Origin of the sequence: Corynebacterium sp. HMSC11D10, assembly GCF_001806995.1 — a bacterium.
GTDB lineage: Bacteria > Actinomycetota > Actinomycetes > Mycobacteriales > Mycobacteriaceae > Corynebacterium > Corynebacterium coyleae.
On record NZ_KV787026.1, the window covers coordinates 1 to 56,118 of the forward strand.

General features: G+C 63.3%; 56 protein-coding genes and 1 tRNA gene (1 of these 57 only partly in view). 18 read left to right on the forward strand and 39 right to left on the reverse strand.

Annotated elements, in window-relative coordinates:
* Positions 1-287: 287 nt before the first annotated feature.
* The 3 genes from purM to HMPREF3120_RS01540 are packed head-to-tail and all read right to left on the reverse strand — an operon-like array spanning position 288 to position 3,262.
* A complete protein-coding gene (purM, locus tag HMPREF3120_RS01530; RefSeq protein ID WP_070450202.1) occupies positions 288-1,355 on the reverse strand; it encodes a phosphoribosylformylglycinamidine cyclo-ligase in 1,068 nt (355 codons plus the stop codon).
* The gene (purF, locus tag HMPREF3120_RS01535) at positions 1,355-2,869 is read right to left on the reverse strand and encodes an amidophosphoribosyltransferase (RefSeq protein ID WP_070450204.1); all 1,515 of its coding nucleotides are present in this window, start codon (positions 2,867-2,869) and stop codon (positions 1,355-1,357) included. The genes purM and purF overlap by 1 nt, the downstream gene beginning before the upstream one ends.
* 15 nt (positions 2,870-2,884) lie before the next feature.
* Positions 2,885-3,262 (reverse strand): sterol carrier family protein, encoded by a 378-nt coding sequence (locus HMPREF3120_RS01540; protein ID WP_070422523.1) that lies wholly within the window; start codon positions 3,260-3,262, stop codon positions 2,885-2,887.
* A gap of 24 nt (positions 3,263-3,286) precedes the next feature.
* Between HMPREF3120_RS01540 and HMPREF3120_RS01545 the strand changes: the two genes are divergently transcribed.
* On the forward strand, positions 3,287-4,297 hold the full coding sequence (locus HMPREF3120_RS01545; protein ID WP_070450206.1) for an acyl-CoA thioesterase: 1,011 nt from the start codon (positions 3,287-3,289) through the stop codon (positions 4,295-4,297).
* Here the strand turns inward: HMPREF3120_RS01545 and purL are convergent.
* The 3 genes from purL to purS are packed head-to-tail and all read right to left on the reverse strand — an operon-like array spanning position 4,294 to position 7,478.
* A complete protein-coding gene (purL, locus tag HMPREF3120_RS01550) occupies positions 4,294-6,570 on the reverse strand; it encodes a phosphoribosylformylglycinamidine synthase subunit PurL (protein ID WP_070450209.1) in 2,277 nt (758 codons plus the stop codon). The two genes, HMPREF3120_RS01545 and purL, sit on opposite strands and share 4 nt — an antisense overlap.
* 6 nt (positions 6,571-6,576) lie before the next feature.
* Positions 6,577-7,251, reverse strand: coding sequence for a phosphoribosylformylglycinamidine synthase subunit PurQ (gene purQ / locus HMPREF3120_RS01555; protein WP_070450214.1), 675 nt, complete (start codon positions 7,249-7,251; stop codon positions 6,577-6,579).
* Complete coding sequence (purS, locus tag HMPREF3120_RS01560) at positions 7,248-7,478, reverse strand: phosphoribosylformylglycinamidine synthase subunit PurS (RefSeq protein WP_070422519.1); 231 nt, start codon at positions 7,476-7,478, stop codon at positions 7,248-7,250. Before purS ends, purQ begins: the two co-directional genes overlap by 4 nt.
* A 109-nt stretch (positions 7,479-7,587) precedes the next feature.
* Between purS and HMPREF3120_RS01565 the strand changes: the two genes are divergently transcribed.
* From HMPREF3120_RS01565 to HMPREF3120_RS01580, 4 genes are read left to right on the forward strand one after another with little or no spacing between them, the layout of a single operon-like run.
* The gene (locus HMPREF3120_RS01565; protein WP_083284733.1) at positions 7,588-9,990 is read left to right on the forward strand and encodes an ExeM/NucH family extracellular endonuclease; all 2,403 of its coding nucleotides are present in this window, start codon (positions 7,588-7,590) and stop codon (positions 9,988-9,990) included.
* 16 nt (positions 9,991-10,006) lie between these two features.
* Complete coding sequence (locus HMPREF3120_RS01570) at positions 10,007-10,906, forward strand: metal ABC transporter solute-binding protein, Zn/Mn family (protein WP_083284730.1); 900 nt, start codon at positions 10,007-10,009, stop codon at positions 10,904-10,906.
* 15 nt (positions 10,907-10,921) lie between these two features.
* The gene (locus HMPREF3120_RS01575) at positions 10,922-11,593 is read left to right on the forward strand and encodes a metal ABC transporter ATP-binding protein (protein WP_070450222.1); all 672 of its coding nucleotides are present in this window, start codon (positions 10,922-10,924) and stop codon (positions 11,591-11,593) included.
* A complete protein-coding gene (locus tag HMPREF3120_RS01580) occupies positions 11,590-12,411 on the forward strand; it encodes a metal ABC transporter permease (protein WP_070450225.1) in 822 nt (273 codons plus the stop codon). The genes HMPREF3120_RS01575 and HMPREF3120_RS01580 overlap by 4 nt, the downstream gene beginning before the upstream one ends.
* Here the strand turns inward: HMPREF3120_RS01580 and HMPREF3120_RS01585 are convergent.
* The 3 genes from HMPREF3120_RS01585 to HMPREF3120_RS01595 are packed head-to-tail and all read right to left on the reverse strand — an operon-like array spanning position 12,393 to position 16,080.
* The gene (locus HMPREF3120_RS01585) at positions 12,393-13,067 is read right to left on the reverse strand and encodes a DUF2334 domain-containing protein (protein ID WP_070422515.1); all 675 of its coding nucleotides are present in this window, start codon (positions 13,065-13,067) and stop codon (positions 12,393-12,395) included. The genes HMPREF3120_RS01580 and HMPREF3120_RS01585 overlap by 19 nt on opposite strands.
* Before the next feature lie 8 nt (positions 13,068-13,075).
* Positions 13,076-15,172, reverse strand: a complete 2,097-nt coding sequence (locus HMPREF3120_RS01590; RefSeq protein WP_070450228.1) for a S9 family peptidase — start codon at positions 15,170-15,172, stop codon at positions 13,076-13,078.
* Positions 15,173-15,183: 11 nt separating this feature from the next.
* A complete protein-coding gene (locus HMPREF3120_RS01595) occupies positions 15,184-16,080 on the reverse strand; it encodes a phosphoribosylaminoimidazolesuccinocarboxamide synthase (RefSeq protein WP_070422513.1) in 897 nt (298 codons plus the stop codon).
* 19 nt (positions 16,081-16,099) lie between these two features.
* Here HMPREF3120_RS01595 and HMPREF3120_RS01600 point away from each other — a divergent pair, with 19 nt between their 5' ends.
* On the forward strand, positions 16,100-16,627 hold the full coding sequence (locus tag HMPREF3120_RS01600) for a hypothetical protein (RefSeq protein WP_070450230.1): 528 nt from the start codon (positions 16,100-16,102) through the stop codon (positions 16,625-16,627).
* On the opposite strand, the gene purB is transcribed toward HMPREF3120_RS01600, so the two are convergent.
* Together purB and purD are read right to left on the reverse strand one after the other, a co-directional pair.
* Positions 16,624-18,048, reverse strand: coding sequence for an adenylosuccinate lyase (gene purB, locus HMPREF3120_RS01605; protein WP_224213538.1), 1,425 nt, complete (start codon positions 18,046-18,048; stop codon positions 16,624-16,626). The two genes, HMPREF3120_RS01600 and purB, sit on opposite strands and share 4 nt — an antisense overlap.
* A 5-nt stretch (positions 18,049-18,053) precedes the next feature.
* Positions 18,054-19,304: a phosphoribosylamine--glycine ligase gene (purD, locus tag HMPREF3120_RS01610; RefSeq protein ID WP_070450235.1), complete on the reverse strand. Its 1,251-nt coding sequence runs from the start codon at positions 19,302-19,304 to the stop codon at positions 18,054-18,056.
* A gap of 31 nt (positions 19,305-19,335) precedes the next feature.
* Between purD and HMPREF3120_RS01615 the strand changes: the two genes are divergently transcribed.
* Complete coding sequence (locus tag HMPREF3120_RS01615; RefSeq protein ID WP_070450361.1) at positions 19,336-19,752, forward strand: HIT family protein; 417 nt, start codon at positions 19,336-19,338, stop codon at positions 19,750-19,752.
* On the opposite strand, the gene HMPREF3120_RS01620 is transcribed toward HMPREF3120_RS01615, so the two are convergent.
* From HMPREF3120_RS01620 to HMPREF3120_RS01630, 3 genes are all read right to left on the reverse strand, one after another.
* Positions 19,730-21,124, reverse strand: coding sequence for a sensor histidine kinase (locus HMPREF3120_RS01620; RefSeq protein ID WP_070422509.1), 1,395 nt, complete (start codon positions 21,122-21,124; stop codon positions 19,730-19,732). The genes HMPREF3120_RS01615 and HMPREF3120_RS01620 overlap by 23 nt on opposite strands.
* A gap of 15 nt (positions 21,125-21,139) precedes the next feature.
* Entirely contained in the window at positions 21,140-21,844 is a 705-nt protein-coding gene (locus HMPREF3120_RS01625) for a response regulator transcription factor (RefSeq protein WP_070422508.1), read from the reverse strand.
* Positions 21,845-22,009: 165 nt separating this feature from the next.
* Positions 22,010-22,082: transfer RNA gene (locus HMPREF3120_RS01630), tRNA-Thr, on the reverse strand.
* Positions 22,083-22,148: 66 nt separating this feature from the next.
* Between HMPREF3120_RS01630 and HMPREF3120_RS01635 the strand changes: the two genes are divergently transcribed.
* Genes HMPREF3120_RS01635 through HMPREF3120_RS01660 form a run of 6 tightly spaced genes read left to right on the forward strand, consistent with a single transcriptional unit; the run spans position 22,149 to position 27,155 of the window.
* Positions 22,149-23,597: a threonine/serine exporter ThrE gene (locus tag HMPREF3120_RS01635; RefSeq protein ID WP_246815393.1), complete on the forward strand. Its 1,449-nt coding sequence runs from the start codon at positions 22,149-22,151 to the stop codon at positions 23,595-23,597.
* Positions 23,598-23,655: 58 nt separating this feature from the next.
* Positions 23,656-24,015 (forward strand): hypothetical protein, encoded by a 360-nt coding sequence (locus tag HMPREF3120_RS01640; protein ID WP_070450240.1) that lies wholly within the window; start codon positions 23,656-23,658, stop codon positions 24,013-24,015.
* Positions 24,015-25,292, forward strand: a complete 1,278-nt coding sequence (locus tag HMPREF3120_RS01645) for an alpha,alpha-trehalose-phosphate synthase (UDP-forming) (protein ID WP_070450243.1) — start codon at positions 24,015-24,017, stop codon at positions 25,290-25,292. Before HMPREF3120_RS01640 ends, HMPREF3120_RS01645 begins: the two co-directional genes overlap by 1 nt.
* Positions 25,289-25,690 (forward strand): YajG family lipoprotein, encoded by a 402-nt coding sequence (locus HMPREF3120_RS01650; RefSeq protein ID WP_070450245.1) that lies wholly within the window; start codon positions 25,289-25,291, stop codon positions 25,688-25,690. The genes HMPREF3120_RS01645 and HMPREF3120_RS01650 overlap by 4 nt, the downstream gene beginning before the upstream one ends.
* A complete protein-coding gene (locus tag HMPREF3120_RS01655; protein WP_070450248.1) occupies positions 25,684-26,391 on the forward strand; it encodes a trehalose-phosphatase in 708 nt (235 codons plus the stop codon). The genes HMPREF3120_RS01650 and HMPREF3120_RS01655 overlap by 7 nt, the downstream gene beginning before the upstream one ends.
* Positions 26,373-27,155 carry a CE1 family esterase gene (locus HMPREF3120_RS01660; protein WP_070450250.1) on the forward strand — a complete coding sequence of 261 codons (783 nt, stop codon included), beginning with the start codon at positions 26,373-26,375 and terminating at the stop codon, positions 27,153-27,155. Before HMPREF3120_RS01655 ends, HMPREF3120_RS01660 begins: the two co-directional genes overlap by 19 nt.
* Here the strand turns inward: HMPREF3120_RS01660 and rlmB are convergent.
* From rlmB to HMPREF3120_RS01690, 6 genes are all read right to left on the reverse strand, one after another.
* Positions 27,118-28,050 carry a 23S rRNA (guanosine(2251)-2'-O)-methyltransferase RlmB gene (rlmB, locus tag HMPREF3120_RS01665; protein ID WP_070422501.1) on the reverse strand — a complete coding sequence of 311 codons (933 nt, stop codon included), beginning with the start codon at positions 28,048-28,050 and terminating at the stop codon, positions 27,118-27,120. The two genes, HMPREF3120_RS01660 and rlmB, sit on opposite strands and share 38 nt — an antisense overlap.
* 3 nt (positions 28,051-28,053) lie before the next feature.
* Complete coding sequence (gene cysS / locus HMPREF3120_RS01670) at positions 28,054-29,412, reverse strand: cysteine--tRNA ligase (RefSeq protein WP_083284732.1); 1,359 nt, start codon at positions 29,410-29,412, stop codon at positions 28,054-28,056.
* 5 nt (positions 29,413-29,417) lie between these two features.
* The gene (gene ispF, locus HMPREF3120_RS01675) at positions 29,418-29,903 is read right to left on the reverse strand and encodes a 2-C-methyl-D-erythritol 2,4-cyclodiphosphate synthase (RefSeq protein ID WP_070422499.1); all 486 of its coding nucleotides are present in this window, start codon (positions 29,901-29,903) and stop codon (positions 29,418-29,420) included.
* Positions 29,900-31,375, reverse strand: a complete 1,476-nt coding sequence (locus tag HMPREF3120_RS01680; protein ID WP_070450256.1) for an HNH endonuclease signature motif containing protein — start codon at positions 31,373-31,375, stop codon at positions 29,900-29,902. The genes ispF and HMPREF3120_RS01680 overlap by 4 nt, the downstream gene beginning before the upstream one ends.
* Before the next feature lie 99 nt (positions 31,376-31,474).
* On the reverse strand, positions 31,475-32,197 hold the full coding sequence (ispD, locus tag HMPREF3120_RS01685) for a 2-C-methyl-D-erythritol 4-phosphate cytidylyltransferase (RefSeq protein ID WP_070450259.1): 723 nt from the start codon (positions 32,195-32,197) through the stop codon (positions 31,475-31,477).
* A 9-nt stretch (positions 32,198-32,206) separates the two neighbouring features.
* Positions 32,207-32,785, reverse strand: a complete 579-nt coding sequence (locus HMPREF3120_RS01690; RefSeq protein ID WP_070450262.1) for a CarD family transcriptional regulator — start codon at positions 32,783-32,785, stop codon at positions 32,207-32,209.
* 157 nt (positions 32,786-32,942) lie between these two features.
* On the opposite strand from HMPREF3120_RS01690, the gene HMPREF3120_RS01695 reads away from it, so the two are divergent.
* Together HMPREF3120_RS01695 and radA are read left to right on the forward strand one after the other, a co-directional pair.
* Entirely contained in the window at positions 32,943-33,482 is a 540-nt protein-coding gene (locus HMPREF3120_RS01695) for a hypothetical protein (RefSeq protein ID WP_070422495.1), read from the forward strand.
* 118 nt (positions 33,483-33,600) lie between these two features.
* Positions 33,601-34,965, forward strand: coding sequence for a DNA repair protein RadA (gene radA / locus HMPREF3120_RS01700; RefSeq protein ID WP_070450265.1), 1,365 nt, complete (start codon positions 33,601-33,603; stop codon positions 34,963-34,965).
* A gap of 10 nt (positions 34,966-34,975) precedes the next feature.
* On the opposite strand, the gene HMPREF3120_RS01705 is transcribed toward radA, so the two are convergent.
* Entirely contained in the window at positions 34,976-35,653 is a 678-nt protein-coding gene (locus HMPREF3120_RS01705; RefSeq protein ID WP_070450268.1) for a hypothetical protein, read from the reverse strand.
* Between the two features lie 9 nt (positions 35,654-35,662).
* Positions 35,663-36,283 (reverse strand): carbonic anhydrase, encoded by a 621-nt coding sequence (locus HMPREF3120_RS01710; RefSeq protein ID WP_070450272.1) that lies wholly within the window; start codon positions 36,281-36,283, stop codon positions 35,663-35,665.
* A gap of 10 nt (positions 36,284-36,293) precedes the next feature.
* On the opposite strand from HMPREF3120_RS01710, the gene HMPREF3120_RS01715 reads away from it, so the two are divergent.
* Positions 36,294-37,169, forward strand: a complete 876-nt coding sequence (locus HMPREF3120_RS01715) for an HhH-GPD family protein (RefSeq protein ID WP_371441178.1) — start codon at positions 36,294-36,296, stop codon at positions 37,167-37,169.
* On the opposite strand, the gene HMPREF3120_RS11650 is transcribed toward HMPREF3120_RS01715, so the two are convergent.
* A complete protein-coding gene (locus tag HMPREF3120_RS11650) occupies positions 37,148-37,318 on the reverse strand; it encodes a DUF4236 domain-containing protein (protein ID WP_083279432.1) in 171 nt (56 codons plus the stop codon). The genes HMPREF3120_RS01715 and HMPREF3120_RS11650 overlap by 22 nt on opposite strands.
* 24 nt (positions 37,319-37,342) lie before the next feature.
* Here HMPREF3120_RS11650 and HMPREF3120_RS01720 point away from each other — a divergent pair, with 24 nt between their 5' ends.
* Complete coding sequence (locus tag HMPREF3120_RS01720; RefSeq protein ID WP_070450274.1) at positions 37,343-38,806, forward strand: lipase family protein; 1,464 nt, start codon at positions 37,343-37,345, stop codon at positions 38,804-38,806.
* Here HMPREF3120_RS01720 and HMPREF3120_RS01725 read toward each other — a convergent pair.
* Positions 38,758-41,499, reverse strand: coding sequence for an ATP-dependent Clp protease ATP-binding subunit (locus tag HMPREF3120_RS01725; protein ID WP_070422490.1), 2,742 nt, complete (start codon positions 41,497-41,499; stop codon positions 38,758-38,760). The two genes, HMPREF3120_RS01720 and HMPREF3120_RS01725, sit on opposite strands and share 49 nt — an antisense overlap.
* A gap of 223 nt (positions 41,500-41,722) precedes the next feature.
* Here HMPREF3120_RS01725 and HMPREF3120_RS12490 point away from each other — a divergent pair, with 223 nt between their 5' ends.
* Positions 41,723-41,935 carry a hypothetical protein gene (locus HMPREF3120_RS12490; protein WP_371441179.1) on the forward strand — a complete coding sequence of 71 codons (213 nt, stop codon included), beginning with the start codon at positions 41,723-41,725 and terminating at the stop codon, positions 41,933-41,935.
* Here the strand turns inward: HMPREF3120_RS12490 and HMPREF3120_RS01735 are convergent.
* From HMPREF3120_RS01735 to ftsH, 15 genes are all read right to left on the reverse strand, one after another.
* Positions 41,932-42,744 carry a MetQ/NlpA family ABC transporter substrate-binding protein gene (locus HMPREF3120_RS01735; protein WP_070450280.1) on the reverse strand — a complete coding sequence of 271 codons (813 nt, stop codon included), beginning with the start codon at positions 42,742-42,744 and terminating at the stop codon, positions 41,932-41,934. The two genes, HMPREF3120_RS12490 and HMPREF3120_RS01735, sit on opposite strands and share 4 nt — an antisense overlap.
* 57 nt (positions 42,745-42,801) lie before the next feature.
* Positions 42,802-44,493 (reverse strand): phosphoenolpyruvate--protein phosphotransferase, encoded by a 1,692-nt coding sequence (gene ptsP / locus HMPREF3120_RS01740; RefSeq protein ID WP_070450283.1) that lies wholly within the window; start codon positions 44,491-44,493, stop codon positions 42,802-42,804.
* 10 nt (positions 44,494-44,503) lie between these two features.
* Complete coding sequence (locus tag HMPREF3120_RS01745) at positions 44,504-46,501, reverse strand: glucose PTS transporter subunit IIA (RefSeq protein ID WP_070422487.1); 1,998 nt, start codon at positions 46,499-46,501, stop codon at positions 44,504-44,506.
* Between the two features lie 69 nt (positions 46,502-46,570).
* Positions 46,571-47,431, reverse strand: coding sequence for a hypothetical protein (locus tag HMPREF3120_RS11895; protein WP_141739337.1), 861 nt, complete (start codon positions 47,429-47,431; stop codon positions 46,571-46,573).
* A 5-nt stretch (positions 47,432-47,436) separates the two neighbouring features.
* On the reverse strand, positions 47,437-48,978 hold the full coding sequence (lysS, locus tag HMPREF3120_RS01755; protein WP_070450367.1) for a lysine--tRNA ligase: 1,542 nt from the start codon (positions 48,976-48,978) through the stop codon (positions 47,437-47,439).
* 16 nt (positions 48,979-48,994) lie between these two features.
* Complete coding sequence (locus HMPREF3120_RS01760; RefSeq protein ID WP_070450286.1) at positions 48,995-50,248, reverse strand: hypothetical protein; 1,254 nt, start codon at positions 50,246-50,248, stop codon at positions 48,995-48,997.
* A gap of 38 nt (positions 50,249-50,286) precedes the next feature.
* Positions 50,287-51,084: a pantoate--beta-alanine ligase gene (locus HMPREF3120_RS01765; protein WP_070450290.1), complete on the reverse strand. Its 798-nt coding sequence runs from the start codon at positions 51,082-51,084 to the stop codon at positions 50,287-50,289.
* Positions 51,085-51,096: 12 nt separating this feature from the next.
* The gene (locus HMPREF3120_RS01770; protein ID WP_070450294.1) at positions 51,097-51,798 is read right to left on the reverse strand and encodes a 6PGD fold domain-containing protein; all 702 of its coding nucleotides are present in this window, start codon (positions 51,796-51,798) and stop codon (positions 51,097-51,099) included.
* Positions 51,799-52,635 carry a DUF6779 domain-containing protein gene (locus HMPREF3120_RS01775; RefSeq protein WP_070450371.1) on the reverse strand — a complete coding sequence of 279 codons (837 nt, stop codon included), beginning with the start codon at positions 52,633-52,635 and terminating at the stop codon, positions 51,799-51,801.
* A 10-nt stretch (positions 52,636-52,645) separates the two neighbouring features.
* The gene (locus HMPREF3120_RS01780) at positions 52,646-53,113 is read right to left on the reverse strand and encodes a DUF3180 domain-containing protein (RefSeq protein WP_070450297.1); all 468 of its coding nucleotides are present in this window, start codon (positions 53,111-53,113) and stop codon (positions 52,646-52,648) included.
* Positions 53,110-53,568, reverse strand: coding sequence for a 2-amino-4-hydroxy-6-hydroxymethyldihydropteridine diphosphokinase (folK, locus tag HMPREF3120_RS01785; RefSeq protein ID WP_070450374.1), 459 nt, complete (start codon positions 53,566-53,568; stop codon positions 53,110-53,112). Before folK ends, HMPREF3120_RS01780 begins: the two co-directional genes overlap by 4 nt.
* Before the next feature lie 5 nt (positions 53,569-53,573).
* Entirely contained in the window at positions 53,574-53,945 is a 372-nt protein-coding gene (gene folB, locus HMPREF3120_RS01790; protein WP_070450300.1) for a dihydroneopterin aldolase, read from the reverse strand.
* Positions 53,938-54,843 carry a dihydropteroate synthase gene (gene folP / locus HMPREF3120_RS01795; protein ID WP_070450303.1) on the reverse strand — a complete coding sequence of 302 codons (906 nt, stop codon included), beginning with the start codon at positions 54,841-54,843 and terminating at the stop codon, positions 53,938-53,940. The genes folB and folP overlap by 8 nt, the downstream gene beginning before the upstream one ends.
* 7 nt (positions 54,844-54,850) lie before the next feature.
* Positions 54,851-55,426, reverse strand: coding sequence for a GTP cyclohydrolase I FolE (gene folE, locus HMPREF3120_RS01800; protein WP_070422479.1), 576 nt, complete (start codon positions 55,424-55,426; stop codon positions 54,851-54,853).
* Positions 55,413-56,118: the final stretch of an ATP-dependent zinc metalloprotease FtsH gene (ftsH, locus tag HMPREF3120_RS01805; protein WP_070450307.1), read on the reverse strand. It continues 1,643 nt past the right edge of the window; the window shows 706 of its 2,349 coding nt (coding positions 1,644-2,349); its start codon lies off the right edge, out of view — the gene reads right to left on this strand; the stop codon is at positions 55,413-55,415. The genes folE and ftsH overlap by 14 nt, the downstream gene beginning before the upstream one ends.

Consider the following 56,118-nt stretch of genomic DNA (forward strand, 5'->3'; position numbering starts at 1 on the left):
ACGCCATAACAGGCCTCAAGACACGAAAACAGGGTGTTTCACGCCCGTCTGCGCCGCCACAACGACCATCGTCTAGCTCCCCGAAACGCCAACCAGACGATCAGCTCCATAGTGACAATGACCCTCAACACCACCTGGGGGTTTGGAGCCGTCGAAACGAGACCGTCTAGCAACATCACGAGACCAGCTAGACGACCAGCAAAAGACACCGCGCCCTAAAAGCAGAAACGGGCTGATACGAGAACGAATCCTCGTATCAGCCCGAAAACAGGCCTAGCGATCGCGCTTTAGTACTGCGGGTGGGAGCCTGTCAGCACGGCGCGTTTCTCGGCGCCTTCGCTGGCGGCGCGGACCTCGCCGAGCACCCACGCATCCACGTGACGGGCGGCCAGGATGGCCAGGGCGCGATCGCGGTCTTCCTCGGCAACGACGGCAGTCATGCCGACGCCCATGTTGAAGGTCTTCTCCATCTCCTCGTCCGGGACCTGGCCGACGGACTTGATGGTGCGGAAGATCGGACCTGGGGTCCAGGTGTTGCGGTGCATCTCTGCGACAAGGCCCTCAGGAATGATGCGTTCCATGTTGCCTGCCAGGCCACCGCCGGTGACGTGGCAGAACGTGCGGACCTCGCACTCGGCGGCCAGTTCTAGGCAGTCGAGTGCGTAGATGCGGGTTGGCTCGAGAAGTTCCTCGCCGAGCGTGCGGCCCAGCTCTTCCATCTCGGCGTCCAGGGGCAGGCCGGCGCGCTCGAGAAGCACGTGGCGGGCCAGGGAGTAGCCGTTGGAGTGCAGGCCAGACGATGCCATACCGATGATGATGTCGCCCTCGCGGACCTTTTCAGGACCAAGCAGTTCCGAGGCCTCAACGACACCGACTGCGGTTGCGGAGACGTCGTAGTCGTCCGGCTCCATCACGCCGGGGTGTTCAGCGGTCTCGCCACCGAGCAGCGCACAACCTGCCTGGACGCATCCCTCGGCGATGCCGCCGACGATTTCGGCGACCTTCTCCGGCACGACCTTGCCAATAGCGATGTAGTCCTGCAGGAACAGCGGCTCGGCACCACAGACGACAAGGTCGTCTACGCACATTGCGACGAGGTCGATACCGATGGTGTCGTGCTTGTCCATCGCCTGCGCAATGGCCAGCTTGGTGCCCACGCCGTCAGAGCCTGCTGCCAGCAGTGGCTCCTTGTACTTGCCCAGCGCGAACAGGCCGGCGAAGCCGCCGAGGCTGCCACGAACCTCAGGACGGGTGGCGCGCTTGGCGTGCGGGGCGAACAGTTCGACGGCCCTATCGCCGGCCTCGATGGATACGCCGGCGGCCTCGTAGGAAACTGGGGTCTGCTCAGTGGTCATTAGGCTTCAGCACCTTTCTGGATGCGTCGGACAAGGTCGGCGTTGGGGTTACCGTCGGGCAGCCCCAGGGGGTATTTGCCTGTAAAGCAGGCGGCACAAAGGTTGTCTTCGTGTTGGTTCGTGGAGGCGATCATGTCGTCGATAGGCACGAACGCGAGCGAGTCCGCCCCGATCATGGTGCGGATCGACTCCGCGATCGCCTCATCGGAATCAGTACGGCCGTGGTTGGCGATGAGTTCGCCGGGGCTTGCGAAATCGATGCCGTAGAAGCACGGCCACTTCACCGGCGGCGACGCGATACGCACGTGCACCTCGGCGGCGCCGGCTTCGCGCAGCATGCGGATGAGTTTGCGCTGGGTGTTGCCGCGCACGATGGAGTCGTCGACAACGATGAGCTTTTTGCCCTCGATGACCTCGCGCACCGGGTTCAGCTTCAGGCGCAGGCCCAGCTGACGCAGGGTGTCCGACGGCTGAATGAAGGTGCGGCCGACATAGGCGTTCTTCATCAGGCCCTGCTTGAACGGGATGCCGGACTCTTCCGCGTAGCCGATGGCGGCGGGGGTGCCGGATTCGGGCACCGGCATTACCAGGTCGCCGTCCACCGGGGTGACGCGGGCGAGACGGCGGCCGATCTCGATGCGCGACAGGTTGACGGTCTGGCCGTCGATGATGGAGTCGGGGCGGGCGACGTAGACGTACTCGAACACGCAGTGCGCCTTCGGGGTCTCGGCGAAGCGTTCGGAGTGGACGCCCGCGTTATCAATCGCCACAAGCTCGCCCGGCTCGATATCGCGCACGAACGAGGCGCCGACGATGTCCAACGCACACGTCTCGGACGCGATCCCCCAACCGCCGTCGAGGCGGCCCAGCGACAGCGGGCGCACGCCGTGCGGGTCGCGCGCGGCGTAGAGGGTCTGGCCGTCGGTGACCATGAAGCAGAATGCGCCTTCGACGCGTGGGAGGAGTTCCCGTGCGGCGTCGAGAAGCGTCTTGTCCTCAGTGACCAGATCCGCCAGCAACGCAGACACCACAGCGGTGTCTGAGGACGAGCCCTGTCCATCCACGCCCGACGCCGGGATGAGCTTGCGCTCGATCGCTTCTTCTTCGAGTTCCTTGAAGTTCACCAGGTTGCCGTTGTGCGCCAACGCAATGTCGGTGCCATTGGGCGAGGTGCGGAACATCGGCTGGACGTTTTCCCAGGAGTTCCCGCCAGCTGTGGAGTAGCGGGTGTGGCCGATCGCCACATCGCCCTGCAACGCCTCCAGGACAGGTTCGTCAAAGACCTGGCTGACCAGGCCGGTGTCTTTAAACACCACGACGTTGTCCTTGTCGCCTACGGCAATGCCGGCGCCTTCCTGGCCGCGGTGCTGCAGCGCGAACAAGCCGAAATAGGTCAGCTTGGACACGTCCTCGCCCGGTGCCCAGACACCGAACACGCCACATTCGTCGCGTGGTTCGTCGTTGTTCTCGAAGTTGGTCTTCCCCGTGGGGCTCTTCGTATGCACGACAAACACTGTATCCGAGGAATGTCAGCGGAGGGCAATTACTGGAAGACCCGCCGCGATCTCGCCTGCACGCGATCCGGAAGCATCCACGTTGCCCTGCGCGAGTTCTTCCTCGAAGGTGGTTAAACCAGTGGCCAGTCGCATCCAGGTGCGGGGATCCATCTCCACCACGTTTGGCGGCGTGCCACGAGTGTGGCGTGGGCCTTCGACGCATTGCACGGCCACAAATGGGGGCACGCGCAGTTCCACGGAGTGGCCGGGGAGTTCTTCGGCGAGGGTGCGCGCGGTTCGTCGACAAGCATTTGCAATCTCGCTTCTCGACGACTCCTCATCCCCCTCGATCCATGCTTTGACCGCATCGACGGCCTGGCGTGTCAGTATCGGGTCCTGCTTTTGCACCATGTGGACCCATATTAAGGTGTCGGCATGCCCAATTCCCATGTAGTTGCTACCGAACGCTCCCCTCGCGTCACCCTGCGGTTTATGGCCTCCCCCACCGATGTGCTCCACTACGGTGCGCAGGGTGTCTCCGGTGGTCGCGTGCTGGAGTGGATCGATAAGGCCGCCTACGCGTGCGCCGCCCAGTGGTCCGCCACCTACTGCGTGACCGCGTATGTGGGCCACATTCACTTCACCCGCCCGATCCCTTCGGGCCACATTGTGGAGGTGCGCTCGCGCATCGCCATGACGGGCCGTTCCTCGATGCACATTGTCAACGAGGTGCTTTCCGCCGACCCGCGCGAGGGCGTGTTCACCCGCGCCTGCGACTGCCTGGTCATTTTCGTGGCAAAGGATCCGGACACGGGCAAGTCCATGCCTGTGCCGACATTCGTTCCGACCAACGCCGAGGAGCGCCGCGTGGCCGAAGCAGCAAAGTCGCGCATCGACCTGCGCAAGGCCATTGAGGCGGAGATGGAGTCGCAGACATACACCGACGACTCCACGGCGCAGCGCATCGTGCACCGTTTTATGGCGAAACCAACCGATGTGAACTGGGGCGGCAACGTCCACGGTGGCACCGCCATGGAATGGATCGATGAGGCCGGCACGGCCTGCACCATGGAGTGGGCTGGCGAGCGCACCGTCGCCGTCTACGCGGGTGGTATTCGCTTCTACCACCCGGTGCACATCGGCGACCTGATTGAGGTGGATGCGCGCATCACCCGTACGGACGCGCGTTCCATTCACACCTCAGTGCACCTGCGCGCGGGCGACCCGCGTGGTGGCCGCGACAACTTGAAGGATGCGATCCACGCGACGTTTACCTACATCGGCATGGATATCGACGGCACCCCGCTGCCGGCACGTAAGTTCACGCCGGTTACGGATGAGGACAAGCGCCTCTGGGATCACACGCAGACGCTGAAAGACCTGCGCGCACAATATGAGCCGGTGCCCATTGTGGAACAGGCACCGGCTATGCAGCGGACGGACTAGACGGCCGCGTTCGGCGCGGTTGCGGCTGCGAAGTGCGACGGCATGGTCGCAGCCCATGCATCGGCAAGCTCCTGCACGGAGATTTCTTCGCCGGCGACGCGCAGGACACCGTCGCCAGTCGTGTCGCCAAGCGCTGCGACCGGGATGCCGGCCGCGGTAGCACGCTCGACCGCTGCTTCTGCGCGGTCACGAGAGACTGCTACGAGCACGCGGGATGCGGACTCGGAGAACAGTGCGGTAAACGCGTCCTCGTGGACGCCCTCGAGGTTCAACTCAGCGCCCTTGTCGGAGCCGAGCAGCAGCTCGAAGACAGCCTGGGACAGGCCACCCTCGGACAGGTCGTGGGCTGCTGCTACGCCGGCTGCGTTGCCGCCGAGGAACTGTGCGAGGCGCTCCTCGTTAGCAAGGTCTACCTGCGGCGGAAGGCCCGACAGGCCAGCGCCGGAGATGTCTTGCCACACGGAGCCGCCGAACTCGTCCTTGGTCTCGCCGAGCAGCACCAGGGTGTACTCCTCGTCGTCCGCGGGCAGGGCGTGTGGGATGGCCTGAGCAACATCCTCGATCACGCCGAGGACGCCAACAACCGGGGTCGGCAGGATCGGGGTCTCGCCGGTCTGGTTGTAGAAGGAAACGTTGCCGCCGGAGACGGGGATTGCCAGTTCGGCTGCGCCGTCTGCAAGCCCGTGCACTGCTTCGCGGAACTGCCACATCACGTCCGGGTTCTCCGGGGAGCCGAAGTTAAGGCAGTTGGTCACTGCGAACGGGGTGGCGCCGGTGACGGCGACGTTGCGGTAGGCCTCTGCCAGTGCCAGGCGTGCGCCCATGTTCGGATCCAGGTAGGTGTAGCGGCCCGATGCGTCGGCGGAGATAGCAACGCCACGGTTGGTCTCCTCGTTGATACGCAGCACACCGGAGTTGGCGTACTTGGCCTGTACGGTGTTGCCGCGCACGTAGCGGTCGTACTGCTCGGTGATGAAGTCACGCGAGCACAGCGCCGGGGAGGCGACCATCTTCAGCCAGGTGTCCTTGATGGTTGCCTGCTTATCGACGACACCCCCGCCCTGCACCTCATCCAGCCACGCCGGACGTGCGTACGGGCGCTCGTAGACCGGGCCCTCGTCAATCGTTGACGGCGGCGCGTCCACCACGAGTTCACCGTTGTGGAATACCTGCAGGCGGTCCTTGTCGGAGGTGACCTCGCCGATGACGGAGGCCAGCACGTCCCACTTGGCGCAGATTTCCATGAACTTATCCACGTCCTCCGGAGCCACCACGGCGCACATGCGCTCCTGGGATTCGGAGGCGAGGATCTCTGCTGCGGACATGTTCTCAGCGCGCAGCGGCACGTTGTCCAGGTTGACGGTCATGCCGCCGTCGCCGGATGCAGCCAGCTCGGAGGTGGCACACGACAGGCCACCGCCGCCGAGGTCCTGAATGCCCTCGACCACGCCAGCTGCGTAGAGCTCGAGGCAGCACTCGATGAGCACCTTCTCCGCGAACGGGTCGCCCACCTGGACTGCTGGGAGCTTGCGCTCTTCGCCTTCCTCGAAGGTGGCGGAGCCCAGCACGGACACGCCGCCGATGCCGTCGAGGCCGGTGCGGGAGCCGAACAGGATGACCTTGTTGCCGGTACCGGACGCGAACGCGAGGTGGAGGTCCTCCACCTTCAGGGTGCCCACACACAGGGCGTTGACCAGCGGGTTACCGGCGTATGCTTCGTCGAAGACGGTCTCGCCGCCGATGTTCGGCAGGCCCAGGCAGTTGCCGTATCCGCCGATGCCGTGGACCACGCCCGGCAGGACGCGCTTGGTGTCCTCGGCGTCGATCGGGCCGAAGCGGAGCTGGTCCATCACGGCGATCGGGCGGGCACCCATGGCCATGATGTCGCGGACGATGCCGCCGATGCCGGTGGCAGCACCCTGGTACGGCTCGACGAAGGAGGGGTGGTTGTGGCTTTCCACACGGAAAGTCACGGCGTCGCCGTCTCCGATGTCTACCACGCCAGCGTTCTCACCGATACCGGCGAGGATCTTCTTTTCCATCTCCTCGGTCATGGTCTGACCGAAGTAACGCAGGTGCGTCTTGGAGGACTTGTAGGAGCAGTGCTCCGACCACATCACGGAGTAGAGCGTGAGCTCCGCGTCCGTTGGGCGGCGGCCGAGGATTGCCTTGATCTTCGCGTATTCGTCATCCTGCAACCCGAGTTCCGCGTACGGCTGCTCAAGGTCAGGGGTGTCGATGGCGTTTTCAACAGTGTCGTTGTGCACAGTCATGGTCTTTTACGCTCCGATCTTCGAAATCGCGTCGATGGCGGAAGTGAACAGGCCCAACCCGTCGGTGGACGGCCCGGTGAGCGTCTCAATCGCATGCTCCGGGTGCGGCATGAGCCCCACAACGCGGCCGGTTTCGTTAGTCACGCCGGCGATTGCGTTGATGGAGCCGTTGAAATTGTCGGTGTAGCGGAAGACCACGCGGCCTTCCTTCTCCAGCGCCTCGATGGTTTCCGGGGACGCCTGGAAGCGGCCTTCGCCGTGCTTGGCGGGCACGTAGATGCGCTCGCCCAACTGGCTGGTCCATGCGGTGTCAGTGTTGGCTACCTCGAGGTAGGTGTCCACGCAGTGGAAGTTCAGGCCCTGGTTGCGGGTCAGCGCGCCCGGCAGCAGGCCGGCTTCGGTGAGGATCTGGAAGCCGTTGCAGATGCCAAGGACCGGCATACCCTTCTTCGCGGCCTCCACAACAGCGCCCATCATCGGGGCCTGCGCGGCGATCGCGCCGGAGCGCAGGTAATCACCGTAGGAGAAGCCGCCCGGGACGACAACGGCGTCAACGCCGGTCAGGTCGTTGTCAGCGTGCCAGAGTTGCTTCGGCTCGGCACCGGCGAGGCGGACGGCGCGCAGCGCGTCAACGTCGTCGAGGGTGCCGGGAAAAGTAATGACTCCGATAGTTGCGCTCATCGCACAACCTCGAAGTCTTCAATCACAGTGTTAGTCAGCAGGGTTTCCGCCATGCGCTGCAGTTCGGCGTCGGTGACGGAGTCGTCCACCTCGATCTCGAATCGCTTGCCTTGGCGGACGTCGCTCACCCCCTCGACACCGATGCGGCCCAGTGCGCGCAGCACCGCCTGACCCTGGGGGTCAAGAATTTCGGCCTTGGGCATGACATTGACGACGACTCGTGCCATGAGAATCCTTCACATTTCGGGAGGTTGATCGACCTTTGCGGTACGGCAGCGAGTATATCGGACGGACAGACGCGTCCAGCAATATCGGATGACCGGCTACGTTAAGGGAATGTTTCGGGCTCGTCTGCTGTGGTTGGTGCTGGTGTCGTCGTTAAGCATCGCGCTTGTGCCACATGCTGAGGCGGTGGTGATCAACGAGGTCTACGGTGGCGGCAGCAATGCGCAGGCGCCACTGAACGCGGACTTTGTGGAACTGTTCAACCCCACCGGTCAGGACGTTTCAATCGACGGCTGGGAGCTGGAGCAGTTTTCCGCCAAGGGCAACTCCGGCACGGTGGTTGAGTTGTTCGGGGTGGTGCCGGCGGGTGGGTATTACCTGATCAGCGGGGTTTCCGGCGAGACGGGAGCCGATCTGCCGGCACCGGACCGTGAGGCCGCGTTTAACTTTTCTGCCACGAGTGCGGTTGCGGTGCTGCGCAACGCGGACGGCGAGGTAGACCGTGTGGCTTGGGGTGATACGCCACCCGATCTCGCGGAGGGCACACCCGCCGAGAAGACGACGAATCAACTGTCCATCCAGCGCGTCACCGATGGCGCGGATACTGACAACAACGCCGCCGATTTCCGTGCGGGTGCCCCCACTCCGCGCAATTCCGGCATCGCACAGGCAGACCCGCGTGTGCTGACCATCGCGGAGATCCAGGGCACCGGCGCGACCACGCCATATGAGTCATCGACCGTGATCACCACCGGCGTGGTCACGGCAGTCTACGACGAGGGCGGTAAGCGCGGCTTCTTCATGCAAACAGGCGGCTCCGGCCAGCCGAAACAACCCGGTGACGCCTCGGACGGCATTTTCGTGTTCGTGGGCAAGCAGGGCCACTACCCCGCCCACGGCGATTCGGTGCGAGTGGAAGGCACGGCGAAGGAGTTCTACGGCCAGACCCAGATTTCAGCGAGCAGCATCTCGCTTCTCGACGACCCCCTGCCCGCCCCAACGCCCATCCCCCTCGATGCCCTACCGGCGGGCGACGCGGCCCGCGAGCCCTACGAGGGCATGCTGGTCAGGCCCGGCGCCTACACCGTGACCGGCAATGACAACCTCAGCCAGTACGGCACCGTGGGCCTGGCGCCGGGCGCCGAGCCCCATTTCTGGCCCACGGAGAAGACCCGCCCCGACGCCAATCAGGTCGCTGAGATGAACGCGCAGCAGGCGGCGGAATTTGTCAACCTCGACGACGGACGCACCCGCAACTACACAGACGAGCCCAACGTGCCACTGCCGTACCTTTCCCCCACGAAGTCCATCCGGATCTTTGACACCGTGACTTTCCAACAAGATGTGGTGGTGGGCTACAACAACGGGGATTGGACGTTCCAGCCGCTGCGTCCGATCACAGGTCAGACCCGCCCCGAAGATCTGCCGATCACGTGGGAGGACTCCCGCGCAGGCATCCTCGATGCGCCAGCGAAGGTACGCGGGGATTTGTCCATCGGGTTTTTCAACGTGATGAATTACTTCACCCACTTCCCCGACATCGACCCGGAGCACGGCTGCACGAACTGCCACCTGTTCCGCGGCGCGCACGATGCGCAGGCCCTCGCGCTGCAAGAGGCGAAGCTGGTCAACGCGATCAACCAGCTCGATACTGCGATCCTCGGCCTGTCGGAGGTGGAGAACACCGCCCGCACCACAGGCGATACCGCCCGGCGCGACGAGACGCTGCAGCACTTGGTCGATGCGCTCAATGCTGCGGCGGGGGAGGATCGGTGGGCGGGGGTGTCGTCGCCAAGCGAGCTTGGCACTCGCGAAGATGCGATCCGCGTGGCGTTTATCTACCAGACGGCGAAGGTGCGCCCGGTTGGGCAGTCGCGCATTTTCGATGACTCCACGTTCACCGGCATCGCCCGCCAGCCGCTCGCCCAGGAGTTCGCGCCTGTCGCCGGCGGTGACCACATTGTTGCGGTGGTGAATCATTTCAAGTCCAAGGGCACAGTCTCGCGTAATGACGACGCCACCGCCGACGGCCAAGGCAACAACGCCCGACTCCGCGCAGACATGTCGCGGACGCTGCTGGAACACCTCGACATGCAAGACGACTGGCGCGACCTGCCCACGTTCCTCATTGGCGACTTCAACGCCTACTCCCAAGAAGACGCGATCGCCGTGCTCAACGACGCCGGCTACGCCACGATCCCGCAGGAACGCCCGTCGTATCAGTACGACAACAAGGTGGGCTCGCTCGACCATGTGCTGGCCAACGATGCCGCGATGGACCTCGTGAAAGATTCCCTGGTGTGGGCGATCAACAGCGACGAACCGCTCATCGACGAGCCCGGGACCCCATTCCGGTCCTCCGATCACAATCCGGTGAAGGTGGGTTTCGACGCCACCAGCTCACAGTCGTTGTCGTACCTCCGCGCCGGGTGGATTGTGGGCGCGGTGTTGTTGATGGCACTGCTCGCAGCACTGGTTCTTCGTCCGAAACAGATTGAAAACAGTTTCCAATAGTGATTGAATACCGCGTATGCAAAATCGTTTTCAGGCCAAGACCCTTGCCACGCTGGCTGCACTCACTCTTGCAGGCACCGCGCTGACCGCATGCTCTACGGAGTCCGAAGACGCGGCCGAAGGTTCCGGCATCATCGCCACCACCGGGGTGTGGGCGGATGTTGCCGCCGCCGTGACCGGGGAGGACGTGGATGCGATCATCACCGGCGACGCTGTAGACCCGCACCACTTCGAGCCGTCCGCCAAGGACCTGTCTCGTATCAAGGAGGCGGCGACGGTCGTCGCTAATGGTGGCGCCTACGACGCGGCCTTGTACACCGTCGCGGAGCAGGACCGCATCGTGCACGCCATCCCGCTGCTCGACCATGCAGAGCACGAGCACGCCCACAGCGATCACCTGCCGGAGTCCCTCGACGAGTTGGAGCACGCCTGGTTCGCACCGTCAAAGGTCCGCGAGGTAGCCGATGCGGTGGCGCAGCGCACCGGTGGGGATGCTGGGGTCGTCGATACGCGAATTGCTGCAATCGAGGAGAAGCTCGCTTCCGTGCCGCACGTGCACATCGGCATGACCGAGCCGATCGCCGCCGGGCTTGTATGGGGCACTGAACTGCACGACATCACCCCGGAGGAGTACGTCAAGGCCAGCCTGAACCACCAGGAGCCGTCTGCGGCTGCGGTGTCGGCGTTTTTGAACCAGATCAAACAGGGCGACATTGACATGCTGTTTGTGAACCCACAGAGCACCAACAGCGCCACCGAGCGGTTGGCCGCTGTCGCGCAGATGAAAAATGTCCCCATTGTTGAGATTCGGGAAACTTCCCCGGCAGGCGAGAACTTTCTCGACTACTTTGAGAAGATCGTGGACCAAATCGTGGAGATCGCCAACAACGCCGAGCCGAGCTTCCACCACCATTAGTCAGGACATACACATTTGATTGCTGAGCTACGCGGCGCCGCCGTCGACCCGTTGTGGTCGGGCCTCGACCTGACCATTGAACGCAGCGAATTCATCGCGGTGCTCGGCCCCAATGGGGTGGGCAAATCCACCCTGTTGGGCACGTTCATGGGAACCCGCCGCCTCACGCACGGCTCGGCGGAAGTGCACGGCCGCATCGGGTTTATCCCGCAGCAACACATGTTCCCCAAAGACCTCCCCGTTCGCGGGCGTGACCTGGTCAAACTTGCAATGGGGAAACGTACAAAACCAGAAGACGTCGAGTCGCAGCTTGCCTCCGTCGGCGCGCAATCGTTTGCCGACCGCCGCGTCGGCATCCTCTCCGGTGGGCAGCAACAGCTCATCCGCCAAGCACAAGCCTTCGCGCAGGATCCGGAGCTTGTGCTTGCCGACGAACCCCTGCTCTCCCTCGACCCCGCCCGCGCACGCGATACTGTTGAGCGTTTAGCAGGGCACCCAGCTGCCGTAGTGTGCGTGACGCACTCCATCAACCCGGTGCTCGACGTGGTGGACCGAGTGCTCTACATCGGACCTGAGGGCCACGTCATCGGGCCCGTGGCCGAGGTAATGCGCTCGGAGGTGCTTAGCGAGCTCTACGGCACACGAGTAGACGTTGTGGAAGTAGACGGACGGATGGTGGTCCTGTGAGCACGTTTATCGCCGATACCTCGTACCTGCTTGGCCAGGACTTCGTCCAGACCACGCTCATCGCGTGTGCGTTTCTGGGCATCCTGTCAGGCGTGATGGCGCCACTGATCGTGCTGCGCCAGATGTCGTTTTCGGTCCACGCCACCTCTGAGCTAGCACTCATGGGCTCGTCCGCCGCGCTGTTGTTCGGCCTCAACGTCGGATTCGGCGCGGTCGCGGGTGCGATCGTGGCGGCGCTGGTACTCGCTGCGCTGGGGCTGAAAGGCCAGCAAGATTCCGCCGTGGGCGTGGCGATGAGTTTCGGCATGGCCCTATCCGTGCTGTTTATCCACCTCTACCCCGGCAACTCCAACCGTGCGCTGGCACTTCTGACCGGCCAGATCGTGGGTGTGTCCGCCCAGAACGTGATGCTGCTGGCGGGAACCACGGTGCTGGTCGCCGTCGCGGTTGTCGTGTTGTGGCGCCCGCTACTGTTCGCCTCCGCGGATCCGGTGATGGCAGCCGCGTGCGGTGTCCCGGTACGCACGATGGCGCTGGTGTTCGCGGTGCTGGTCGGCATCGCTTCCGCACAGTCGGTGCAGATCGTCGGCGCACTGCTGGTCATGTCGATGCTGATCACGCCCGGCGCGGCCGCCGCCCAAGTCACCGCGAACCCGGTGCGTGCCGTGTGGCTGTCAATCCTGTTCGCCGAGGTTTCCGCGATCGGCGGCATGGTGCTCTCGCTCGCCCCTGGCGTGCCGGTGAGCGTGTTCGTGGCGTTTATCTCTTTCGGCATCTACCTCGTGTGCCGGGCGATCGCTTACCTGAAGGCGCGGTAGTCGGCAGGTTTTGCGCCAGCCTCGATGGCCTCAGCCGCCGCAGCGAGGAAGTCGCGGCGCACCTTCTTCTGCCCCAACTCACGCCCGGACACGGACAGGCGGATCGTGTTGCCTTTCTCCGCGCCGCGCCCGGCGGCCTTGATCACGTTTCGGCGCCACCACTTCGCAGCACCGTAGCCCTCACCCACCGACAGGTTGCGGGCCTGAGAAAACTCGCCACGTGCTAGGCGGTAGATCCCCTTCGTCGACGCCGCGACCACAAACCCGAACTCCCCCATCACCTCAAGCGTGCCCTCGGACATGCGCCAACGCGGCGGGGCAAACATGTCCAGGTCAAAGCCCAGCGCGGCCATCTGACGGGTCGCCCCCTTTAAGCGCAGCCGTGCTTCGTGGGCACCGAGGGTGGCAAACTCACTGCGCCTGCCCTGTACCGCCTGGTCGAACCCGTTGAGCAGCAGCGCGCGATCATCGCGCTGCTCTGCAAGCCAACCCCTGGTGGTGGTGTCTTTGGCCAGGTGCCAGGTGGCGTCGATATGCGGCGCCACAAGCAGCGACACCGGCACGCGTTCCTTATCCAGGTCGCGCACCATGCTTGTCACGTCGTCCAAGGTGGCGTCGAAGATGGACGAGATAGAGACAAGCAGGCTGCCGGGCATAGCCGGGATTATCGCACAGGTTCGTCGACTGCGCCCGACTTCACCAACGTCCACGCGTACTCAAACGCGGTCTGCTTCCACTTGGCGTACCGCCCCGATACACCGCCGTGGCCTGCGGACATTTCGGTCTTGAGCAGGATCTCGCCACCGGTGGCTACCTCGCGCAGTTTTGCCACCCACTTCGCGGGCTCCACGTAGAGCACACGGGTGTCGTTCAGGCTGGTAATCGCCAGAATGTCCGGGTAGTTCTGCGCCTTGACGTTCTCGTACGGGGCGTATGTAGCCATGTAGTCGTAGACGGTGACGTCGTGGTACGGGTCGCCCCATTCCTCCCACTCGCCGACGGTCAGCGGCAGTTCGGGTTTCAGGATGGAGGTCAGCGGGTCCACGAACGGCACGATCGCCTGGATGCCGGCGAACTTCTCCGGGGCCATGTTCGCCACCGCACCCATGAGCAGGCCACCCGCGGAACCGCCTTCGGCGACCATCTGCTCGTGCGTGGTCAGCCCCTCGGCCGCTACGGCGTCGGCACACGCGATGAAGTCGGTGAACGTGTTCACCTTGTGCAGCATCTTGCCGTTGTCGTACCAGCCGCGGCCCATCTCACCGCCGCCGCGCACGTGGGCGCACGCCCAGATCATGCCGCGATCCAGCAGCGACAGCCGCGCCACCGAGAAGCCAGGGTCCATCGACGCCTCATACGAGCCGTAGCCGTACAGCAAAAGCGGCGCAGGGCCTGTGACACCCTTGCGACGCACCACGGATACCGGCACCTTCGCGCCATCCTTCGCGGTGGCCCACACGCGGAAGGCCTCGTAGTCGTCGGCGTTGTATCCGCCTTCGACTTCCTGTTCCTTCAGCAGCGTCATCTCACCGGTCGCCACCTCATAATCAACGACCTGCGACGGCTGCGTGTACGAGGAGTACACGATGCGCACCACCGGCGCGTCCCACTCCGGGTTGCCGCCGAGGCTCGCGGTGTAGAGCTCCTCAGAGAACTCAAGCTCGGTGAACTCGCCGAAGCCATTGCTTAACGACGACACCGCCAACCGCGGAATCCCTCCCCGGCGATAGCCCATGAACATGAAGTCGCGGTACGTATCGATGCCCTCGATACGCATCGAATCGGAGTGCTCCACCAGCACGTCCAAATCGCGCAGGGCCGGCAACTCACCGACCGGTGTGGTGGCCACACAGAAGTTCGGCCCGTGGGCATTGTGGGTGATCACCCACTGCTCTTTACCGTCCACCACGCAGTAGTCCGGGTGGTACTCAATGCCGGACTCGCGCGGCCACAGCACCTCGAACTCACCGGTCGGGTTGTGCAAATCCAGCACCCGGTACTCCGAGGTCAGCGAAGAGGACGTCACAATCATGAGGAACCGCTCGGCGCGGTCCGCCCCCACACCGACGCCGAATTTCTCGTCCGTCTCTTCGTAGATCAGCACGTCGTCTTCGGCCGGGGTGCCCACCTTGTGGCGCCAGACCTGGTGGGGGCGCCAAGCGTCGTCCACACGCACGTAGAACAGGTACTCTTCGCCGGCCCAGGTGGCGCCGTAGAAGATGTTGTCGAGGCAGTCGTCGAGAAGCTCGCCCGTCTCAAGGTTCTTAATGCGCAGCGTGAAGCGCTCGTCGCCTTCAGTGTCGTAGGAGTAGGCCAACAGACGACCGGTCGTGGCCACCGACGAGGCGCCCAGGGAGAAGAAATCGTGGCCTTCTGCCAGTTCGTTGATGTCCAGCAGGACCTGCTCGTCCGCCATGTGGTCGTTGACCTCGGGCGGGGTCCACGGCTCGTCACGCGTCGGCACACGGCAGGAAATGCCGTAGTTTTTGCCCTCAATGGTGCGGCCGTAGTACCACCAGTCGCCCTGGCGCTGCGGCACGGACATGTCCGTTTCCTTGATGCGGGACTTGATCTCGGCGTAGATGTCGTCGACAAGACCCGTCCAAGCGGCAGTCTTCGACTCCGTATAGGCGTTTTCCGCCTCGAGGTAACTGATTACCTCGGGGCTGTCCTTGTCCCGCAGCCACTCGTAGTCGTCGACAAAGTCGCGGCCGTGGAACGATCGTGTAATCGGGTGCTTCGCAGCTTTCGGAGCAGTCATACCCGGAGAGCCTACGCGTGCTCCCCCGGCCACTCAGAGAAGCGTCGGCCACTGAGGCGCTCGTAGGCCTCGATGTAACGGTCGCGGGTGGCCTCCACCACGGATCCCGGCAGTTCAGGCGGCTGCACACCATCGGCTGGGTCCCAACCGGACTTCGAGCTTGTCAGCCAGTTGCGCACGTACTGCTTGTCAAAGCTCGGCTGGACCACGCCCTCTTCGTAGCTGTCGGCTGGCCAGTAGCGGGAAGAATCCGGGGTGAGGACTTCGTCGGCAAGCACGAGCTCACCGTTTTCGTCCAAACCGAACTCAAACTTGGTGTCCGCGAGGATGATGCCCTTGGTCTCCGCGTACTCGGCGGCACGGGTGTAGACATCCAGCGTTGCCGCACGCAGGCGCTCAGCCAGGTCAGAACCAACCTTGTTGGCCACGAACTCAAAGGTGACGTTCTCGTCGTGGTCGCCCTGCTCCGCCTTGGTCGCCGGGGTGAAAATCGGCTCAGGCAACTTCGATGCCTCAGTTAGGCCCTCCGGCAGTTTCACACCACAGACGCGGCCAGTGGCGTCGTATTCCTTCTTGCCAGAGCCGGTGAGGTAACCACGCGCAACGCACTCGAAGGGCACCATGTCGAGCTTCTTGACCACCATGGCGCGACCGAGGACCTCTTCGGGAATGCGCTCGTCGTCAATCGGCCCCGCAAGATGGTTCGGGACATCGCCGAGCAGGTCGAAGAAGAACATCGACGTTGCGGTGAGGATACGCCCCTTGTCCGGAATGGCCGGCTCGAGCGAGAAATCGAACGCCGAAATACGGTCGGATGCCACCATCAGCAGCGTGTTGTCATCGACTTCGTAAATTTCGCGGACCTTGCCGCCGGCGAGATGGGCATAATCAGAAAGCTCTGGACGCATGCGCGTTAGTATATTCCCCGTGATCAAACGCGCGACTGCAGTCCTACTCCCCCTCGTTTTGGCTGCGTGCGGCACCCCTTCGGAGTTCGCTGGCAACATGCCAGCGTTTGAACCAACCCGCGACGGCACCACATTGTCCTTCGGCGACACCGCCCGCGTGGTCACCGAGGATGTGAGCTTCCACGTCCCCGTGCAGTGGGACGTCACCGTCGGTGCCCCCAAAACGCGGCGCGCTCCACGCAGCGCCGAGCAGGCAAACATGCTCGTGTGTTTCCCCGTCACGTTCACCCCGGTTGCGGTGGGTGAGTTCCCCGTGGACGTCACCGTCACGCTGCCGAAGCTCACGCCTATCGACGACACCCTCACCGCCAACACCGCCAACCCCGAATACTGCGGCGAAAGCACCCTCACCGGCTACACCCCGGACCTCACCGGGCCCCAGCACGGCTTCGTCGCCTCCTGGTCCGGCACCGCAGACCGGGGTGTAGTAGGCACCGGCGTCGAGGTCAGCACCCGCGACGCCACTGTGACCTTTACTTCCCCCTAGAGGATCTCGCCCGGGGTGTAGTTCGCAGCCTCCGGGTGCGCATCCACAACCTCTTGCACGCGTGCAAGCACACGATCCACCTGCGCCTCGGCAGCGCCGATGAACGCGTGGCGGTCCTCGAGCGCCTTGTCCAGTGCTGCCTTGTCCAACGGAAGGCGCTCGTCGTTAGCCAAACGCTCCACAAGGTTCTGCTCTGCGCCGCGCTCGCGCATGTCCAGCGCCATAGCGACGGCGTTTTCCTTGATCACCTCGTGTGCGGTCTCACGGCCGACGCCGGCGCGCACCGACGCCATGAGGATGCGGGTGGTGGCAAGGAACGGCAGGTAGCGGTCCAGCTCGCGGTTGATCATGGCCGGGAACGCGCCGAACTCGTCGAGCACGGTCAGCATGGTTTCCAGCTGGCCGTCAATGGCGAAGAACGCATCCGGCAGCGCCACGCGACGCACCACGGAGCAGAACACGTCGCCCTCGTTCCACTGCTGGCCAGCAAGGTCGCCAACCATGGTGAGGTAGCCACGCAGGATGACCTGGAAGCCGCCGACGCGCTCACAGGAGCGTGCGTTCATCTTGTGCGGCATCGCCGAGGAACCAACCTGGCCTTCCTTGAAGCCCTCCGTGACCGTCTCGTTGCCAGCCATGAGGCGGATCGTGGTGGCCAGCGACGACGGGCCTGCACCCAACTGCACCAGCGAGGACACCACGTCGAAGTCGAGCGAGCGCGGGTACACCTGACCCACCGAGTCAAAGACGCGGTCGAAGCCGAGACCTTCTGCGATGCCCTGCTCGAGCTGCGCCAGCTTGGCCTCGTCGCCACCCATGAGATCCAACATGTCCTGCGCGGTACCCATCGGGCCCTTGATGCCGCGAAGTGGGAGCCGATCCAGCAGTTCCTCAATCCGTTCGATGGCCACCAGGATCTCATCGGCAGCAGAGGCGAAACGCTTGCCCAGCGTGGTGGCCTGCGCCGCAACATTGTGGGAGCGTCCAGCCATGACCAGGGACTTGTACTCGCCAGCGCGGTTGCCCACCGCCTTGAGCAGCGCGACTGCCTTGTCGCGGGTCAGTTCCAGCGCCTTGCGCACCTGGAGCTGCTCCACATTTTCGGTCAGGTCGCGCGAGGTCATCCCCTTGTGGATCTCCTCGTGGCCCGCCAGCGCATTGAACTCCTCAATGCGTGCCTTCACGTCGTGGCGAGTGACCTTCTCGCGCTGCGCGATCGAGTCCAGGTCGACCTTGTCGATGACCTTCTCGTAGTCCTCGATAGCGCCCTCGGCGACCTCGACACCGAGTTCCTTTTGGGCCTTGAGCACTGCGATCCACAGTTGGCGCTCAAGGATGATCTTGTGCTCCGGAGCCCACAGGGTGGCCATCTCCGGGGAGGCGTAACGGTTGCTCAAAACATTGGAATTATTCGGTTTCACGGCATTTATCCTAGGGAAATAGCGCCTTCGATGGCGGGGCGAGCGATGTCTTTGCGGTAGAAGGACCCGGGCAGTTCGATGCCCTCAATGATGCGGTAGGCGTCGTCCACGGCCTCCTTGAGCGTTGCGCCATTGCCGACGACACCAAGCACACGGCCACCAGACGCCACATAATTGCCGTCCTCTTCCTTGGTGCCTGCGTGGAGGACCTTCGTCGGGTCATCGAGTGCGTCGCCGGTGATCACGCCGCCCGTCTTTGCGGACTGCGGGTAGCCCTCGGCAGCCAGCACGACCATGGCAGCGAACCCGTCACGCCACTGCAGCGGCTCGATCTCATCCAACCGGCCCTCGGCGACGGCCAGCAGCACGTCGGCCAGCGGGGTCTCCAACAACGACAGCACGGCCTGGGTTTCTGGGTCGCCGAAGCGGGCGTTGAACTCCACCACCGCCGGGCCTTCCGGCCCCCACGCGGCACCGATGTAGAGCAGGCCCTGGTACGGAATGCCACGGTTGACCATTTCGGTGGCCACGGGGCGGGCGATGTCGTCGACAAGCACCTGCACCCCATTCTCCGGCAACCACGGCAGCGGCGCGTACGCACCCATGCCACCGGTGTTCGGGCCTTCGTCATTGTCGTAGGCGCGCTTGTGGTCCTGAGCGGGCAGCAGCGGCACGACCGTTTCGCCGTCGACGAGGCAGAACAGCGACACCTCCGGGCCTTCAAGGAAGGACTCGAACAACACCGGGTTGCCAGCTGCGATGACAGCCTCCGCGTGCGCCTTGGCTTCGGCGCGGTCCTCGGTGACCACAACACCCTTGCCGCCGGCAAGGCCGTCGTCCTTGACCACGTAGCGCGGCCCGTACTCGTCTAACGCGGACTCGATGGCGTCCGCGGATTCCACGCGGGTCGCCGTCGCCGTCTTCACACCAGCCGCCGCCATGACCTCCTTGGCAAACGCCTTCGAGCCCTCAAGCTGCGCGGCCGCCTTCGTTGGTCCGAAGACGGGGAAGCCGGCGTCGATCAGCGCGTCGGCTGCACCCGCAACCAACGGCACCTCAGGTCCGATGACCACGAGTTCCGCGTCGATCTCACGGGCGAGCGACACAATATCTACTGGGGACGACACGTCGAGCGGACGCACCGTGGCCAGGCGGGACATACCCGCGTTACCCGGCGCGACAGTGAGCTCATTGCCGTGCATTGCATGGAGAAGGGCGTGTTCCCGGCCGCCCGAACCGATGACAAGGATGCGCATGCGATCCAACTTACCGGTAGCGTCGGAGACTATGAGCACTGTATTCAGCAAAATTATTGCAGGCGACATCCCGGGCCGAATTGTGTACCAGGACGACAAGGTCGCAGCCTTCCTCACCATCGAACCGGTCGCGTACGGCCACACGCTGGTCGTTCCCATCGAAGAGATTGACAAGTGGACCGACATCCCGGCGGACCTGTGGGCGCACATGAATGAGGTGGCGCAGAAGGTCGGACGGGTGATCGTCGATAAGTTTGATGCGCAGCGCGCGGGCTACCTCATCGCAGGATTCGAGGTCCCCCACGCCCACATCCACGTCTTCCCCGCCAACGACATGTCCGGCTACTCGCTGGCCAGCGCAATGCGTGCCGACGAAACCGACGCCGCCAAGATGGACGCCGCCGCCGACACCATCCGCGAAGGCATTAAGCGGCTGGAAGCGAAATAGTAAACGTCGAGCCCTCGCCCGGCGCCGTATCGACAACCACGGTGCCGCCGTGGGCCTCGATCAGCGACTTGGTAATCGCCAGCCCCAACCCCGAGCCTCCGCCCGAGCTGCGGTTGCGCGACGCATCCGCGCGGTAGAAGCGCTCGAAAATATGCTCGGCGTCCTTCTGTTCCATGCCGCAGCCATTATCCGCAATGTCGAGGACCACACGGTCCAGGTTGTGCCGGATCGTGATGGTCACCTCTGCATCCGGACCCGCGTGCTTAAAGGCGTTAGTGACCAAGTTGACCACTACCTGGCGCAGCCGGCCGGGATCCCCCACCACGACAGGGACGTCTGGGGTGTCCTTGACCACGTCCACCACCCGCTCTGGGTAGGCGGCGTGCATCGAGTCCTTCACCGAAAGCGCAAGCTCGAGCACATCCACCTCCTGCTTCTCCAGGCGGGAACCCTCCGCACGGGTTAGCGCCAGCAGGTCCTCGACGAGCAGCTGCATACGCGCGGACTCTTCATCGATCTTGCTCAGCACCATTTGCGGGTCATCCACCATGCCCTTGCGGTACAGCTCGGTGTATCCGCGCACGCTGGTGAGCGGTGTACGCAGTTCGTGTGAAGCATCGCCAACGAAGCGGCGCATCTGCTCTTCCTGCGTTTTCGCATTTTCCAGCGATTCTTGCAAGCGGCTCACCATGGTGTTCATGGCAAACGACAGACTGCCCACTTCTGTCTCACGTGGCCAAGCGGGCACTCGCCTGTCGGTATCGCCTCCGGCGATCGCCAGAGCGGTGTTTTCCACAATCTTTAACGGAGCCAACGCACGTGCCACGAAGTAGTTACTTGCAATGCCAATGCCGACGAGCACCAGAGCCCCAACCAGCGCCTCAATCTGTGCCAGGGAGCGCAACATCCGGTACTCCGACTCCAGCGACTTCGCCACATACTGCACGGAACCGTCGGACTGCTCCGTGGCAATGGCACGCCAGCGCTTCACAGTCGTCGTATTTGGGTCGCTGAGATCAGAAGTGATCGTGACCAACTGTCCGAAGTCAGTCGTTTTGATCTGGCTCCAATCTGGCGAGTTGACCTCCCCCGGGCGCGACACCATCACGCCCCGGTCCGGGTACAGCCTGGATTGGGTGAACTCACTCGGCAGGTTCCAAGGGTTGAACTGCCACACCGGCCCCTGGTGCGCCCACGTATCCAAGCCTTCCCGCAGCTGGTCGTCTGCACGGTCCAGCAGCAGGTTGCGCATGAGGAAGTAGATCAGCACGGAACTCAGTGTCGTACCGATCACGGAGATGACCATCACGGTGGTGACAAGTTGCCGCTTCAGTGGCTTCTTTGTCGGCCCCGTAAATAAGGAATACGCCATAACGTTGCGAAAGGCCTACTGACGTGGGGTGCGCAGCACGTAACCGACACCACGGACCGTGTGGATCAGCGGCACATCGCCCGTGTCCACCTTGCGGCGCAGGTAGGAAATGTAGGACTCGACCACGTTGCCGTCGCCGCCGAAGTCGTAGTGCCACACGTTGTCCAGGATCTTCGCCTTGGACACGACCACCTCAGCGTTGAGCATCAGGTAGCGCAGCAGGTTGAACTCCGTCGGGGAGAGCTCGACGATCTCGCCGGCTTTGGTGACCTCGTGGGTGTCGTCGTTAAGCGTCAAGTCCGCATAACGCAAGGTGGAATCCTGGTTCGAATCGTCCACCACGTTGCCGCGCCGCAGGATCACACGCAGGCGCGTGATCACCTCTTCGAGCGAGAACGGCTTGGTCACGTAATCATCCGCGCCAATGGTCAGGCCGTGGATACGGTCCTCCACGGCATCCTTTGCTGTCAGGAACAGCACCGGACTGTCAAGTCCTTCAGCTCGTAGCTTGCTGAGCAGCTCAAAGCCGTCCATCTCCGGCATCATCACGTCCAGGATGTACGCATCCGGGCGGGAGGTGCGCGCCAGCTCGAGGGCTTCCGCACCAGAGTTGGCGGTCTCCACATCAAAACCCTGGAACTTCAGAGACACCGTCAACAGTTCGACGATGTTCGGCTCGTCATCAACAACCAGCACCTTGAGGTTCTGCGAGTCAGCCATGGTTTGTGTTCTCCTTAATTTTTGCGGCAATCATGCACTTGCCACGATTAAACAACACAACGCTGTACGTCGCCTGTGTACTTGCTGCCCAAGGTTGAGCAAGTCGATCTTTGTTCGCCAAAGAAAATGCCCCCTCGCCGATACGTATCGACGAGGGGACCCACGAGCTGGAGACGAGACTTGAACTCGCAACCTACGCATTACAAGTGCGTTGCGCTACCGATTGCGCCACTCCAGCAACGCGCTAGATCTTACACATAGCCCGTGGTCGCGCGAAAACCGCCAAGCCGATAGTGTGGCCTGTGTGGAAAAGAGATTGTGGGGAAAGCTCAGAGGTTCGCGCCAACGCTTAGCGACGATCGACGCTGCCCGCACCTCTCCTCCCCCATCCGTCCTCGCCCCGATCAACCTGACCGACCCGACCGAGGTCGCCGCGGTGATGAACATCGCCGCCCGCATCGGGGAAATCCTCATCGCAAACGCCACTACATCCGCGGATGCGATCAAGCAGATCCACACCGTGTGTTCGTCGTACGGCCTGCACTACGTGCACGTGTCCATCACGGTGAACACGATTACGCTGAACACCATCATCGGCGTGGACCATCGCACCCCGGTCACCGTGTTCCGCGTGGTCACCATGATCAGCGAGAACTACCACAAACTGCAGGAAGTGGACCGCCTGATCCGCTCGATCCGCTCAGGCGCAACACCGCCTGAGATGGCGGAGAAGATTCTCGACGAGATCGACAACGCCCCCATCCCTTACCGCAACACCCGCAACTTGGCCGGTTGGGCTGTGATGGGTTTCTTCGTCGCCATGCTGCTCGGCGGCGATTTGCTGCTCATGTTCTTCGGCGGCCTGACCGCGTTTCTCATCATGGGCTTTTCCAAGTTGCTCTCCCGTGGCGGGTTGCCCGGGTTTTTTCACAATGTGATTGGTGGGTTCGTCGCCACGCTGCCCGCTGCAATCGCCTATGACTTTTCCGCCTCGATCGGGCACACGATCAACCCCAGTCAGCTGATCGCAACAGGCATCATCGTCCTGCTTGCAGGTTTGACGCTGGTGCAATCGCTTCTCGACGGCGTCACCGGCTCCATGGTCAACGCCTCCGCCCGCTTCTTCCAAGCCATGTTGGGCACCGGCGGCATCGTCGCAGGCGTCGCCGCTGGCGTGCAGATTTCCGAGCTGGTCGGGATGCCACTCCCCCCAGTCGAGGTGCTCCCAGCTGATGCGGCGTACAACAACGTGTGGCTGACCACCTTCGGTGGCGCGATGGCGGCAGCCTCGTTCGCGGTGTGTTGCTTTGCGGAACGAGCCGCTGTGCTGCTGTCCTTCGTCACCGCAGCGACAGGTTCGTTCATCTTCTACATCGCGCTCACCCCGCTCGGCGCTGGCCGACTGTTGGCTATCGCGGCGTGTGCGGTCGCCGTCGGTTTGGCCGGCGGTCTCATTTCCCGCCGCTTCTTGATCAACCCGGTGATCACTGCTGTCGCCGGCGTGACCCCGTTCCTGCCCGGTTCGTGGATCTACCGCGGCATGTACGCGCTGATGAACGAGCAGCTCCTGCTCGGCATGATGAACCTGCTGACCGCGATCGGCACCTGCCTCGCCCTAGCCGGCGGTGTGGTGTTCGGCGAGTGGCTGGCCCGCCGCATCCGTGCCCCACAGCTCTACGTGCCGTACGAGGCGTTTAGGCGCGCTGGCCGGCTGACTTTCCAGCAGATTCGTCGGGTACGGCGCCGTCGTTAAGCAGGTGGCGTAGAATGATGGGGCTTTAGCTGTCGTTCTTGCAAGGAGGAACCCCCAAGTGCCACCTAAGATCACCGATTCGCGCCCCACCGCCGAACAAACGCATGCCGTTGAGGAGCAAACTGCGTCGGGCGCCCGTCGGATCGTGGCCACTTACGCTGAGGACTTCCTGGACGGCGTAACGCTCATGTCCATGCTGGGTGTCACCCCGCAGGGCTTCGTGTACAAGCGCTACGTCGAGGACCTGGAGCAAGCAGCGGAAGAGGAAGCGCCGAAGAAGGCCACCAAGAAGAAGGCCACGAAGAAGAAGGCGTCCAAGAAGAAGGCGACGAAGAAAAAGTCCACCAAGAAGGCAGTGAAGAAGGCTGCCAAGAAGACTGCTAAAAAGTCGACGAAGAAGACCGCCAAGAAGGCCTAATGGGTAGCAACGAGTTCCTCGTCGTGGCCAACCGCCTGCCTGTAGACAAGGTGGGCGACCATTACGAGGTCTCCCCTGGCGGTTTAGTCGCAGCCCTCGCACCGGTACTGCGCTCCCGTGGGGGCTGCTGGGTGGGATGGCCTGGCAATACCAGCGCAGAACTCGAACCGTTTGAGTTCAACGGCATCTCGCTGGTCCCCGTGTGCTTGGACCAGGACGACTTCGAGGGCTTCTACGAGGGCTTTTCCAACTCCACATTGTGGCCGCTGTACCACGACCTCATCGTCACCCCCGAGTACAGGCAGGAGGGGTGGGAGCGCTACGTCGCCGTCAACGAAAAGTTTGCGCGGGCGACCGCCAAAGCCGCTGGCAAAAACGCCACGGTGTGGGTGCAGGACTACCAGCTTCAGCTCGTACCGGGGATGCTGCGCGAATTACGCCCCGACTTAACCATCGGCTTTTTCCTGCACATCCCGTTCCCGGCACCAGCGCTGTTCCAGCAGTTGCCGTGGCGCGACGAGATCCTCTCCGGCCTGTCCGGCTGCGACCTGATCGGTTTTCAGCGCACCACCGACGAAGAGAACTTCCGCCTGCTCACCACCGATATTCGTACTGGCACCTTCCCCATTTCTATTGATGCGGATGAGGTGCAGGCGGCGACGGAGTCGTCGATACGCACACTGCGCAATTCGCTCGGCAACCCGAAGCACGTGCTGCTGGGCGTGGATCGGATGGATTACACCAAGGGCATCCTGCAGCGACTGCTGGCGGTCGAGGAACTGCTGGAGGAAGGCGAACTCGACGATATTGCCGTGGTGCAGTTGGCTACGCCGTCGCGTGAACGCATCGAGCACTACCGCAAGACCCGCACGGAAGTTGAGCAGGCGATCGGGCGTATCAACGGCCGCTTCGGCCAGGTCGGCCGCCCGGTCGTGCACTACATCCACCGCGGCGTGCCCAAAAACAAGCTGGGCACCTTTTATGCGGCGGCCGACATCATGCTGGTCACGCCGTTTAAGGACGGCATGAACCTCGTGGCCAAGGAGTACGTCGCCGCACACCCGAAGGGCGACGGCGCGCTTGTGCTTTCCGAGTTCGCAGGCGCTGCAGTCGAACTCAACCAGGCCTACCTGTGCAACCCGTTCGACCTGGGGTCCGTCAAGGCCGCGATTGTGGCCGCAACCAATCCTAATCCGGCACGCATGCGAGCGATGCACGACTGGGTCATGGAACACGACGTGACCCGCTGGGCGCAGGACTTCTTGGAGGCGTTGTGAAGCGCGCGCTGCTGCTCGCCCCGGTGATGCTGCTCGCGGCGTGTTCGAGCCCGCAGCAGTGGCACGTCGTTGGCGTGTACACCGACCCAGAGGCGCCCGTCGCGCGCAATACCGGCGGCGCATCCGTCACCTTTTCGGGTTCGTCGTTTTCCGGCACCACCGGCTGCGCTGAAGTGTCCGGCGAGTTTGAAGGCGACGACACTGTGCGCCTCCACGACGTGACGGTCGGCGACCCGGGCGACTGCGCCGGTTGGGCCCGCCACATGCACGACCAGTTGGCGCCCCTGCTTCACGACGACACCGAGTTCACCGTCACCCGCCCAACCGATACCGACCTTGTGCTCACCCTGCTCAGTGACGCCGTGGATGCCCCGGCCGTTAAACTGCGCACATGGTGATTGCTCAGGCCGAAACGTTGTTGGTGTGCCTCGACTTCGACGGCACGCTTGCTGAACTCAACCCCGACCCCTACGCGGTCACAATGCATCCGGCGGCCGAGGACGCGATCCGTCGCCTAGCTGCAATCCCCGGCACCGAGGTTGCAATCCTGTCCGGCCGCCACCTCGACGGTCTGCGCCAGGTCCTGCCTTCCGGCCTCAATGTCACCCTCGTCGGCTCCCATGGCGCCGAGCCCGGGCCTACGCTTGACGACGACTCCCGCGCCCACCTCGACGACATCGAACGCCAACTGCGCGACATCGCCATCCCGCCCGCCTATGTGGAGGTGAAGCCGTATCAGAGGGTGTTGCACGTGGCGCCGGTCGCGGATAAGCAAGCGGCCCAGGACATGCTCGATGCCGCCGCTGCCCTGCCCGCCCGAAAGATCACACTGGGACACAATGTGGTGGAGTTTTCGGCCGTGGATATCACGAAGGGCACCTGGCTCGCTGAATACAAACGTGACTTCGCGGCCACCGTGTTCGCGGGTGACGACGACACCGACGAAACCGCCATCGCCGCCCTCGGCCCCACCGACCTGGCGGTAAAGGTCGGCGACAAACCCTCGCTGGCGTCGCGTCGCGTCGCAGGTGTTGACGCCATGGCTGAGCTCTTGGCGGAACTCGCCGACGAAAGGGAAGCATGGAACGCCTCTCGCTAGAGCACCAGGGACGCACTCGCACCTGGACCGCCGTCGAAGGCGACCCCGACACGCTCCTGCTGGTGCTGCACGGCTCGCGCCAGTCCGGCAACGTGATGCGCAACTTCACCGACCGAACCTTTGAAACCCTCGGCGCGACCGTGGCCTACCCGGACGGTGTGGAGCACCACTTCAACGACCTGCGCACCGGTTTCAACGAGTCCGCACGCCGCCTGAACATCGACGACGTCGGATTCCTACGGAAGGTCATCGCACACCACGCCCCGCGTCGCGTGATCGGCATCGGCTTTTCCAACGGCGGCCAAATGGTCATGCGCCTCCTTTTCGACGCCCCCGGCCTCCTCGACGGCGCCGCCACCTTCGGCGCCTCCATGCCCGTCGAATCCAACACGTGTGTTGGCACTTCCGATTATCAGCCCACCCCGCTCGTTTCCGTCCAAGGCACCGCCGACCCGCTCGTCCCCTACAACGGCGGCGAAGCCGGGATCGGCGGCAACAACCGTGGCCAGACCCGTTCCGCAATCAACTCTGCGCAGTTCTTTGCGGAACTCAACTCGTGTGGGTGGCGGGGGTCGTCGACAAGCGGTGCCCTGCGTATCGACGACTGGCACGGCCCCGCCCCCGTCCGCCTCATCACCATCGACGGCTTCGGCCACATGGTGCCGGTAGCCAAAACGCTCGACGCGCGGCTTGGGCCCGGCACCGACGAGATCACCGGCGGTGAGGTTATTCAGCGATTCTTCTTTGACGAGCGAACTCGCTAAGCACCACGCCCGCCGCCACCGACGCGTTGAGGGACTCCACCCAATCCGTCATCGGCACCGACATGATCACGTCGCAGTTCTCGCGCACCAGGCGTGAAATGCCCTTGCCTTCGGAGCCAACCACGATCACTACCGGGCCCGTGGCCTGGTCAAACGTGTCCAGGGTGTGCTCGCCGCCCGCATCCAGGCCGACGACCGTGTAGCCGTTGTCCTGGAACTTCTTCACCGTGCGAGTCACGTTGGTCACGCGCGCCACCGGCAACTGCGCCGCCGTACCCGCCGACGTCCGCCACGCCACACCCGTGACCTGCGCCGAACGCCGTTCCGGGATGATCACGCCGTTACCACCGAACGCCGCAGTCGAACGAATCACCGCACCAAGATTGCGCGGATCCGTAATGTTGTCCAGCACCACAAACATGCCGGGGCCATCCACCGACTCCAGCAGGTCATCCAGGTCCGCGTACTTGTACGGCTGGATCTTCAACCCAATGCCCTGGTGTAGGCCGTTACCGGTCATCGCATCCAACTGCTGACGCGGCACTTCCTGCACCGGAATGTTCTTGCTGTTCGCCAGCGCAACGGCCTCGCTCAGACGATCATCGTGGCCGGTGCCCTGCGCGACGAACAACGCCTCCGACGGCACCTTCGCCTTCAGACACTCAATGACCGGGTTGCGGCCCACCACCAGATCCGCCACCTCACGGTCGTGCCGGCCCTGCGCGCGGCGCTTCTGCTCCAACTTGCGCTTATGCGCCGCGTGGTAAACGCGATCCTCAGCCTTCGGCGTCGCACCTTTGCCCTTCAGGCCACGGCGACGCTGCCCGCCAGAGCCCTTCGTTGGGCCCTTCTTGTTCTTCTTCTGTACGTCACGACGCTGATACGGTTTCGCCATCGTCTACTCCTTTACCTGCCACTGCGGCCCCTCGGCCGTGTCGGTCACTTCAATTCCCGCACGCGCCAACCGGTCGCGCACCTCGTCCGCCGTGGCCCAATCCTTCTCCGCACGCGCGGTCGCACGGCGTTCCAGTTCAGCTTCCACCAGCACGTCTAATGCCTTGCTATTGCCATTGCTTGACGACGACGGCCACGCCCCCGGATCAACACCCAACACCGCCGCCATCGCACGCACCTGCGCCGCGATCGGGGCCGGATCGGCTGCCTTATTGCCCTCGCGCACAAGGTTGTGGATTTCTGCGAGGGCTTTCGGGACGGCGAAGTCGTCGTTAAGCGCCTGCTCAAATGCCTCAGTCCACGTCGACGGCTCCGGCATACCAGCGCGCTTCACAAACTCCTCAATGCGCCTAAAGCCGGCCGCAGCTTCCTTGAGCGCCTCCGGCGAATACTCCAACACGCTGCGGTAATGCGCCGAACCAAGGTAGTAACGCAACTCCACCGGGCGTACCTCCTCCAGCATGTTGTCGATGGACAGCACATTGCCCAGGCTCTTCGACATCTTCTCGCCAGCCATGGTCACCCAGTGGTTGTGCATCCAATACTGCGCGAAATCATCGCCCGCCGCATGCGACTGCGCCTGCTCGTTCTCGTGGTGCGGGAACTGCAGGTCAAGGCCACCACCATGGATGTCAAACGTGCCACCCAGGTACCACGTGGACATCGCCGAGCACTCCAAGTGCCACCCCGGACGCCCATCGCCCCACGGGGTCGGCCAACTCGGCTCACCCGGCTTCGCCGCCTTCCACAACGCGAAATCACGTGCGCCACGCTTGCCCGCGTTCGACGTCTCCCCCTGCTCCATCTCCTCAACCTTGTTGCCGGAAATCGAGCCGTAATCGCCGCCCGCCTTCACCCAAGCGTCGACGTCGAAGTACACCGAACCGTCCGCTGCATAGGCGTAGCCGTTATCAATCAGGCGCTGCATGTAATCGACCATCTGCGTCACATGCCCAGTCGCCCGCGGCTCCACCGACGGCGGCAACACACCAAGCGTGTCGTACGCACGGGTGAACTCACGCTCGTACGTGGACACCCACTCCCACCAGGGGCGATTGTGCTCGTCTGCCTTGGCGAGAATCTTGTCGTCAATATCCGTAACGTTGCGCACAAACGCGACGTCGTTGCCCTTCGCCGCAAACCAGCGACGAACAATATCGAACGCAACACCCGAACGCAGGTGGCCAATATGCGGCTTCGCCTGCGGAGTGGCGCCACACAGATAAATCGAAACGTGGCCAGGATTCACCGGCTCGAAGTCTCGCAGCGTGCGGGTCTTGGTGTCGAAAATACGTTGATTCACGCCGTTTATCCTACGTTGCCGTTCAATTCCACCAACGCAGTGGCAATCGCCGCCCGGCCCTCACCCGAACCAGTGAACCCCATGTGGTCCGTCGTCGTCGCCGACACCGACACCGGAGCACCCAAAGCCTGCGACAACACCCGCTCCGCTTCCTCCCGCACCGGGCCCATCTTCGGGGTCTGCCCAATCATTTGTGCAGAAACATTGACGACGGTGTGGCCGTGGTCGTCTACAAGCGCACGGAGCTCCTCGAGCAACTGCACCCCTCGGACCCCGTCATACTCCGGGCGGCCGACCCCGACGAACGAGCCGAGATCCCCAAGGCCCGCCGCCGACAGCACCGCGTCCACGATCGCGTGGCTGACAACATCGCCATCTGAATGACCTTCGCAACCATCCTGGCCCTCGTGCAGAATTCCGGCGATCCAGCACTCCTTCCCGGCCTGGATCTGATGGGCATCGAAGGCAGTACCAACTCGCAGATTCGTCATGGACTGAACACTACCCACTCCGGGGACGCCGAGTCGTATTCTTCGAAGCCCTCGCGCTCCAGTTCGAGGTCGCGCAGGTGTCTCTTCAGCGAGGCGAGGAGTTCCGGCGTAATCTCCGGCATCTTCTCCGGCGCATACTCGAACTTGCGGCCAAACTTATCCTCCAGCGTGGTGATCGTTTCCACGCAGGCTTCCCAGTCGTAGTCCTTTTCGTACTGCTCCACCGCCGAGTGACACCGGGCGTTGAACTCCGCACTGTCGCGGCGCCGCTTCCGACGCTGTTCCAGAGTGGACTTCCACCGCGGGTTTTCACCTTCGGCGAGATACTCGACGATCAAGCCGTCGGGTTCGCTGACCTGGAAGGTGCCGTCATCGAAAAGCCAGACGACTTCGCCCGTGACGTGATCGACCACATAGGTAGCGCGGCGGTCCGTCTTGATGTTGTGGTGACGCTGGCACAGACAGAACAGGTTCGACGGCGTCGTTTTGCCGCCGTTGCCGTAGGGAATGCGGTGGTCGAGCTGGCAGCGCTTCGCGGCAACGTTGCAACCCGGCCAACGGCAGGTACCGTCGCGGGTTTGCACGAACGCCTTCATTGCTTCGGTGGGCACATAGGCGTCAGTCTCGGCATGTTCAGCCTCGTCGAGGTCGATGACCTTCACCTTGGCGGTTTCTTTGAGCGCATCGATGATTTCCGTGCCGTCTGCCCCCGACCAGCCGAAGCCGGGAACGAAGTAGCCGGCGCTTGGGGTCTTCGGCGAAAACACGTGCAGCACCAACTGAATCGACGAGTGCTGCTGGCCGGTGAGGATCATCTGCAGTGCATCGTCACGACTGAGCTTGTGTTCCTTCGCGACGGCACCGACATACATATCCATCAGACCAATCGTTGCCGAGTCGCCAGAGATATTCAGACCGGCGTCCCCGTCGTCTTGGCCATAGAACACGCCTTGGCAGGTGCCGAATGGCGCATCTTTTGCTTTCTTGCGAGCTTTCGTTTTCTTCGGGCTTGGTGCCAACTTCGCATCGACTTGCTTAATCCGATCACGCAGGCGGCGCTTTAGCGACGTCGCCGATGGCAACTCCATCCCGGCGGAACGCGGCGTGAACACCTTGACTAGGTAGTCGTCGAACTCAGCCAACACTTCGGGCGTGGCGAGATCGTTCAACCGGTTTAGCACGGTCTCGATTGCGCTAAGGCGCGTGATATCTAGCCGTCGCATATCAGCCTGCATTTGGCGTAGTTTCGGCAGGTCTGCCAAGACGCTATACCCAAGAATTCCGCTTTCAGCCCAGCTCACGGTACGGCCGGCGGCGCTTGCGATGCGCTGGCTTACCAGTTCGAAGTCGTCGATAATCGCACCGGGCTCAGCGTAAGCGTGAAAGATACTGTATTCCGCGTCTCGCATCGCTTGACCTGCGACGCTAATCTGGTCACCCTGACGTTCTGTTGCGAAGTATCCGGTAGACATTGTCCCCCCTTTCGATCTTTCAATCGAACATACATGCCACCACCGCGACAATGCAAGGGTTTTTCGAAACTTTTTAGATAATTCGTTCGAACGCCCTAGCTAGTTGCCGGGGATCTCGAACACGGTCGGCTCGGCCTCATCGGTAATGCTTTTCGCCAGGCGAAGATCGATCGGGGTGGTAATCTTGAACGCCATCGGATCGCCCTGAACAGTGGTGACGGGGGCGCCGTACCACTCCATTAGAGACGCGTCATCAGTTGCCACGAACTCGGGCGACTGCTCAAGGTAAGCACGGTTGGCGGCACGCAATTGGCGCAGGTCAAAGCCTTGCGGTGTCTGTGCGGCCCGCAAACGGCTGCGGTCCAGCGTCGCCTCCACCGCATCCACCGCACCCCCACTGACCTGTTTAATGGTGTCCGCGACAGGTACAATCGGCACCACCGCGGGCGCGCCATCGAGCACGGCACGGGCCACGCGGGCAATCATGCCGGGAGGGGTGAGGGCGCGGGCGGCGTCGTGGACGAGCACGCAGGCGTCGTCAAGCGAAATTGCTCCGAGCGCCGCATAGATCGAGTCCGCGCGCTCCGCACCGCCATGCACAAACTGCACGTCGTGCCCCCGCAGGCACTGTCGGGCATGCTCCTCCATCGCAGGGCTGATGACGACGACTACCTGGTCCACAATTTCGGAGGTTTCCATCGCGGTGACGGAACGCTCCAAAAGCGTGCGCCCGCGCAACGGGACGTACGCCTTTGGCACCTCAGCGCCCAGCCGGGTGCCCTGACCTGCTGCGGCAACAACCGCTACAACACGGCGGTCCAAGGGCCCGTCTTACTCGTCGTCGAAAGAAAGCTCGTCGAGGTCAACATCATCTTCGGCGTCAACATCGCCCGGCGCCTCGGAGATACCGGCCTTGACCTGCTCGTCGATGATCTTCTGGATCTCGGCTTCCATCTCCTCGACCTTCTTCTCATCGACAGGCTCTGCAAGCGCGAGCTCGCCGACGAGAATCTGGCGAGCTTTGCCAAGCATGCGCTTCTCACCAGCAGAAAGACCCTTGCCCTGGTCACGGCGCCACAGGTCACGTACAACCTCGGCCACCTTATTAATGTCGCCGGAAGCAAGGCGCTCCTGGTTCGCCTTATAGCGACGAGACCAGTTGCCGGCCTCCTCAACATCCGTCTCACGCAGCACGGAGAACACCTTCTGCAGGCCCTCCTCGTTGACTACGTCACGCACACCGACAAGCTCGGAGTTCTTTACGGGCACGCGAACCTCAAGGTCTGAGTGGAGAATCTGCAGCACCAAGAAGTCCAGCTTCTCGCCGCGCATCTCACGCTCTTCGATGTCGGCGATACGCGCCGCGCCGTGGTGCGGGTAAACGACCACTTCTCCGACCTTGAATTCCATAAACGCTCCTTGGTGCTCCCGGCGAAGTTTTGACCCCACAACCCTACCACCGCCTTCAAAGCTCCGAATAGGGGATAAAATGGGAAAAGTTGCTGTCTAGGCGCTAAAGTATTCCAGAGAATAACCTTCGAAACCGTTTGACTATGGAGGACCCCACGTGAAGTCCCTGAAGCAGGTAGCCGTTATCGCTGCCGCTGGCTGCGCATCCTTGGCCCTTGTTGGCTGCTCCGCTGGCCAGATTACTCAGACCTCGAACCAGGTCGCTGCTGTGGATGGTGCCAGCGCCGCAACCGAGAACGGCGAAGTTGCTGTGCAGGATGTCACCGTCGTCTTGGCTGAGGACGGCAAGGCTGCCCTCAAGTTCACCGCGACGAACCAGGACACCTCCATGACGGATCACACGTTGAAGTCCGTCACCGCTGGTGGCAACACCGTCAAGATCGCAAACAACAACACGATTAAGTACAACTGCGTGTTGGTTGCTGATTCCGCCGAGGGCCTCGAGCGCCTGCCGCAGGATGACGCGAACTGCATCAGCTACACCGCTACCTCGCTGGCTAACGACGATTTCGCGTACGGCGGCAACGTCCCGGTCACGTTCAACTTTGACACCGGCTCCATCGACGTTGTGGCTACCGTGTCTGCACCGCACCTCGTTTCGGGCCAGGTTGACCGCGAGACTGGCGCGAAGCACTAAGAGCTTTTCGCTTATCGACGAACACATGCCGCTGGGTTAACCAGCGGCCTTTTCGTTTTCGAACACTTTTCGAACACTTGCAGGCTCCGTGTCGTGTGCGTGTTATACGGTGTCGCACATGGCTAAGAAACCTCGCGTGATCCACACGTGCTCCGAATGCGGCTACTCTTCCCCGAAGTGGCTCGGCCGCTGCCCTGAGTGCGGGTCGTGGGGAACGTTGCAAGAAGAAGCGCCGGCTGCGGTTTCCGCAGGTCCGGTAAAGACGTCTGCGCTGACACCAACGTCGCCCGCGACCCCGATCACGAAGGTGAACGCGACTGCGACGCGCACGTTGCCCTCTGGCATCCGGGAACTCGACCGGGTGTTGGGTTCCGGTGTCGTGCCGGGGTCGGTGGTGCTGATGGCCGGTGAGCCGGGCGTGGGTAAATCGACGCTGTTGCTTGAGGTGGCATCGCGGTGGGCGGCGATGGATGGCCGCAAGGCGCTATACGTGACTGCTGAGGAATCTGCAGGCCAGGTCCGTGCCCGTGCTGAACGCACCGATGCGTTGAAAGACACGCTGTACTTGGCGGCGGAGTCGAACCTCGACGTGGTGTTTGGCCACGTCCAGCAGGTCAACCCCTCGCTGCTCATTGTGGATTCGGTGCAGACCATGCACGCCGCGGGTGTGGAGGGTGTTGCGGGTGGCGTGGCGCAGTCCCGCGCAGTAACGGCTGCGCTGACCACACTGGCGAAGACGACGAACCTGCCGATCATCCTGGTGGGGCATGTGACTAAGGACGGCAACGTGGCCGGCCCGCGCGTGCTCGAGCACCTGGTGGATGTGGTGTTGAACTTTGAGGGTGACAGGCAGTCGTCGTTACGCATGCTGCGTGGCATTAAGAATCGCTTCGGGGCGACGGACGAGGTGGGGTGCTTCGAGCAGACCGCTGGTGGCATCCGGGAGGTACCGGACCCATCGGGGCTGTTCCTCTCTCACCGCGGGAAGACTCCGGACGGTTCTGCGGTCACGGTGGCGATGGATGGCGTCCGGCCGATGCTGGCGGAAGTCCAGGCACTTACCGTCGATCCGGTGAATAAGAGCCCGCGACGCGTGGTCACGGGCTTGGATTTCAACAGGGTGCCGATGGTGCTCGCTGTCCTGCAGGCACGCTGCGGGCAGCGCACGAATGACAAGGACGCGTACGTAGCAACCGTTGGCGGTGTGAAGATCACCGAAACAGCAACGGATCTTGCGGTCGCGCTGGCTACATGGTCGAGCCTGCACGAAACACCGCTGCCGCCGAAGACTGTGGTCATCGGCGAAGTGGGCCTCGCGGGTGAGCTACGAAGGGTGCCTAACCTCGGACGCCGCCTGCAGGAGGCGGCGAGGTTGGGATACGAAAACGCGATCGTGCCCAGCGGAGAACTCGAACCGGTCGAGGGAATGCGGGTCAGTCAGGTCTCTACGCTCGGGGAGGCGATCGCGCTGTTAGCTAAATAACTACAAGAAACTAGGTGATGTTGAAGGGGGCTGCTTCCGAAGCATTGTCGCCGATGACCGTGTGCAGGAAGTAGGACCCCGGCTCGATCGCGGGACGGTCATCACACTTACCCGGCTGAGATACGGTGCCGGACCAGCGAGCCTGGTAGCCCTGCTTCTCCCCCGCCTTGTAGGTCTGGGTGCCGGACACGACGGGCTGGTAGCAGTCGGTGTCTGCCCACATGCGCTCGTTAGTACGCATGTCGTACACCTCGAAGCGCAGGATGTTCTCGTCAAGGTCGATGACGCAGTCGGTGTCGGTCGGGTTTTCCACTTCCATGTAGAACACCGGCTCGGTGCCTGCGGCGTAGGACGGCTGGTTCGGCAACGCCTTGATCCGTAGGTCCTTGAGTTCGCATGCGCCAGTGCGGGCCGGTGCGGCCTCAACACTGGAGGAAGGTTCCTCCGACGGGGATGCAGACTCCGAAGCAGATTCCTCAGGCGCGGCGACGGTCGGCTCGGTAGCCACGGTCGGGTTCACGGTTTGCTCGGTGGAGGTTTCGGTTGCCCCATCCGATCCGGATCCGCCGCTGCGGGCCATGGCGGAAAGCGCCCAGACCAGCAACGCCACAACCACGAGGAGGATGACGAGGGCCGCGACGCGGCGACGCATGTAGATCTCCGGGGGCAATGGGCGCTGGTTCGACATGCTTATAACTTAATCGCCGAAGTTTTCGTAGGTGGTCTCGACACGGCCGTCCGAAAGACGGTAACGCGCGCCAACCACACCGATGCTGCGCTTGCTCAAGCCAGCAACGACGGCGGGGATGCGGGCGACCAAGTGCTCGGCGCCGTGGCGGGCGTGGGCTTGCTCGACCTGTTCGCCGCGCTTTTCGGCCTCAACAATGGACGGTGCGATCTTCTCCACGAACAGCCGGGTCAGGCCGTGCGGGATCTCGCCTGACTCGAACGCCTGGACTGCGGAGCCGACAGCGCCACACTTTTCGTGGGACAAGAACAGGACGAGGTCCACGCCGAGGCCGTCGACGGCGAACTCGACAGAAGCGGAGACGGTGGAGTCGACGCAGCCGCCAGCGGTGCGGATGACGAAGATGTCGCCGAATCCGGCGTCGAAAAGCAGCTCGACGGGTACGCGCGAGTCGGAACAACCGATGACGCACACGGCTGGGTTCTGGCCGGACGTCAGCTGCTGGAGGGTTTCGGAATCGCGGTTCGGGGCGACGGGGCTTCCGGTGGCGAAGCGTTCGTTGCCTGCGCGAAGCAGGTCCCATACTTCGCGCGGGGAGGTTGCGGCCTGGAGCTCTGTTGTATTAGTCATACCGGCTATTGTGGCACGCATTGTGCAGAATATTCGCCCAAATCAGGTAGTTGATTGGTACCGCGCCAACGCGCGTGATTTGCCGTGGCGCAAACCAGGCACGTCACCGTGGGGTGTGCTGATCAGCGAGGTCATGAGCCACCAAACCCAGGTGGAGCGCGTTGCCCCCATTTGGTTGGAGTGGATTGAGCGTTGGCCGACCCCGCACGATTTTGCGCAGGCGCGTATCGACGACATCCTGCGCGCCTGGGCCAACCTCGGCTACCCACGGCGGGCGTTGAGGTTGCGGGAGTGTGCACGGGTGATCGTCGATAAGCATGGCGGCGTTGTGCCGGACGATGTGGACGCGCTGCTGGCACTGCCTGGCATTGGGGACTACACGGCGCGGGCGGTGGCGTGTTTCGCCTACGGGAAGAACGTGCCGGTTGTGGACACGAATGTGCGTCGCGTGGTGGCGCGTGTGGAGCGCGGCCAGGCGCTGGGGGTGCCGGGGAAGAAGGAAATCGAGGAGGTTGCGCACCTGCTGCCGGAGGACAACGGTCCCGAGTTTTCGGTCGGGCTCATGGAGCTTGGTGCGCTGGTGTGCACCGCGAAGGCACCGAAGTGCGATGCGTGCCCGGTTGCGCAGGATTGTGCCTGGTTGGCGGCGGGCAGGCCGGCACCTGAGGAGGGGCAGCGGCGGCCGTCGCAACGTTTTGAGGGCACGGATAGGCAGGTCCGCGGCAAGATTATGAAGGTACTGCGCGAGGCAGATTCGCCGGTTGAGCAGGCGATTATCGACGCCGTCTGGCCCGACGACGCCCAACGCTCACGCGCACTGTTCTCACTGTTGGAGGACGGCCTCGCCGAGCAGGATGAGCGCGGTTACTTCCACTTACCGCGGTAGGTCAGCCCACCCGGCAGCTTGATCCACACGCCGCCACGCGAGTTGATGGTCACTGGCCCGACGCGCTTGGAGGCGGAAACGCCCGAACCGGAGTAATTCAGCCAGCTGTCCTTGCTGAGCTTCTGGCGCTTACGAAACTGGAATCCCATAGCCGGCAGTTTACACTGCTGTACATGCAAAAACGTTGGTGCTCCCTGCTCATTCCGGTGTTATTGGCCCCATCCGCGCAGGCTGCGGACCTGAGCGCGGAGTCGTTGTCGTCGCTGTCGTCGGTGGGGTCGTCGACACTCGAGGTGGTACGCGACGCGTCGTCGTTGTCGTCGCTTCCGGAGTCATCGTGGAAACCACTGGCCGGCGCACCAGGTAGCGAGGCGGGCTCGCTTGACGCGGGGAAGCGGGGGCCAGGGTCGACCGGCCAGCGCATCCGCTACACCACCACGAACGAAAAGGGCGAGAAGGTCGCGGTGACTGGGGCGTTTTACAAACACCGCCGCGCGAAGGGGCTCATCGCGCTCGCACCGGGCACGCGTGGTCTGGGTGATCAGTGCGCGCCATCGGCAGGCTCGTCCATGCTGGTGCGCATCGAAGACGGCACCGTGAACATTAACTATGAGGCGCCCCTGGTACAGAAGCTGCTGGATGCCGGCTATTCCGTGATGGTCACCGACTACATCGGGTTGGGCACCGATGGATTGCACACCTACTTGAACAGGGTGGATCAGGGGCATGCGCTTATCGACGCCGCCCGCGCCGTCGCAAAACCAAACCAAAAAGTGGGCTTCTGGGGCTACTCCCAAGGCGGTGGCGCTGCCGCGGCCGCTGCGGAACTCGTCGCCGACTACGCCCCCGAACTCAACGTGATGGGAACGTTCTCCGGTGCTCCGCCAGCCGACCCGCTGGGTGTGCTGGAGCAAGGTACCGCACCGATGCTTACTGCTGTGGCCGGTTTTGCCGCTGCGAGCTACTCCGAAAGCTACCCGGAATTCGGCGAGACCCTGCAGGAACACCTCACCGACGAGGGCAAAGTCTGGCTCGAAGGACTGAAAACCTCGTGTGTGGTCGACGCCTCGTTGTCTGCGCCAGCCGACCCTTCCACACTGTTCACCGCAGGCAACTCGTTCGCTGAAGTGGTGCACTCGGATGAGCGGCTGGCGAAGTATCTGGAACTGAACAAAATGGGCACCGTCGCGCCGTCTGCGCCGATCATGGTGATGACGAATGCCGACGACGACCTCGTTCCGGAGCCGCAAGCCACCCAACTGGCAGAGGACTATTGCGCCGTCGGTGCGCAGGTGGAGTACCGACGCGTGGTGGTGCCGGGTTCCCCGACGCAACCGTTGTCGTCGGGGCGTCTGCAGTTGACGCCACGCGTTCCTGGTTCGGGCCATGCCGCTCCCCTGCTTTTGCAGGCCGATAATGCGATTGCGTGGATGGATGATCGTTTCGCCGAACAGCCTATGAAACGGGTGTGCCCCTCCGACCATCCTGCATATGAGGTGGTGAAGGGGCTTGACGCGGTGGAGATCACCGCGTTAGTCCTCGGCATCCTTGGGATGCTGGGGATACTCGGTGGCGCAGCCTGGTGGGTTTACACCGGCTCGGGGCCGTTGTCTTCCTTGCCCTCGTTGCCGTTCTGATCTTCGGCGGTCGTGTCGCGCTCATCCGGGAACTCGGAGGCTTCGGACTCCGGCTGGGTGCGCTCCGGCTCGATGTCGCGGACCTCTTCTTCCAGCTCGACGTCGAAGGCCTCCGCTGGCAGCGGGCGTGGACGTGGGGTGAAGGTGAAGGTCGCATCCGGGGCGGCCTTGCCGCGATCCTTGCGGGCCGTCTCCACGTCGCCATCCCAACCCTCGACGTCCACGGTGATGATCTCCCCGGCACCGATCTCGCCGAAGAGGATCTTCTCGGACAGGATGTCCTCGATCTCCCGCTGGATGGTGCGACGCAGCGGACGTGCACCCAGCACGGGGTCGAAACCACGGACTGCAAGCAGGTTCTTGGCGTTCTCGGTGAGCTCGATGCCCATGTCCTGCGCGGCCAGGTTCTTGTCCACTCGAGCGATGAGCAGGTCCACCATCTGGACAATCTCTTCCTGGGAGAGCTGCTTGAACACGACGATCTCGTCGATACGGTTCAGGAACTCCGGGCGGAAGTGCTTCTTCAGCTCGTCGTGGACCTTACCCTTCATGCGCTCGTACTGCGCCTCGGAATCCGCGGCGGTGTCCCCGGTGAAGCCCAGGCCGACCGGCTTGGAGATGTCGGAGGTACCCAGGTTCGAGGTGAAGATCAGCACCGTGTTCTTGAAGTCCACGTTGCGGCCCTGGCCGTCGGTGACGTGGCCTTCTTCCAGCACCTGCAGGAGGGTGTTGTAGATCTCCTTGTGGGCCTTCTCGATCTCGTCGAAAAGCACGACCGAGAACGGCTTGCGGCGCACCTTCTCGGTGAGCTGGCCGCCCTCTTCGTAGCCGACGTATCCCGGAGGGGCACCGAAGAGACGCGACGCGGTGAAGCGGTCGTGGAACTCGCCCATGTCCACCTGGATCAGGGAGTCGTCGTCGCCGAAGAGGAACTCTGCAAGCGCCTTCGACAGCTCCGTCTTACCCACACCGGATGGGCCGGCGAAGATGAACGAACCGGACGGACGGTTCGGATCCTTCAGTCCCGCGCGGGTGCGGCGGATGGAGCGGGACACAGCCTTGACAGCCTCGTCCTGGCCGATGATGCGCTTGTGCAGCTCGCCTTCCATGTTGAGCAGGCGCTTCGACTCGCTCTCGGTGAGCTTGAACACCGGGATGCCAGTCCAGTTGGCCAGTACGTCAGCGATCTGCTCCTCGCCAACCTCGGCGATGTCCTCGAGGTCGTCCGAGCGCCACTTCTTCTCCTTCGCGGCGCGCTCCTCGGTGAGCTTGCGCTCCGTTTCGCGCAGGCTGGCTGCCTTCTCAAAGTCCTGGGCGTCGATCGCCGCTTCCTTTTCCTTGCGGACCTCGGCGATGCGGTCGTCGACCTCGCGCAGGGAATCCGGGGCGGTCATGCGCTTGATGCGCATGCGGGCGCCGGCCTCGTCGAGAAGATCGACTGCCTTATCCGGCAGGAAACGGTCATTGATGTAGCGATCCGACAGGTTCGCAGCAGCCTTCAGAGCGTCGTCGGTGTAGGACACGCGGTGGTGCGCCTCGTAGCGGTCGCGCAGGCCCTTGAGGATCTGGATGGTGTCCTCGATGCTCGGCTCGTCCACCTGCACCGGTTGGAAACGACGCTCAAGGGCGGCGTCCTTCTCAATGTGCTTGCGGTACTCGTCAAGCGTGGTGGCACCGATGGTCTGGAGCTCGCCACGAGCCAGCTTCGGCTTCAGCAGCGAAGCAGCGTCGATCGCACCTTCGGCGGCACCGGCGCCGACGAGGGTGTGGATCTCGTCGATAAACAGGATGATGTCGCCGCGCTGGTTGATCTCCTTGAGCACCTTCTTCAGGCGCTCCTCGAAGTCACCGCGGTAACGCGAACCTGCAACCAGGGAGCCCAGGTCCAGCGAGTAAACCTGCTTGTCCTTCAGGGTCTCCGGGACGTTGCCGTTCGCAATGTCGAGCGCCAAGCCCTCCACGACCGCGGTCTTACCGACGCCCGGCTCACCAATGAGCACCGGGTTGTTCTTGGTACGGCGCGACAGGACCTGCATGACGCGCTCGATTTCCTTGTCACGGCCCACAACCGGGTCGAGCTTGCCTTCCTTGGCAGCTGCGGTGAGGTTACGGCCGAACTGGTCGAGCACGAGCGAGTTGGAACGCTCGCCGCCCTGCGGGCCGCCACCACCTGCACGGTTGCCGCCAGCACCCGCACCTGCGAAGCCCGGGCCGCCGCCCTGCTGCGGGGACTCCGGATTCTGTGCCTCGCCGCCCTCGTAACCAGACAGCAACTGGATAACCTGCTGGCGCACACGCGGCAGGTCAGCGCCGAGCTTGATCAGCACCTGCGCCGCAACGCCCTCGCCCTCACGGATCAGGCCGAGCAGCAAAAACTCGGTGCCGATGTACTTGTGGCCCATCTGCAGACCCTCACGCAGGGAGAGCTCCAGAACCTTCTTGGCACGCGGGGTAAACGGGATGTGACCGGTGACCGGCTGGGTGCCGTGGCCAATGATGTCGATGACCTCACGGCGCACATCCTCAAGGTTGATACCCATGGATTCGAGGGCCTTCGCGGCGACGCCCTCGCCTTCCTTAATCAGGCCGAGCAGGATGTGCTCGGTGCCCATGTAGTTGTGATTGAGCGCGCGCGCTTCCTCCTGCGCCAGGACGATGACGCGACGGGCCCGGTCGGTAAACCGCTCGAACATGTGGCTGACCCCTTCTATAGCTAAATCGTTGTCCACCACCATAACGCCGGGGTGCGACATCACTTCCCACGTTTTGGCTGCCGGGGGCGTGGAATCGTCGAAAAGCAGTGCTCAGAGGGGATGTTCACCCTTAGCGAACATCCCTGAAATACACATTTTCATGCAGTTTGCAGCCCGGATTAAACGGGTGCCCGCACGAGGGGCACGCGGCCCCATACTCGGCGTGCGTCATCATGTAACCGCACGCACCGCACATCACAGAGCGCAGTTGCTTATCGACGCCCACAAACCGGTGATCCGCCAACTCGTCATGACACAGCGAACAGGCCCAGAGTTTGTGGCAGGACCCGCAGGTATTGGCAATGACGTCGCACTCCGAGTGCCAGTGGGCGCACCGGCCTTGCGGGTCGACGTCGATACCGTGGATTTTCATTAATTCACCGGGATTACGGAGCCGCTGTACTTCTCGCGGATCCACTCTGCGGTCTCCGGCGAGCTCAGGTCCGCCGCCAGCTTCTCGATGCGGGGATCCTTCGCCGCGTCCTCATTGGCTGCGAGGATATTCACGTACGGGTTGTTCTCCGGGCTTTCGGCAATGACAGAGTCCTCCGACGGGTTCAGGCCAATTTCCAGAGCGAAGTTCGAGGTTACGATGACACCAGCGACAGACTCGTCCGACAGCGACTGAATAACCAGGGTGTCTTCGACCGGGACGATCTCAATGTCCTTCGGGTTGTCGGTGATCGACTGCAGGTTGATCTTGGACACGTTTGCCGGATCAATCTCCTGGTCCAGACCGATGACGCCGTTGGCCTCCAGCAGGATCAGCGCACGGGCAAGGTTGGACGGCGAGTTATGAGTCACGATCTTCGCCCCCTGCTCCAACTCGTCAATGGACTTGATGGAGTTGGAGTACATCCCCATCGGCTCAATGTGGACTCCGACGATGTTGACCAGGTTCTTGCCAGTCTGAGTATTCCAGTCCAGCAGGTACGGCGAGTGCTGGTAAAAGTTCGCGTCCGCGGAACCGTTGGCCACCGACATGTTCGGTTCCGACCCACCAGAAATGACCTTGACATCCAGCTCATACTCTGGATTTTGCTCATCGACGTAGCGCAGAATCTCCGCGTGGGGCGTGGCTTGCGCCAGGACGGTGAGCGGTTCTTCACCGCCTGAATCACTGGAGCAAGCAACGAGGCCAAGGCCAACTGCGGCAGACAAAGCAATGGACGCGAAACGCTTCATGGGGAAGCCCTTTCCCTATTGTGAACAACCTTGTCTGCCAATACTAGACTATGCGGTTCACAGTAGGTCAAGAATTACCGAATCCGCGATCCCAAGCACCGCCTCACGTGCATCTTCAGCGGTCCGGGCGGCAAGGGCAGCATCGGCCATCTTCCGGCAGGTATCCATGTCGTGCAGGCGCAGCGCCGCGCGCACGGCGTTGACCTTGCCGGGCGCCATAGACAGTGACTTCACGCCAAGGCCGACAAGGACGAGGGCCATGAGCGGGTCGCCGCCGGCCTCGCCGCACACGCCGATGGGCTTGCCAGTAGCTTCACCGCCGCGGCAGGTCTCGCGGATCATGGACAGCACCGCGGGCTGCCAGGGCGAGAGCAGTTCGGCGAGTTCGCCCTGCATGCGGTCAGCGGCCATCGTGTACTGGGAAAGGTCGTTGGTGCCGATGGAGCCGAAGTCCACAACGTCGAGCACCTGCCCGGCGCGAATCGCGGCCGCAGGGGTTTCGACCATGATGCCCACCTGCTTCAGTCCAGCAGCGCGGGCGCGTTCGGCGAACCACTCGGCCTCCTCGACCGTGGCGACCATGGGCGCCATGACCCACAGTTCGGCGTCCGGCACGTTACGCTGCGCGTTGGCGAGTGCCTCCAACTGGTCGGCGAGCAGATCCTCGCGGGCTTGGGACAGGCGCAGGCCACGGCGGCCGAGGGCGGGGTTTTCCTCCTCGCCAAGGTCCGCAAACGACAGCGGCTTGTCGGCGCCGGCGTCGAGGGTGCGCACCACCACGCGGCGCGCACCGAAGGCCTCGAGGACCTTGGTGTAGGTCTCGGTCTGCTCGTCCACGCTGGGCGCGGAGTCGCGGTCCAGGAAGAGAAACTCAGAGCGGAACAGGCCGGAGCCTTCCAGGTCATAGCCCGCAGCCTTCACCGCGTCTTCGGCGGTGCCGATGTTGGCCAGCAGTTTCACGGCGTGGCCGTCGCGGGTGGCGCCGGCGCCGGCGGAGCCTTCCAGTGCGGCGGCGCGGCGGCGGGAGCGCTCGTCGAGTTCGGCGACGTCCTCATCGGACGGGGCGACGATGATTTGGCCGGTGCTGCCGTCGAGGGCGATGCGGGGGTCGTCGACAATCGCATCGGAAATGCCCTTGACCTGCACTGCGGCGGGGATGCCGAGCTGTGCGGCGAGGATCGCGGTATGCGAGGTCGCGCCACCCGCCTCGGTGACAATGCCGAGCACCATCGCAGGGTCCAGCGTGGCGGTCTCAGCGGGCGCAAGATCGTGCGCGACCAGCACAGACGGTGCCGTCAGATCCGGCACGCCCGGCTCCGGCAAGCCGCGAAGGCGTGCGGTGGCGCGGTCGCGGATGTCGTAAAGGTCGGTGACACGCTCGGCCATGTAGCCGCCGAGTTTGCGCAGCTTGTTCGCGTACGTCTCCACCGCGTCGTGTACCGCTTTGGTGGGGCCGCTGCCCTTCTTCAGTTCCTTGTCCACCCCGCGGATCAGGCCACGATCCGTGGCCAGCGCCGCGGTGGCCTCGAGCACCTCCTGCGACGCCTTCGAGTTGGCGTGCGCCGCGCGTTCGCGTAACGACGACGCCACCTCCCCCAACACTTCCCGTATCCGCTGACCATCCGCCTCGGGGTCCACGGAGGCGGGCTCGTGGTTATCGATACCCACCGCCGGGGTCACTACCGCGACGGGTCCGCAGGTAGTACCAGCGGACACACCAATGCCGTGAAGAACTGTGCGCTCAGTCATGCCACCGAGCCTACTCGGCAGGCGTGATCTCGAGGATCGCATCTCCAATTTCGACGGTGCCATCGGCCACGTCGTTTACTCCGCCGAGTTTCTTGGAGTTGACCACGGTGGTGATCACAGTGGTGTCGACCCCCTTGGCAGCAATCGCTGGGAAGTCCACCTCCGCCAGCGCGTCACCTGCCGCAACCTCCTGTTTCTTCTCCACCAGCGGGGTGAAGCCCTCGCCCTCGAGTTTCACGGTGTCGATGCCGATGTGCACCAGCAGTTCCGCGCCGTCGTCGGTCTTGATGCCGTAGGCGTGGCCAGTCTTCGCCACCGAAATCACCTTGCCCGCAGCGGGCGCAACCACGGTGAGTTTGTCATTCGCCGGAATCACGCCAACAGCCTGGCCGAGGGCGCCGGAGGCGAAGGCGGCGTCGTTAAGCGCTGCCATCGCCACAACCTCACCAGCGACAGGAGCGAGCACTGTGCTTTCAGTGCTTTGCGACGACCCCACAACCGCAACCGGCTCCTCCTCACGAGCAGCAGCCGCGCGAGCAAGCGCGTCCGCCTTCTCCTCAGGGGTGCGGTAGTCGGTGATCAGGATGATGAAGAACGAGGTGAAGAACGCCACTGCGATGGCGATCATGTAGACCCACATTGGGTCGAACACGAACATGGTCGGGATGGAGGTGAACACGAACGCGTTCGTCTTCACGCCACCGAACGGGGTGCCCAGGATCGCGATAGTCAGGCCGCCGGCGAAGCAGCCGACGAGCATGCGCGGGTAGATCTTCTTAAAGCGCAGGTGGATACCGTAGAGCGACGGCTCGGAGATGCCGCCGAGCAGGCCCGCGGCGAGGGCGGAACCGGAGGTCTGGCGCATCAGCGGGTCGCGGTCACGAATAGAAATAGCCAGCACCGCGGCGGTGGCGCCGAAACAGGCAAAGTTCCACGCACCCATTGGTCCCTGGATGAAGTCGTAGCCAAGGGTGTTGATGTTCACCAGCATCAGCGCGTTGAGCGGCCAGTGCAGGCCAAGCGGAACCAGGAACGGGTAGAGCATCGGGATCAGCAGCGCGAACAGGAACGGCGCATTGCCGTTCATCCACGCCAGACCAGTACCAATCCACGCGCCGAGCAGGTAGCCGAACGGGCCGATGATAAACGCGGTGACCGGGATCATGACCAGCAGCGTCAAAAACGGCACAAACACCATGTGCACGGCAGACGGGATGATCTTCTGCAACCCCTTGTACAGCAGGGCGGCAACAGCCGCCATGATCAGCGGCACGAACACGTTGCCGTTGTAGCCGTTCAGAATCATCGGCAGGCCGAACACATCGACGACGTCGGTCGGTGCGCCGAAGAGATCGATCACCCGCGCATCGGGGTGGTCCTTCAAGTCAATGAAGTCCGGGGTAAATAGCGCAAGCATGATCGCGGCCGGCACCCACGGGTCGATGTTGAGCTTCTTGCCCGCGTTGTAGGCAACCGCCACCGGCAGGAAGAAGAACACCGAGCCCCACATGGCGTCGACGAACTGCCAGCCCGGCGTCTTCACTTCCGCGTGGAAGTTCACGATCTCAAACGCGTCAAGGAACGCCGCAAACGCGATGATCAGCGAAGCACCGAGCAGCACGCCCAGGATCGGGCGGAACGAGTCCGAGAGGTACTCGAAGAACGCGTCCAGCCACGGCATCTTGCCCTTGGCCTTGTCGCGCTGCTGCTTCTTCAACTCATCGTTGGAAACCGAGCGGCCCGCCATCTCGGGCAGGTTATTGATCGCGTTGTACACCGTAGCCACGTCACCACCGACGATGACCTGGTAGTGGCTGCCGCCCTGGGGGACCGCGCCCATTACCTTCGGGTTTGCTTCGAGGCGGTCTTTGTCGGCCAGGGAGGCGTCGTTTAGTTCGAACCGCAGTCGGGTCGCACAGTGTGTCATCGACGCGATGTTGTCGGCCCCGCCGATTCCGGCGAGGATATCGGCAGCCTGATCTTGCAGGCTCGCCTTAGTGGTCGCCATGCTGATGCTCCTTTCAACCACATGGTTTAGTCACATCAAACGTTAGTTGGTTATAACCACCGTGCACAATTAGCAGGGGTCGAGATATTCCTCACGATCCGACAACACTCGCGCGTTCCCGCCGTAGTCCTTCTTCGCAGCACACAGCGCATCCGTGTCGTGACCAAAGTCGAGATACACCGGGTAGATGTCGTTGCCATCGACCTGTGCGCGAAGCGACGGGCAGTGGCCTGGATAGGTGTACTCAGCATTTCCATCGCCGAGATACGCAATGTCAAACGCAAGCTTGGAGTGTGTCGAGCCAATATCTCCGTCCGCAATTACGGAATCGAGAATGAGAATTCCTCGTCCATCACAATTCGGCGCAGAGATTTGACGCTTAACCCCTTCAAACTGCGCCTCGATAATCACGCCATCGCTGTCGCGCTTAATCCCCCAGTTTGGGTCGAGTGTGCTCGATGTCGGCACAGGAGTGGAAGCCTTCGCCTGCTTCTTGTGCGGCGGCTCCTGACCAGGCGGGTATACGCCGCAGCGTGGCTCCTTATCCGCCAGGGATTCGGGAACGCCGAGCTCCTCAAGACGACCCGGGTTAAAGCACGGCCGCGCCATACCCATGCCATCCCACACGCCATCGGACTCTACTTCTACCCAGTGCTTACCGTCCCACTGCGCGAGGATGATGTTGCCGGAATTCGGAACTCCAGGACGAGTGAATCCACTTTCGCAAGGACCATACAGCTCAAACTCTTCAAGCCCTGGCGAATTTTTGATTGCATCAGTGGAGCAATCCGGTGGGGGCAGCTGCGACGTTGTTGTGGTTGGCGTGGTAGGCACCGTTGGCTCCGCAAGCTCTGCTTGTTCACTACTGCCACAGCCCGCCAACGAGGCTGCGAGGAGTACTCCGGCTGCTGCGAGGGGCCAACGGCGCATCGTCGTTACGCCTCCGGCTTCACCATCGGGAACAGGACGGTCTCGCGGATGCCCAGGCCAGTCAGGGCCATGAGCAGGCGGTCCACGCCCATGCCGCAACCTGCTGTCGGCGGCATGCCCTGCTCCATAGCGGCGAGGAAGTCCTCGTCGAGCACCATGGCCTCGTCGTCACCATGCGCCGCCAGGCGGGCCTGGTCTTCGAAGCGCTCGCGCTGGATCACCGGGTCGATGAGCTCGGAGTAGCCGGTGGCCAGCTCGAAGCCACGGACGTAGAGGTCGAACTTCTCGGTCACACCCGGCTGCTCGCGGTGGTCGCGGGTCAGCGGGGAGGTCTCCACCGGGAAGTTAATGACAAAGGTCGGCTCGTAGAGCTGGTCGGAGCAAAGCTCCTCCCAGATTTCCTCCACAAGCTTGCCGTGCAGCCAGCCTGCATTCTCCGGAACCTTCAGACCGATAGTCTCAGCGATGCCCTTGAGTTCCTCCACGGAGGAATCGATGGTCACCTCAGGCTGGCCCGGGAACTTACGCTGCAGCGCCTCGTTGAGCGACGGGTACATCTCCAGTACCTTCCACTCGCCGCCGAAGTCGTACTCGGTGCCGTCAGCCAGCGTGACCTTCTGGGAGCCGAAAACTTCCTGGGCACAGAACTGGACGAGACCCTTCATGGTCTCCGCACCGTCCTTGTAGGTGCCCCACGCCTGGTAGGTCTCCAACATGGTGAACTCCGGCGAGTGGGACGAATCCACGCCCTCGTTGCGGAAGTTCTTGTTGATCTCAAAGACGCGCTCCAGACCACCAACAACGGCCCTCTTCAGGTAAAGCTCCGGCGCGATGCGCAGGTAGAGGTCAATGTCCAGCGCGTTGGAGTGGGTGACAAACGGACGCGCCGCAGCACCGCCGTGCAGCGTCTGCAGCATCGGCGTCTCAATCTCCACAAAGTCCAGGCCCGTCAGGTACTTACGCACCGCGGCCATGACCTTGATACGGGTCATGGCGTTCTTGCGCGCATCCTCGCGCATGATCAGATCCGTGTAACGGCGACGGACGCGCTGCTCCTCGTTCATGTCCGCAAACGCGACCGGAAGCGGGCTCAAGGCCTTCGAGGCCATGTGCCAGGACTGTGCCTGGACGGAGAGCTCGCCTCGTCGAGAAGCAATGATGCGCCCACGAACCGAGACAATGTCACCCAGGTCCGTGTCAGCCTTCCACTGCGCGAGGGCCTCCTCGCCCACCTCTGCCAGCGACAACATGACCTGCAACTGGGTGCCGTCACCCTCCTGCAAGGTGGCAAAGCAAAGCTTGCCGGTGTTGCGCTGGAACATGACGCGGCCGGCGACGGCCACCACATCCTGGGTTTCCTGGCCGGCCTCAAGGCGGGTCACACCGTCGCCTTCGCCCTCTTCAACGACCTGGTACTTCGCCCGCAGGTCCTTCAGCGAGGTCGTACGGTCAACTTCGACGGGGTAGGCATCACGGCCCTCGCCGATAAGCCGTTGCCTCTTCTCCCGGCGGATTTGCTGCTGCTCTGAAAGATCCTGCGTACTCACGCCGGTCAATCGTAGTCTATTGGCAAAGCGGAAGATCCAGACGCTGCTCTTCCGAGTTCAAACCGTTAATAATCATGAGGTATTCAGGCTTGTCCTGCGGCACCATCACATAGGCAGGCGGGTTCGCATCCGGCAACTCATAGGAGTTCACGGTGCACTCACCGGAGCCCAGAACGACGGCCTCGCGCGGGTCCGGCACCGCATCGTCGCGGTCATACTCGTCGGCGTACTTCACCACAGACACACCCAACTCTGCGTTGGCGCAGCGGATCTTGCCTTCCTGATCCGGATCGGTCGAGCCGTTCTCGCAGCGCAGATCCTGCCAGCCCTTCTGGCCGGACTTCTTGGACACGATATCCGGGTACTCCTCGGCGATCTGCGCCTCCGCACCCTCCCAGGCCTCGCCGCGGTTGGCGGACCAATACCACAGTGCCGCAATAGCGATGAGCAGTAGCGCCAGGATCGCGATGATCCACGGCCACGGGACTTTCTTCTCGTTCGTCGCCGCCGGGCGGGTGTAGTTGCCGTCCGGGCCGTACGCGTACGGCTCAGGGCGCTTGCGATAGCCGTCCTCCGGGTTGGGAGCAACGTCGATGTTGGACGCCTCCTGGGGCGCCTCGCCCACCGGCACCATATGCAGCACATCCGCACAGGTGCGCACGCCCTCGCGTGGGGCCTCGCCCGTCATCAGACTGACCACGCTGGCGAACTTGTCCACATTCGCCTTGGCCAACTCCTCATCCGAGCCAACCGCGTCGGTACTCGGACCAACCAGGGTGAGCTTCACCGGGGTGGTCGACCACTGCGGCTGCACCAAAAGTCGCTCCGGCGAAATAGAACGGGAGACGAACCCGGACAGGCCCTTGAGGTCGTAGTCATCGATGGCCTCGACCACCGGGGCGAGCAGGTCACGCACTTCCTGCTGGGTAAACGTCGCGCCCTTCTCCGCAATGAGGTCGCTCAGCGGCGTGCCGGTTGCGGCCTCGCGCAGGACGAAAAGCTGCCCTTCGTCGGTGGTACCCACACTGCGCGGCTGGAACGCGCCCGGATGCGCCGCCAGCGCGAGGCGGCTGTTGAGCGTGTTCACGTCGGCGCCGAGGTGTTCCGCCACCTTCGTGTCAAAGACCTCCACCTCTACGGCGTGGCCTTTGTCGTCCGACGCGGTGTACAACGTGGACGTTTCAGTACGGCCGCTTTCACGCACCTGCTCAGGGGTGAAGGCGAAGCCGAAGCGGTCGGCGAGGATTCCGGCGATGTTGGGCACAGACATGCGCCGCATTCTACCGCCTGCGACCGCAGCCCGTTCGGCTACCTATCTTCTTCGATGTGCTTGAAGCCAATCCCGAGCGGCAAACCCACGTTGTCGGCCAGGCGCACAGGGCCGAGGTCGACGGCGGCGAGGAGGCGGGCGTCGCCACGCTCGGGCGCTTCGCGCATCGCCAGGTCGCGCAGCTCAAGGTAGGCCGGTTCAAGGCCCTCGGCGGCGAGCACACCACGCACGGTTTCCAACACGACCTCGGCGCCCTGCTCAGCGGCGTGGGCACCTGCGGTCAGCGCCGCAGGCAGTGCGAGAGCTGCCTCGCGCAGATCCTCCGGCACGTCCGCGTTGCGCAGCGACACCGCCAGCCCATTCGGAGTACGCACGGTGGGAACCGAGTGCAGTTTGACCTCCATACGCAGGCCAGAGACCGCATATTGCGTGGCGACGAGCACCTCAAAGTCCTTCTCCCCCAACACCACATCCGTCGCATGCGAGGCGTTAATCGCAGCAAGGATGCGCGCCACCTCGCGCTGCGTGTGCTCCGGGTCCTCCAGCGGATCCACCCCGGAATCCACCCGCACCTTGGTTGCCAGCGGGCCGTGGAACACCACGTCCACCTTCTCCTCGGCGAAGATGTCCGGCACCTCGTCGCCAGTAAACGTGACCACGACGCACGAGCCGAGCAGCGACTTCGCCGCACGGATTAACTCAATGTGACCCGCGTGCACATCGCGACCCAACGGCACGACCACAACGGACTTGCCAATCTTGCGAAACGCCCGCCCGTACGTTGCCAGCAGCGCCTCATCCGTAACGACGACTGCCTTACCTGCCTCAAACGCCATCTATCTTCCCCTTTATCTTCCCTCGTATTTCTGAATAACCCACAGTTCCGTATCCGTGTCCTGCTCCATCTCACCGCGTCGGCGCTGCAGATCCACAAACAGCCTGCGCACCCCGGGTTCCGGCAGTGCGTCCAGCATCCGGTCCAAGTCGTTGACGCTTTTTGCGTATCGACGACCCGACGCCGCCTCGATGAACTTCTCCGCCACCGCCTCAAACGCAGGAACCGTATCGATGAGCAGCTCGAGCGCGTCGTCGCGCACCGTCGCTTCCAGCGCGCGAAGTTCTTGGGCGGCGGCGATGGTGGGGCGGACGGTGTCGTCGATACGCATGCTCGTGCCGCCGATCTCCGCGATGAGCAGCCCCACGACGGTTTCGCCGAGTTCGTCCGCGGCGGAGGTGACCCAAATATTGTCGAAGAGGTTGTGGGCGCACATGGTGATGGCCTGGGACGTTTCGATGTCGTCAAGCAACTGCGGACCTTCCTCCAACGCGGTGTGGAGGAACATCTGCTGCGGGCGCGCGTAATCAGCCAGGATTTCTGCGGCGGCGCGGATATCGTTCGCGGAGCCGTCGATGAGCACGAGGTCCACGTGCGCGATTGCGCCCGGGTCGGTGTTGATATCGATCGGGCGCACGGTGTGCCCGGCGCGCTCCATGTCGAGAGCGAGTTGGCTGTGGCCGGGGATTGCGCCTACGAGCAGGCGTGGCGCCATTTACTTCCCCCGGCGGGCGAGCAGTTCAGCGACGGAAATGGAGTTCTCGCGCTCGTCACGACGACGGCGGCCCGAACGGCGCGGCTCCTCCTGCGGTTCCGGTTCCGGGGTTGGCTCCGGCTTGGGTTCTGGCTGCGGTTCTGGCTTGGGTTCCGGCTTTGCTTCTGCTTCCGCTTGCGCCTTGCGCTCGCTGATCAGGTCAGACAGCGGGTTGCGGGCAGGGCGGCCGGACGGCTGGGTGCCGATGCGGCCAGCGATCGCATCCGAGCTCGGCGCACCTGTCGGACGCACGCGGTCGAGCACAACCGTGTCGTCGGTCGACGGCGACGGGCGCGCTGGTTCTGGTTCTGGCGTTGGTTCCGGTTTTGGTGCCGGCTCCGGTTCCGGTGCTGGCTGTAGGGCGCTCTCCAACTCGGAGATGCGACGCGCAGAGGCGCGCACGGCAGCTGGCTCGTACTCGAAGACGCGGCCGTTGAGCTCCTCCAACTGTGCTCGCAGTGCCTGGATCTCGTCCTGCAGCGCGCGAAGGGCTTCCATGTCCACCGCGGAACCCTCGCCCTGCGGCAGGGCGGCGATGACGGCCTTGTGGCGCTCTTCCTGCTCGCGGACTTGCTCGCGGGCGGCTTCGGCGTCCCGGGTGGCGTCGTCACGCTCGCGGCGGCTGCGGAAGTTCAAGATCAACCCGGCCGCTCCGGCCCACAGCGCGAAGATCAACGCGATCTTCAGCGCGTTGGCAGAGTTGGTAAACAGCATGACAACGGTGCCAATTACGGCGACAACAAAGGGGACGATGACCCACAGGGTTGCGCTGTCACTGGATGTGTTTTTGGCACTCATGCCCAACACTCTAGCCAACCCCCTGCCCGTCGGCGGGTGGCGACACCTCGCAGTTTTTCTCCAGCACCAACCCGGCCACACACAGCGCGATGCCGCCGAGAGTGCCCACCGTCAGGGGAACGACGTCGTCAGATGCCGCCGCCAGCACATCAAGTTTGCGCACCACATACATCAACGCACCTGCATACATGCCGCCGCAGATCGCACCCGCCCACGCGCTGGCCTTGCCAAACACCATGAAGTTCGCCGCCTGCATCGGGTTAAGTTGGCTCCGATCCAACCCCACCTGGCCGTCCTTGCGGCGCTTGTGCACCACCCACGCCAGCCACCCGGCCACCGCGGCGATGCACCACAACGACAGCGGCACGATCACATCCAGCGACTCCAGCCAGCTGTAGTAGCGACGCACCACAATCAGCGCAGCCGCGGCACTGAAACCAGCAGCGGCGATGATCCCCTCGATCGGCGTGCGCTTCACAGTTTGCGCACCCCTTGATCCTCCAGACCATCGAGCAATTCGCGTATCGACGACCCCCTCAACTCCGCACCCGGATCAATCTCCAACCACGGCTCAAGCACAAACTGGCGCAGGTGCGCGCGCGGGTGCGGGACCGTCAGCACCGGGTCGTCGGAGGTATAGCCCTCGATCCAGACAATGTCCACGTCCAGGGTGCGAGGGCCCCAGCGCTCCACGCGCACACGGTCGGCCTCGTTTTCCAGGCGCTGGCAGCGCTCGAGCAACTCGTGCGGGGTTTGGTCCACCTCCACCAGCAGGCTCTGATTGAGAAAGTCCGGCTGGTCAGTCTTGCCCCAGGGCGCGGTGGCGTAGATGGAGCTGGCAGCAACGGTTTCGCTCGCGAACTCATCCACAACCGCGCGCAGGTGCGCACGCGCATCACCCATGTTCGATCCGGAGGACAGCACTGCGCGCATGGGCATCACATCCGTTTCCGGGAGCGGCGAGCCACTACTGCGACGTCGTCGAACACTGCCGGGATCGGCGCGTGCGGCTTGTGCAGAGTGACCTCGATGGCCTGCAGCACGTCGTAGGTGCGCATAGCGGTCTCTGCGATCTCGACAACCACGGTCTCAATCAACTGGCGTGGCGTACCGATGGCAATGGCCAGCGCGGTGTCGGCCAGTTCGGCGTAGTTGACGGTTTTGGTCAGGTCGTCGTCACGCGCGGCGTCTGCGAACTCCAACCAGCACGTAATGTCCAGCGAGAACGCCTGGCCAAACTCCGTTTCGTGCTCGAGCACGCCGTGGTTGGCGTGGAACTTAAGCCCCTTGAGTTCGATGCGGTCAGCCATGGTTCCACCTTGCCACCACATCCACCGCGTCGCGCGAGACCGCAACCTCGTGCACACGAACGCACCAGGCGCCGGCCTGGGCAGACAGCGCCGTGACGGCAGCGGTAGCCGGGTCCGCATCCACCGGGGAGTGCTCCAGACCACGATCCGCGCGGATCTCCCTGAGGAAACGCTTGCGCGACGCACCCACAAGAATCGGGAACTCACCGGCGATAAACTCCGGCAGGGCGTTGAGCAGCGCCCAGTTATCGGCCGCGGTCTTAGCAAAGCCCAACCCCGGGTCCAGCGTGATCTGCTCCTTGGCCACCCCCGCGGCCAGGGCGTTCTCGACGAGTTCTGCCAGCACCTGGTGGACGTCCTTGACCACATCCCCGCCGTGGTCGGCCGCACCCGAGGCGTTGACAAACGCGTCCGCACGCCAGTGCATCAGGCACACCGGCAGCTGCGTTTCCGCCATCACGCGGTACATGTCCTCATCCGCCAGGCCACCGGAGACGTCGTTGATCAGATCCACGCCCTCTTCAGCAGCGGCCTGCGCGGTAGCGGCACGCATCGTGTCAATCGAGGTCCGGATGCCATCCTCGTGCAACGTCCGGATCACCGGGCGAATGCGCTCCGCTTCCACCTCCGCGGGAACGCGGGTGGCGCCGCTCATCCTCCGTGAGGGGCTGCAGAGACTCGGGTCCACCTCCGCGGGAACGCGGGTGGCGCCGGGTCGGGTGGATTCGGCGCCGACGTCGATAATGTCCGCGCCCAACTTCACCAACTCGTGGGCATGGGCGATGGCATCGTCGGTGGCGAGCCACTTGCCGCCATCCGAAAACGAATCCTCCGTGACGTTGACAATCCCCATCACACTCGTGCGTCCGGACAGTGTCAGGTCGGCGACAGTGGTCATTGGTGTTCTATCCCCTAATCAGGCTCATGACCTCGGCACGCGAGGCCGCGTTCTTCTGAAAACCGCCGCGCACAGCGGACGTGGTCGTTGTCGCACCCGGCTTCCGAATTCCACGCATTGCCATGCACAGGTGCTCGCATTCGATGACGACGATCACCGCAGACGCATCAAGCTTTTCGACGATCGCGTCCGCAATCTGCGCCGTCAACCGCTCCTGCACCTGCGGGCGCTTCGCGTACATATCCGCCACACGGGCCAGCTTGGACAGGCCGGTCACCTTGCCGTCCTGGCCTGGGATGTAGCCAATGTGGGCCACGCCGTAGAACGGCACGAGGTGGTGCTCGCAGGTGGAGTAGATCGGAATGTCACGCACGAGCACCAACTCGCGGTGGTTCTCCGAAAAGGACTTCTCCAAGTGCACCTTCGGGTCCTCGTGCAGGCCCGCGAACACCTCTGCGTAGGCGCGCGCCACACGCGCTGGTGTTTCCACGAGCCCTTCACGGTCCGGGTCTTCCCCCACCGCGATGAGCAGCTCACGCACGGCGGCTTCGGCGCGCTCGTGGTCAAACTTAGGCGTCGTCATCGTCGTCTCTCCTGTGCTTCGGTTCCTGCGGCTCGCGCGGCAACTGGGTCGTCTCGTCTTCAGACGCAGTCGGACGGGTCTCCGGCTCCGGACCACGTGCTGGGTGGTCTGGGCGTTCGTGCTCCGGCAGGCGGAAGCCGATCTCCTCGGTCTCCCGGGTCGGATAGTTTTCCGCGCCCGGGTGCTGCTTCGGCTTAGGCTGCTTTGGTTGCGGTCCGCCCACGTAGGTCCAGTCCGCCGGCGGTTTCTCACCGCGGTACTGCGGGGCCTGGCCCTTCGGCGGCTGCCAACGCGTGGAGCCCTTCTGCTCCGCTGCCTTCTCTTCCGCCTCGCGTTCCTTGCGACGACGCTCACGCGTCGCCTTCGACGCCTCCAGGATGGAGAAACGCTTCGGTGGCTCCTCGCCACGCTCCTTCGCAATCTCCACCGGAGTCTTCACCGGCTCGCGACCGATCTGGCGGCCGAAGCGCACGTCGTGCTCCGGCAAGGTCGGGCGTTGCGGCTCGATCGAGTCGAAGATCTCCTCCAGATCGCCCCGACGCAGGGTTTCCTTCTCCAGAAGCTTCGAGGCCAACGTATCCAGCTCGTCGCGGTAGCGCTCGAGGGTTGTGTAGGCGACCTTGTGGGCTTCGTCGAGAAGCGCCTGCATCTCCTCGTCGATCTTCGCGGCGACTGCCGGCGAGTACTCGAGT

Bases quoted from the DNA above. Each gene is read 5' to 3' on its own strand.
- purM (WP_070450202.1), bottom strand. From the start codon at position 1,355: ATGACCACTGAGCAGACCCCAGTTTCCTACGAGGCCGCCGGCGTATCC.
- HMPREF3120_RS01540 (WP_070422523.1), bottom strand. From the start codon at position 3,262: ATGGTGCAAAAGCAGGACCCGATACTGACACGCCAGGCCGTCGATGCG.
- HMPREF3120_RS01545 (WP_070450206.1), top strand. From the start codon at position 3,287: ATGCCCAATTCCCATGTAGTTGCTACCGAACGCTCCCCTCGCGTCACC.
- purL (WP_070450209.1), bottom strand. From the start codon at position 6,570: ATGACTGTGCACAACGACACTGTTGAAAACGCCATCGACACCCCTGAC.
- purQ (WP_070450214.1), bottom strand. From the start codon at position 7,251: ATGAGCGCAACTATCGGAGTCATTACTTTTCCCGGCACCCTCGACGAC.
- purS (WP_070422519.1), bottom strand. From the start codon at position 7,478: ATGGCACGAGTCGTCGTCAATGTCATGCCCAAGGCCGAAATTCTTGAC.
- HMPREF3120_RS01565 (WP_083284733.1), top strand. From the start codon at position 7,588: ATGTTTCGGGCTCGTCTGCTGTGGTTGGTGCTGGTGTCGTCGTTAAGC.
- HMPREF3120_RS01570 (WP_083284730.1), top strand. From the start codon at position 10,007: ATGCAAAATCGTTTTCAGGCCAAGACCCTTGCCACGCTGGCTGCACTC.
- HMPREF3120_RS01585 (WP_070422515.1), bottom strand. From the start codon at position 13,067: ATGCCCGGCAGCCTGCTTGTCTCTATCTCGTCCATCTTCGACGCCACC.
- HMPREF3120_RS01590 (WP_070450228.1), bottom strand. From the start codon at position 15,172: ATGACTGCTCCGAAAGCTGCGAAGCACCCGATTACACGATCGTTCCAC.
- HMPREF3120_RS01595 (WP_070422513.1), bottom strand. From the start codon at position 16,080: ATGCGTCCAGAGCTTTCTGATTATGCCCATCTCGCCGGCGGCAAGGTC.
- purD (WP_070450235.1), bottom strand. From the start codon at position 19,304: ATGCGCATCCTTGTCATCGGTTCGGGCGGCCGGGAACACGCCCTTCTC.
- HMPREF3120_RS01615 (WP_070450361.1), top strand. From the start codon at position 19,336: ATGAGCACTGTATTCAGCAAAATTATTGCAGGCGACATCCCGGGCCGA.
- HMPREF3120_RS01620 (WP_070422509.1), bottom strand. From the start codon at position 21,124: ATGGCGTATTCCTTATTTACGGGGCCGACAAAGAAGCCACTGAAGCGG.
- HMPREF3120_RS01625 (WP_070422508.1), bottom strand. From the start codon at position 21,844: ATGGCTGACTCGCAGAACCTCAAGGTGCTGGTTGTTGATGACGAGCCG.
- HMPREF3120_RS01645 (WP_070450243.1), top strand. From the start codon at position 24,015: ATGGGTAGCAACGAGTTCCTCGTCGTGGCCAACCGCCTGCCTGTAGAC.
- HMPREF3120_RS01655 (WP_070450248.1), top strand. From the start codon at position 25,684: ATGGTGATTGCTCAGGCCGAAACGTTGTTGGTGTGCCTCGACTTCGAC.
- HMPREF3120_RS01660 (WP_070450250.1), top strand. From the start codon at position 26,373: ATGGAACGCCTCTCGCTAGAGCACCAGGGACGCACTCGCACCTGGACC.
- rlmB (WP_070422501.1), bottom strand. From the start codon at position 28,050: ATGGCGAAACCGTATCAGCGTCGTGACGTACAGAAGAAGAACAAGAAG.
- ispF (WP_070422499.1), bottom strand. From the start codon at position 29,903: ATGACGAATCTGCGAGTTGGTACTGCCTTCGATGCCCATCAGATCCAG.
- HMPREF3120_RS01680 (WP_070450256.1), bottom strand. From the start codon at position 31,375: ATGTCTACCGGATACTTCGCAACAGAACGTCAGGGTGACCAGATTAGC.
- HMPREF3120_RS01690 (WP_070450262.1), bottom strand. From the start codon at position 32,785: ATGGAATTCAAGGTCGGAGAAGTGGTCGTTTACCCGCACCACGGCGCG.
- radA (WP_070450265.1), top strand. From the start codon at position 33,601: ATGGCTAAGAAACCTCGCGTGATCCACACGTGCTCCGAATGCGGCTAC.
- HMPREF3120_RS01705 (WP_070450268.1), bottom strand. From the start codon at position 35,653: ATGTCGAACCAGCGCCCATTGCCCCCGGAGATCTACATGCGTCGCCGC.
- HMPREF3120_RS01710 (WP_070450272.1), bottom strand. From the start codon at position 36,283: ATGACTAATACAACAGAGCTCCAGGCCGCAACCTCCCCGCGCGAAGTA.
- HMPREF3120_RS11650 (WP_083279432.1), bottom strand. From the start codon at position 37,318: ATGGGATTCCAGTTTCGTAAGCGCCAGAAGCTCAGCAAGGACAGCTGG.
- HMPREF3120_RS01720 (WP_070450274.1), top strand. From the start codon at position 37,343: ATGCAAAAACGTTGGTGCTCCCTGCTCATTCCGGTGTTATTGGCCCCA.
- HMPREF3120_RS01725 (WP_070422490.1), bottom strand. From the start codon at position 41,499: ATGTTCGAGCGGTTTACCGACCGGGCCCGTCGCGTCATCGTCCTGGCG.
- HMPREF3120_RS01735 (WP_070450280.1), bottom strand. From the start codon at position 42,744: ATGAAGCGTTTCGCGTCCATTGCTTTGTCTGCCGCAGTTGGCCTTGGC.
- ptsP (WP_070450283.1), bottom strand. From the start codon at position 44,493: ATGACTGAGCGCACAGTTCTTCACGGCATTGGTGTGTCCGCTGGTACT.
- HMPREF3120_RS01745 (WP_070422487.1), bottom strand. From the start codon at position 46,501: ATGGCGACCACTAAGGCGAGCCTGCAAGATCAGGCTGCCGATATCCTC.
- HMPREF3120_RS11895 (WP_141739337.1), bottom strand. From the start codon at position 47,431: ATGCGCCGTTGGCCCCTCGCAGCAGCCGGAGTACTCCTCGCAGCCTCG.
- HMPREF3120_RS01760 (WP_070450286.1), bottom strand. From the start codon at position 50,248: ATGTCTGTGCCCAACATCGCCGGAATCCTCGCCGACCGCTTCGGCTTC.
- HMPREF3120_RS01765 (WP_070450290.1), bottom strand. From the start codon at position 51,084: ATGGCGTTTGAGGCAGGTAAGGCAGTCGTCGTTACGGATGAGGCGCTG.
- HMPREF3120_RS01770 (WP_070450294.1), bottom strand. From the start codon at position 51,798: ATGGCGCCACGCCTGCTCGTAGGCGCAATCCCCGGCCACAGCCAACTC.
- HMPREF3120_RS01775 (WP_070450371.1), bottom strand. From the start codon at position 52,635: ATGAGTGCCAAAAACACATCCAGTGACAGCGCAACCCTGTGGGTCATC.
- folK (WP_070450374.1), bottom strand. From the start codon at position 53,568: ATGCGCGCAGTGCTGTCCTCCGGATCGAACATGGGTGATGCGCGTGCG.
- folB (WP_070450300.1), bottom strand. From the start codon at position 53,945: ATGGCTGACCGCATCGAACTCAAGGGGCTTAAGTTCCACGCCAACCAC.
- folP (WP_070450303.1), bottom strand. From the start codon at position 54,843: ATGACCACTGTCGCCGACCTGACACTGTCCGGACGCACGAGTGTGATG.
- folE (WP_070422479.1), bottom strand. From the start codon at position 55,426: ATGACGACGCCTAAGTTTGACCACGAGCGCGCCGAAGCCGCCGTGCGT.